47 protein-coding genes (1 of these 47 cut by a window edge) are annotated in these 57,671 nt (G+C 63.4%); 23 read left to right on the plus strand and 24 right to left on the minus strand.

The window, feature by feature from the left end; translation table 11 throughout:
* Window positions 1-727: 727 nt before the first annotated feature.
* From J5J06_11780 to J5J06_11795, 4 genes are read right to left on the minus strand one after another with little or no spacing between them, the layout of a single operon-like run.
* Window positions 728-1,417, minus strand: coding sequence for an NAD(P)H-dependent oxidoreductase subunit E (locus J5J06_11780; GenBank protein MCO6437760.1), 690 nt, complete (start codon window positions 1,415-1,417; stop codon window positions 728-730).
* A gap of 24 nt (window positions 1,418-1,441) precedes the next feature.
* The gene (locus J5J06_11785) at window positions 1,442-1,648 is read right to left on the minus strand and encodes a type II toxin-antitoxin system HicA family toxin (GenBank protein MCO6437761.1); all 207 of its coding nucleotides are present in this window, start codon (window positions 1,646-1,648) and stop codon (window positions 1,442-1,444) included.
* Entirely contained in the window at window positions 1,645-1,848 is a 204-nt protein-coding gene (locus J5J06_11790) for a type II toxin-antitoxin system HicB family antitoxin (GenBank protein MCO6437762.1), read from the minus strand. Before J5J06_11790 ends, J5J06_11785 begins: the two co-directional genes overlap by 4 nt.
* Before the next feature lie 30 nt (window positions 1,849-1,878).
* A complete protein-coding gene (locus tag J5J06_11795; GenBank protein ID MCO6437763.1) occupies window positions 1,879-3,144 on the minus strand; it encodes an NADH-quinone oxidoreductase subunit D in 1,266 nt (421 codons plus the stop codon).
* A gap of 132 nt (window positions 3,145-3,276) precedes the next feature.
* Between J5J06_11795 and J5J06_11800 the strand changes: the two genes are divergently transcribed.
* Window positions 3,277-3,504, plus strand: coding sequence for a hypothetical protein (locus J5J06_11800; GenBank protein ID MCO6437764.1), 228 nt, complete (start codon window positions 3,277-3,279; stop codon window positions 3,502-3,504).
* 8 nt (window positions 3,505-3,512) lie between these two features.
* Here the strand turns inward: J5J06_11800 and J5J06_11805 are convergent, their stop codons facing one another.
* From J5J06_11805 to J5J06_11820, 4 genes are all read right to left on the minus strand, one after another.
* Entirely contained in the window at window positions 3,513-3,974 is a 462-nt protein-coding gene (locus tag J5J06_11805; protein ID MCO6437765.1) for an NADH-quinone oxidoreductase subunit C, read from the minus strand.
* Between the two features lie 124 nt (window positions 3,975-4,098).
* Window positions 4,099-4,701, minus strand: coding sequence for an NADH-quinone oxidoreductase subunit NuoB (gene nuoB / locus J5J06_11810; GenBank protein MCO6437766.1), 603 nt, complete (start codon window positions 4,699-4,701; stop codon window positions 4,099-4,101).
* Window positions 4,702-4,724: 23 nt separating this feature from the next.
* Complete coding sequence (locus J5J06_11815; protein MCO6437767.1) at window positions 4,725-5,141, minus strand: NADH-quinone oxidoreductase subunit A; 417 nt, start codon at window positions 5,139-5,141, stop codon at window positions 4,725-4,727.
* Between the two features lie 216 nt (window positions 5,142-5,357).
* Entirely contained in the window at window positions 5,358-7,499 is a 2,142-nt protein-coding gene (locus J5J06_11820; protein MCO6437768.1) for a tetratricopeptide repeat protein, read from the minus strand.
* 114 nt (window positions 7,500-7,613) lie between these two features.
* On the opposite strand from J5J06_11820, the gene J5J06_11825 reads away from it, so the two are divergent.
* The 13 genes from J5J06_11825 to J5J06_11885 all read left to right on the plus strand — a co-directional run bounded on the left by J5J06_11825 (window position 7,614) and on the right by J5J06_11885 (window position 25,118).
* The gene (locus J5J06_11825; protein MCO6437769.1) at window positions 7,614-9,959 is read left to right on the plus strand and encodes a pyruvate, phosphate dikinase; all 2,346 of its coding nucleotides are present in this window, start codon (window positions 7,614-7,616) and stop codon (window positions 9,957-9,959) included.
* Between the two features lie 164 nt (window positions 9,960-10,123).
* The gene (locus J5J06_11830; protein MCO6437770.1) at window positions 10,124-10,996 is read left to right on the plus strand and encodes a hypothetical protein; all 873 of its coding nucleotides are present in this window, start codon (window positions 10,124-10,126) and stop codon (window positions 10,994-10,996) included.
* Between the two features lie 218 nt (window positions 10,997-11,214).
* Window positions 11,215-13,410, plus strand: coding sequence for an ATP-dependent helicase (locus tag J5J06_11835; protein ID MCO6437771.1), 2,196 nt, complete (start codon window positions 11,215-11,217; stop codon window positions 13,408-13,410).
* Window positions 13,411-13,656: 246 nt separating this feature from the next.
* Window positions 13,657-16,668 (plus strand): M4 family metallopeptidase, encoded by a 3,012-nt coding sequence (locus tag J5J06_11840; protein ID MCO6437772.1) that lies wholly within the window; start codon window positions 13,657-13,659, stop codon window positions 16,666-16,668.
* Window positions 16,669-16,878: 210 nt separating this feature from the next.
* Window positions 16,879-17,445, plus strand: a complete 567-nt coding sequence (locus J5J06_11845) for a hypothetical protein (GenBank protein ID MCO6437773.1) — start codon at window positions 16,879-16,881, stop codon at window positions 17,443-17,445.
* Between the two features lie 152 nt (window positions 17,446-17,597).
* A complete protein-coding gene (locus tag J5J06_11850) occupies window positions 17,598-18,905 on the plus strand; it encodes a coproporphyrinogen III oxidase family protein (GenBank protein ID MCO6437774.1) in 1,308 nt (435 codons plus the stop codon).
* Window positions 18,905-19,480, plus strand: coding sequence for a hypothetical protein (locus J5J06_11855; GenBank protein ID MCO6437775.1), 576 nt, complete (start codon window positions 18,905-18,907; stop codon window positions 19,478-19,480). Before J5J06_11850 ends, J5J06_11855 begins: the two co-directional genes overlap by 1 nt.
* A 64-nt stretch (window positions 19,481-19,544) precedes the next feature.
* A complete protein-coding gene (locus J5J06_11860; GenBank protein ID MCO6437776.1) occupies window positions 19,545-20,807 on the plus strand; it encodes a tryptophan 7-halogenase in 1,263 nt (420 codons plus the stop codon).
* The gene (locus J5J06_11865) at window positions 20,804-21,046 is read left to right on the plus strand and encodes a DUF3311 domain-containing protein (protein ID MCO6437777.1); all 243 of its coding nucleotides are present in this window, start codon (window positions 20,804-20,806) and stop codon (window positions 21,044-21,046) included. Before J5J06_11860 ends, J5J06_11865 begins: the two co-directional genes overlap by 4 nt.
* Window positions 21,046-22,719, plus strand: coding sequence for a sodium:solute symporter family protein (locus tag J5J06_11870; GenBank protein ID MCO6437778.1), 1,674 nt, complete (start codon window positions 21,046-21,048; stop codon window positions 22,717-22,719). The genes J5J06_11865 and J5J06_11870 overlap by 1 nt, the downstream gene beginning before the upstream one ends.
* A gap of 36 nt (window positions 22,720-22,755) precedes the next feature.
* Window positions 22,756-23,250, plus strand: a complete 495-nt coding sequence (locus tag J5J06_11875) for an acyl-CoA thioesterase (GenBank protein ID MCO6437779.1) — start codon at window positions 22,756-22,758, stop codon at window positions 23,248-23,250.
* A gap of 53 nt (window positions 23,251-23,303) precedes the next feature.
* Entirely contained in the window at window positions 23,304-23,771 is a 468-nt protein-coding gene (locus tag J5J06_11880; GenBank protein MCO6437780.1) for a hypothetical protein, read from the plus strand.
* A 249-nt stretch (window positions 23,772-24,020) separates the two neighbouring features.
* On the plus strand, window positions 24,021-25,118 hold the full coding sequence (locus tag J5J06_11885; GenBank protein MCO6437781.1) for a PQQ-binding-like beta-propeller repeat protein: 1,098 nt from the start codon (window positions 24,021-24,023) through the stop codon (window positions 25,116-25,118).
* A gap of 47 nt (window positions 25,119-25,165) precedes the next feature.
* Here the strand turns inward: J5J06_11885 and solA are convergent, their stop codons facing one another.
* The gene (gene solA / locus J5J06_11890; protein MCO6437782.1) at window positions 25,166-26,344 is read right to left on the minus strand and encodes an N-methyl-L-tryptophan oxidase; all 1,179 of its coding nucleotides are present in this window, start codon (window positions 26,342-26,344) and stop codon (window positions 25,166-25,168) included.
* A 103-nt stretch (window positions 26,345-26,447) separates the two neighbouring features.
* Here solA and J5J06_11895 point away from each other — a divergent pair, with 103 nt between their 5' ends.
* The 4 genes from J5J06_11895 to infC all read left to right on the plus strand — a co-directional run bounded on the left by J5J06_11895 (window position 26,448) and on the right by infC (window position 32,318).
* Window positions 26,448-28,301 carry an HAD family hydrolase gene (locus tag J5J06_11895; protein MCO6437783.1) on the plus strand — a complete coding sequence of 618 codons (1,854 nt, stop codon included), beginning with the start codon at window positions 26,448-26,450 and terminating at the stop codon, window positions 28,299-28,301.
* A gap of 414 nt (window positions 28,302-28,715) precedes the next feature.
* Entirely contained in the window at window positions 28,716-29,012 is a 297-nt protein-coding gene (locus J5J06_11900) for a 4a-hydroxytetrahydrobiopterin dehydratase (protein MCO6437784.1), read from the plus strand.
* Between the two features lie 334 nt (window positions 29,013-29,346).
* On the plus strand, window positions 29,347-31,533 hold the full coding sequence (locus J5J06_11905; protein ID MCO6437785.1) for a threonine--tRNA ligase: 2,187 nt from the start codon (window positions 29,347-29,349) through the stop codon (window positions 31,531-31,533).
* Window positions 31,534-31,622: 89 nt separating this feature from the next.
* On the plus strand, window positions 31,623-32,318 hold the full coding sequence (infC, locus tag J5J06_11910; GenBank protein ID MCO6437786.1) for a translation initiation factor IF-3: 696 nt from the start codon (window positions 31,623-31,625) through the stop codon (window positions 32,316-32,318).
* Between the two features lie 67 nt (window positions 32,319-32,385).
* Here infC and J5J06_11915 read toward each other — a convergent pair whose 3' ends face one another.
* Window positions 32,386-33,375, minus strand: a complete 990-nt coding sequence (locus J5J06_11915; GenBank protein MCO6437787.1) for a HupE/UreJ family protein — start codon at window positions 33,373-33,375, stop codon at window positions 32,386-32,388.
* A gap of 383 nt (window positions 33,376-33,758) precedes the next feature.
* Between J5J06_11915 and tpx the strand changes: the two genes are divergently transcribed.
* Both tpx and J5J06_11925 read left to right on the plus strand, forming a co-directional pair.
* Window positions 33,759-34,274, plus strand: coding sequence for a thiol peroxidase (gene tpx / locus J5J06_11920; protein ID MCO6437788.1), 516 nt, complete (start codon window positions 33,759-33,761; stop codon window positions 34,272-34,274).
* A gap of 179 nt (window positions 34,275-34,453) precedes the next feature.
* A complete protein-coding gene (locus J5J06_11925; GenBank protein MCO6437789.1) occupies window positions 34,454-35,707 on the plus strand; it encodes a cation:proton antiporter in 1,254 nt (417 codons plus the stop codon).
* Between the two features lie 11 nt (window positions 35,708-35,718).
* Here J5J06_11925 and J5J06_11930 read toward each other — a convergent pair whose 3' ends face one another.
* On the minus strand, window positions 35,719-37,377 hold the full coding sequence (locus J5J06_11930) for a SpoIIE family protein phosphatase (protein ID MCO6437790.1): 1,659 nt from the start codon (window positions 37,375-37,377) through the stop codon (window positions 35,719-35,721).
* Window positions 37,378-37,462: 85 nt separating this feature from the next.
* Here J5J06_11930 and J5J06_11935 point away from each other — a divergent pair, with 85 nt between their 5' ends.
* Entirely contained in the window at window positions 37,463-39,094 is a 1,632-nt protein-coding gene (locus J5J06_11935) for an FAD-dependent oxidoreductase (GenBank protein ID MCO6437791.1), read from the plus strand.
* Between the two features lie 174 nt (window positions 39,095-39,268).
* Window positions 39,269-40,267 (plus strand): serine acetyltransferase, encoded by a 999-nt coding sequence (locus J5J06_11940; GenBank protein MCO6437792.1) that lies wholly within the window; start codon window positions 39,269-39,271, stop codon window positions 40,265-40,267.
* A 3-nt stretch (window positions 40,268-40,270) separates the two neighbouring features.
* Here J5J06_11940 and J5J06_11945 read toward each other — a convergent pair whose 3' ends face one another.
* The 13 genes from J5J06_11945 to J5J06_12005 all read right to left on the minus strand — a co-directional run bounded on the left by J5J06_11945 (window position 40,271) and on the right by J5J06_12005 (window position 56,519).
* Window positions 40,271-42,451 (minus strand): von Willebrand factor type A domain-containing protein, encoded by a 2,181-nt coding sequence (locus J5J06_11945; protein MCO6437793.1) that lies wholly within the window; start codon window positions 42,449-42,451, stop codon window positions 40,271-40,273.
* A gap of 14 nt (window positions 42,452-42,465) precedes the next feature.
* Window positions 42,466-42,984 (minus strand): sigma-70 family RNA polymerase sigma factor, encoded by a 519-nt coding sequence (locus tag J5J06_11950; protein MCO6437794.1) that lies wholly within the window; start codon window positions 42,982-42,984, stop codon window positions 42,466-42,468.
* 228 nt (window positions 42,985-43,212) lie between these two features.
* Window positions 43,213-43,968, minus strand: coding sequence for a VPLPA-CTERM sorting domain-containing protein (locus J5J06_11955; GenBank protein ID MCO6437795.1), 756 nt, complete (start codon window positions 43,966-43,968; stop codon window positions 43,213-43,215).
* Window positions 43,969-44,198: 230 nt separating this feature from the next.
* Window positions 44,199-44,870 (minus strand): SOS response-associated peptidase, encoded by a 672-nt coding sequence (locus tag J5J06_11960; protein ID MCO6437796.1) that lies wholly within the window; start codon window positions 44,868-44,870, stop codon window positions 44,199-44,201.
* 7 nt (window positions 44,871-44,877) lie between these two features.
* Complete coding sequence (locus J5J06_11965) at window positions 44,878-46,569, minus strand: type II/IV secretion system protein (protein ID MCO6437797.1); 1,692 nt, start codon at window positions 46,567-46,569, stop codon at window positions 44,878-44,880.
* A 7-nt stretch (window positions 46,570-46,576) separates the two neighbouring features.
* Window positions 46,577-48,190, minus strand: coding sequence for a SpoIIE family protein phosphatase (locus J5J06_11970; protein ID MCO6437798.1), 1,614 nt, complete (start codon window positions 48,188-48,190; stop codon window positions 46,577-46,579).
* A gap of 47 nt (window positions 48,191-48,237) precedes the next feature.
* Window positions 48,238-49,839 carry a Zn-dependent hydrolase gene (locus J5J06_11975; GenBank protein MCO6437799.1) on the minus strand — a complete coding sequence of 534 codons (1,602 nt, stop codon included), beginning with the start codon at window positions 49,837-49,839 and terminating at the stop codon, window positions 48,238-48,240.
* Between the two features lie 132 nt (window positions 49,840-49,971).
* Window positions 49,972-51,042 carry a hypothetical protein gene (locus J5J06_11980; GenBank protein ID MCO6437800.1) on the minus strand — a complete coding sequence of 357 codons (1,071 nt, stop codon included), beginning with the start codon at window positions 51,040-51,042 and terminating at the stop codon, window positions 49,972-49,974.
* Window positions 51,043-51,181: 139 nt separating this feature from the next.
* On the minus strand, window positions 51,182-52,147 hold the full coding sequence (locus J5J06_11985) for a deoxyhypusine synthase family protein (GenBank protein MCO6437801.1): 966 nt from the start codon (window positions 52,145-52,147) through the stop codon (window positions 51,182-51,184).
* Between the two features lie 164 nt (window positions 52,148-52,311).
* Window positions 52,312-53,019, minus strand: a complete 708-nt coding sequence (locus J5J06_11990) for an N-formylglutamate amidohydrolase (GenBank protein MCO6437802.1) — start codon at window positions 53,017-53,019, stop codon at window positions 52,312-52,314.
* Window positions 53,006-54,247: a glutamate--cysteine ligase gene (locus tag J5J06_11995; GenBank protein MCO6437803.1), complete on the minus strand. Its 1,242-nt coding sequence runs from the start codon at window positions 54,245-54,247 to the stop codon at window positions 53,006-53,008. Before J5J06_11995 ends, J5J06_11990 begins: the two co-directional genes overlap by 14 nt.
* A complete protein-coding gene (locus J5J06_12000) occupies window positions 54,244-55,716 on the minus strand; it encodes a RimK family protein (protein MCO6437804.1) in 1,473 nt (490 codons plus the stop codon). The genes J5J06_11995 and J5J06_12000 overlap by 4 nt, the downstream gene beginning before the upstream one ends.
* Complete coding sequence (locus tag J5J06_12005) at window positions 55,713-56,519, minus strand: C39 family peptidase (GenBank protein ID MCO6437805.1); 807 nt, start codon at window positions 56,517-56,519, stop codon at window positions 55,713-55,715. Before J5J06_12005 ends, J5J06_12000 begins: the two co-directional genes overlap by 4 nt.
* A gap of 194 nt (window positions 56,520-56,713) precedes the next feature.
* Between J5J06_12005 and mgtE the strand changes: the two genes are divergently transcribed.
* Window positions 56,714-57,671: the 5' portion of a magnesium transporter gene (gene mgtE, locus J5J06_12010; protein ID MCO6437806.1), read on the plus strand. It continues 407 nt past the right edge of the window; the window shows 958 of its 1,365 coding nt (coding positions 1-958); it begins with the start codon at window positions 56,714-56,716; its stop codon lies off the right edge, out of view.

The following is a 57,671-nucleotide window of genomic DNA, read 5'->3' on the forward strand; positions in this document are numbered from 1 at the left end:
GTGTTGCTCGATCGCAGCAACGCCGGCGAACCAGTAGCCCACCGCCAAGATCATAACTATGACGAGAGTAGCCCCTACAGGGACGAAGTCATCCAGAGACCGCAATACATCACTGCTTGTCCCATTGCGGCCCGCTTCCATTCCCGCATACTCCACTCGCACAACGCGGACAGCAAGCCGTAAGAATAGAATACATGCAAGCAAGATCACGAACGGATAGGACAGGAATATCGCCTGCGCATATCTACCATACGTCTCGGAATCCGGAATGGCTGCCCGAGGATCCCATCGCCATATCAAAAGGCACCACAAGATAGCACAAAATGTAATCGTTACGAACGCTCGGCGACTGCTTGCGCGTTTTGTCGCCACGCGGAGCACCACCCAGGGGATAATCAAGACAAAGTATCGAAAAAACGGCCAGAAAAATACGGGCGTAGCACTGGCTTGCCCTTCGTACGCGAGCAAGCAGAGAGGGCCATGACTCAGTGAAATCACGTCCACGTCTCCAGTTTCACATTCCAACCAGCCGCTTGAGTCGCCGATTGTACAGCGCCTTTACCGAGGTGTGTCAAGCGAATCCTGCGTGCGACGCATCGCAGCGGGCGGCCAAGCCATTCAAGAGCATCCCGATGGGGTGTGGGCATGGCACACGGCGCAAATCGGTTTTGCCGTCCGGTGCATCAAGATGCACCCTACTAAGCTACAAGACTACAAGGCCGTGCGGTCAGTCGGCGTCGCGCATCTCGCGGACGTCGGAGGTGGTTCCGATGACGTTGTCGACGGGTTCGCCGGTGGTGGCATCCGGGCCGGGTGACGCGGGCTTGGGGACCGCGGGTTTTCCGTTTTCTTCGGGGGGGTCGAAGAGGGTGCTGCGGGGCATGGAGAGCTTGTCGTTGTCGGCGTCGGCCAGGATCCTGGCCACGTCCTGCGGCTTGACGCGCTTGTGCATACGCTCGTTGATGAGCATGCAGGGGGCGTGGTCGCAGCCGGCGAGGCATTCTTCCGTTACCAGGCTGTACCGGCCGTCGGCAGAGGTGCCGTGCTCGTCGATGCCGAGTTGGCGCTTGATTTCTTCGAGGACGGCCGGTCCGCCCAGGACCTCGCAGGAGATGCTGCGGCAGACGGTAATGACCTTCTTGCCCTTGGGATGGGTCCAGAAGTGCGTGTAGAAGGAGACGGTGTCCATCACCTCGGAGGGGTGGATGTCGAGAACCTCGGCGATTTCCATCAAGGCCTGCCAGGAGAGATGTCCGAGGGTGTTCTGCACGATGTGGAGGGCGGGCAGGAGCACGGCGCGTCTGGTCTGGTAGCGGGGAAAGAAGCCGCGGATTTTCTCACGGACGGCCTCGGAGAGGACGGGGGGAGCCTTGGGGTCCACGACGGTTTCGTTGCGATTGATGGTCTGCCAGCTCACGATAAACCCTTGTTTTGAATCAGCCTATGGATCAGATTCCGAGAGTCCGGCCATCTTCAGCAGATGACTCACCAGGCCGGTCTTCAACGGTTTGTTGCCATGCACGGGAATGGACAAGCGGACATTCGAGTCCTCTTTACCCATCACGTGATGGCTCCCGTGAATTCGAAGAACTTCCCATCCATGGCGACGGAGAAGTTTGATCAGCGCTCTGCCGGTGACCTGCTTCAAACCACGATTTCCACAACGCGCCGTCCGCGCGAGCGCTTCGCCGGTTTCAACTCAACGGACAGGCACGCCTCAACGGCTTCGTAGATGTTCTTCAGCAACTCCTCAAAAGTCTCCCCTTGTGTAGCGCATCCGGGGATTGCCGGGACCTCCGCCCAATAGCCACCTTCCTCCGCTTCATGGACGACGACTTTCAGCTTCATAGAAACACCACATATGTGCGAGCTGGTTGCTTATCGATCCAACTCCGCGGCGATGATGTTGAGGCTCCCCAGCACGGCCACGACGTCGCTGACCTTGTGGCCCACGACGAGTTTCTCGAAACACTGGTAGTTGATGAACGACGGCGGGCGGCAGCGGGCGCGGTAGGCGCAGTTGCCGCCGTCGCTGGCCAGGTAGAAGCCGAGCTCGCCGTTGGCGGTTTCGTTGGCGCCGTAGGCCTCGCCGACGGGCGGCTCGAACCCGCGGTTGGTCATGATCTGCTCGAAGTGGTGGATGAGTCCTTCGATGCTGAAGTAGACCTCGTTCTTGTTGGGCAGCGTTTTCTTGTCGTCGGGCAGGACGTTGATGGGCCCGTCGGGGATGTTGTCCACGAGTTGAAGGATGATCTTCACCGACTCGCGCATCTCGGCCAGGCGCACTTGGTAGCGGGCGAGGCAGTCGCCGCCGCTGCCGACGGGGACCTTGAACTTGACGGCGGGCGCGCCCTGGCCGTCCCAGTTGTCGGCATAGCAGAGGTAGGGCTCGTCCTTGCGGAGGTCGCGACGGACGCCGCTGGCGCGGGCGTGTGGGCCGGTCCAGCTCCAGTTGATGGCGTCCTCCTTGCTGAGGTAGCCGATGCCCCTGGTTCGCTCGATGAAGATGCGGTTGCGGGTCAGCAGCCTTTCGAGATCTTCCAGGGCGCGGGGTAACTCGTCGGTGACGTACTTCTTTACTTTTGCAGGCCAGGCCGGGGTGATGTCCTGCATCAATCCGCCGACGCGGGTGTAGCTGGTGGTGAAGCGTGCTCCGCAGATTTCCTCGAACAGATCGTAGATCGTCTCACGGGCGTTGAAGGGGTACATGAAGGCGGTGAAGCCGCCGAGGTCGAGGCCGGCCGCGGCGACGCAGAGCAGGTGGTCCTGAATGCGGGCGAGCTCGGCGATGATCGTGCGGATGGCCTTGCAGCGCGGCGTGAGCTCGATCTGGAAGAGTCTTTCGCAGGCGTCGTGCCAGGCGATGTTGTTGGCCATGGGCGAGACGTAATTCATGCGGTCGGTGACGACGACGTACTGGTTGTAGTTGAGGTGCTCGCCGAGCTTTTCGAACCCGCTGTGGAGGTAGCCGATGTGCACCGTGCAGGAAAGCACGCGCTCGCCGTCGAGCTCGAGGACGTGGCGGAGCGTGGTGTGCGTGGCGGGGTGCTGCGGTCCGAGGTTGAGGACCCAGACATCGCCGCCGGGTTCCTCGGGAGCGTAGGTGGCGCCGGCGTACTGCGAGGTTGCGGGAGTCGTTGTCATTATCGTACTTTCAATGCGTCACAGCGACCGCGATTTGCGGGGTATTCGCCATCACTTGTGCTTCACTCCCGCAATTGGCTACAATCATGGGGACGCCATGAAGCTCGCATTCCGGCCGCGGAGTTAACTCCGATGAACAATGAAGCTCTTCGAAAAGCTCACGCCGCCCGGCCCTTTCAACCCTTCGACCTTTACGTTGCCGACGGTCGGGTAATTCACGTCCCGCATCCGGAGTTTCTGGCACAGTTCCCCGGAGGCCGGGCCATTATCATAACCAACGAGGATTACTCCTGGGACCTGGTCGATCTCCTGATGGTCACATCCATCCACATATCAAACGGCAAAGCCGCTCAGACCTAGCTTTTCTCCTACGCGCTATCCCGCGTGAGCCGCTCGAAGTCCTCGCGCTCGCCCTGGCCGCGCAGGGGATAGTCCTTGCGCAGGGGGAACGCCCCGAAACCTTCCCATGTGAGAATCCGCCGCAGGTCGGGATGGCCGTTGAAGCGGACGCCGAACATGTCCCAGACTTCGCGCTCCATCCATTCGGCTCCCTGCCAGATACCGGTCACGGTCGGCACGGCCGGCTCGGGATCATTCACGAAGCACTTTGCCCAGAGGCGGTGGCCGTGGGTAATGGAGAGCAGCGCGTAGATCACGCCGAAGCGATCGCGGGCCTTGGGGAAGTTCAGGTAATCCACACAGGTGAGGTCGGCCAGTTGCTCGAAGGCGCAGCGCGGGTCGTCGTGCAGGAAGCGGAACACCTCCAGCAGGCGATCCGGCGGAACGCGGACGCACAACTGTTCTCTGGTCTTGTCGCGGACCTTGAGCAGCGGGCCCGGGGCGAAGTCGACATCCGGGAATTGTGCCTGGAGCACTTCGATCAGCGAATGACTCGTCGTCACTTCAATCCATCCCACGATCGCGGAAGCCGAAGGCGGTGTTCCGCGTTGCCCATCAGTTTCGTCCCGGCACGTTCAGGTCGATCAGCCGTTGCTGCGGCGCGGGCACGACCAGGCGCAGGCCCTTGCCGCGCTGCGCGCTGGACTTGATCCCATCCTGGTCCACCAATCGCTGGATCAGCATGACGCCCTCGAGGAGGGTTTCCGGTCGGGGCGGGCAGCCGGGAACGTAGACGTCCACGGGAAGGAACTGATCGATGCCCTGCACGACGGCATAGGTATCGAACACGCCGCCGGTGCTGGCGCAGGCACCCATGCTGATGACCCACTTGGGTTCGGCCATCTGCATGTAGATGCGCTGGAGGACGCGCATGTTCTTGATGGCCACGCGCCCCGCACAGATGAGCAGGTCGCACTGGCGGGGCGTGAAGCGCATGGCCTCTGCACCGAATCGGCCGATGTCGTAGCGGCTTGCCCCGGTGGCCATGAGTTCGATCCCGCAGCAAGCGGTGGCAAAGGGCATGGGCCAGAGCGAGTTTTTACGCGCCCAATTGATGCCCATTTTCTGGATGAGGTCGGTCACGTGGTCCAGCCGCGTGGCCAGGAACTCTTCCTTGCTTGCCTGGTAGGGTGTCGTACCTGTCTGAATATCGCTCATGCCGTCACGCCAAGAATCGTCGGTTACTCCCACTGGAAGGCGCCCTTGCGCCATTCGTATATCAGTCCGAACACCAACAGGATGAAGAATATACCCATGCCCGCCAGCAGAAAGCCCTTGCCGGCAAGCGTTCCATCCCCCAGGGGGATGGTAGTGCCGGTGGCCGCGGCGTGGTGAAAAACCTTGGCCCAGGGCCAGATGAAGATGATCTCAACATCGAACAACAGGAACAGGACGGCGACGATGTAAAACCGGACGTTAAAGCGCCGCCGCGTGTCCTGAAGCACGGGCATGCCGGACTCGTAGGTGCTGTCCTTGACCGGGCCGTGGCGCTTAGGCCCCAAGGTGTGGGCGATGACCAGCATGGCCACGGCGACGAATCCCACGAGGAGCACGACGACGCCCAGGGCCGCGTACTGTTCCACTGAAGTCGGAGTCATGTTGAACTCGTCCGATGCGCCCGCGATCGCGGCGCCGCGATCGGGTTCTTGCCACTCGTTGCACGGGCGGCCCATCCTACCGGGCACTCTGGGAAATGTATACGGGAAGGGCCGAGCAGGCCACGCGCGAATCGAGCGGCAGCGGGTCGCTCGGTCACGGTCAACTTCCACGACGGCGGTGGAGGACGGGATTCCCCAAGATTCTCGCGCGGCGGGTCAGGGCGTGTCGGAAGCGGTGCTCGCCGCAAGGTGGCTTTTTACGACATCGAGAAACGCTCGGGCGTCGGCATCGTCCGGGTTGAGACGCATGGCTTCCTGGATTGCAGGGAGGGCGAGGTCGGGTCGGCCGTTCATGAAGTTCGCGACGGCCAAGTTGTAGTGGTAGATCGGCCGTGCGGGATCAAGGCGCGCGGCCTGGGTGAGTTCGTCGACGGCTTCGCCAACCGTTCCGCGGGCGAGCAGGATCATGCCCAGGTTGTAGCGCGCATCGGATTGATCGGGATCGAGGCGAACAGCCCGGCGCATGGAATCGAGCGCCTGTCCCTGCTCCCCGAGGTTCGCCTGGACGATGCCCAGGAGCAGGTGGATTTCGCTGCGGTTCGGCTCCTCCTGAACGAGGCGCGCGAGTTCGCGCCGGGCGTCGAGGAATCGACCTGCCTGCAAGAGGATGCGGGCCGGGCGCAGGCGGGCGTTGATCGTCGTGCCCGCTTCGTCTGCCGCGAGTCGCGCTTCGCGCAGGGCATCGTCGAGATTTCCCGCCTGCAACAAGAGAGCGATCAAGTCGTCGCGGGCGGCGCGATTCTGCGGATCGAGTGTCAGAGCGGCGCGAAATGCCTGCTCGGCTTCGGCGAGCCTTCCGGACTTGCGTTGGAGGTTTCCGAGCGCCCGCTGCGGCTCGGCGTCGTGCGGACGGCTTGCGATGAGGCGGTGGAGAACTCCCTCGGCGGCGTCCAGATCGTTGCGGGCCACGTGCAGCCAAAGCATGTCCTGCAAGATGGAAGGTGTTGGCAGCAGGCTCCAGCGATCGGCGCGCTGGAGTTGCCGGATCGCGGTGGCGGCCGTGGCGCGCTGCTCCTCGTCGGCGCGTTCGGTCCATGCCGAACCCGGCTGCCAGATGTCGTCGCCCAAGGCGAGCGCCGCCGCGCCGCGTTTCCCCTGCCACGAAGCCCACTGCACGAACCCGCTGTGCGCGACGACGACCATCCACGCGAAAGAGAGCGCCGCGAAGGCGACACCCGGGCCGGTCCAGCGCCGGCCACGCTTCAGCAAGAAGTTCTGCCAGCGAACGTTGGCGTCGCGGGCGAGGCGATAGAGCTTCAAGACGACGACAGCGGTCATCGCCGCGAGCCCCATGGCAAACAGGAGCGGCACGAGGTCATACAGTCCGCGAAGGGCAAGAAGCGTGGCCAGGCCCACGGCCGCCATGACCAGTTCCTCGCCGAGCGTGAAATCGAACGTCCGTCGTTTCGGCGCGGATACGGGCCGGGCAGCGACCGATGGGCGGGCGAAACCGTAATAGAGGGCGTCGTTGGGGCAGACGCTCACGCAATCCATGCACTTCATGCAGCCGGGATCGACGACCATGCCGAATCGTTTGACTTCGTCGTGGACGCGCACGTTGGAGCTGCATGCCGCGGTGCAGTGTCCGCAGTGCTTGCAGTCGTCGGTGACGCGAATCCGGCCCGGGGCGAGGCGATCGGCGGGGGCGAAGAATGCTCCGTAGGGACAGGCATAGGTGCAGAATCCCTTGGACCCCAGGAAGTACACGATGGCGAAGCCGGCCACGAGGACGGTCAGGACGGCGATGATCGGTCCGGGGAACGTCTGCCAGAAATCGGCCGTGAACAGGTGATTGCTCATTGCCGCGCGGGGGGTGCCCGTTGCCCAGCGATAGGCACTCGGCCAGACGAACATGTACAGGGCCAAGGCAAGCGGGGCGAGCACAAGCAGCCGGGCGCGCAGGGGCCTGGGGCGGATGCCGACGCGTCGCAGAAGCCACGCGCACAGATCCTGGTAGGCGACGAAATGGCAACCCCATCCGCAGAAGAAGCGCCCGAAGATCAGGGTCGCGACGATGGCCGTGGCAAAGAAAATGAAACCCGCGTTCAGGTAGCCGCGGTCGAGCGTGTACATGGCCTCCGACGGCTCGACCGGCGAGAGGGTTCGTCCGGCCAGCAGCCAGTGGATGACGTGGGCGATCATGAGCAGATGGACGGTGATGAGCACAGCCGCGCGGCGGCGCGCCATGCGCGACTTGCGCTGTACGTTCGGCGCGGCACTCACCACGGGGAGGGCGAGTTCGCCTCGGGATGGAGCGGTGGCTGGCTCCAGGGACGGGTTGCTGGAAACGGGCTGCAAAATGTCTGCTCTCCGGCCGCCTTACGCTTCGTGGGAATTATACGTCGCGACGGCGGGAGTCATGGGGTGCGGGCAGAAATCCCGTCCTTGCGACAGCGTCGGGCGATCGCAACAATGCCCGATATGGACTCACCGACGCACGAATCGGACTCCTCCGAGGGGCTGGGACACGATCCGCAGGAGACGGAAGCGGTCCTGCGTGAGCTGCTGGCGGGGCACCCGCAACTGGCCGAGCGCGTCCACCGGGAGTTGATGGTTGCGCTGCACAAGCGAGGCATCGTCGGCGTCGACGCGCTGTATGACGAAGCCCGGCGGCGCCTGGGCACCGCGCCGTCCGAGAAGACACGCGATCCGAACATCGTCACGCGGACGCCCTGGGACGAGCGCGAGCGCCGCGCGGTCGAGGAGCTGATCCACGAGTTCGTGTCCCGGCGGTTCACGCCGGCCGAGGTCGAGGACATCGTCAATCTCACGCTCAAGCGGGAGAAGATGCAGAGCCTCGAGCAGGTGGCCAACCTGCCCTCGGTAACGTTCCGTCAACTGGCCGACGAGGTGCAGCGCTTCTGCGAGCTGCCCGTCGGTGAGACGCGGGTCCCGCCATCGGAGATGATCGGCACGCGGGTGGCGCTGATCCGCCATTTTCTGAGCGATCAGCTCGAGTTTCTGGCCATCGCCAAGCAGCACCTTATCGTCCGCGACTTCGAGGATGTGACGCGGCGGATGATCGGGGGCGACCAGGGCATGGGGCGTATCGGGGGCAAGGCCGGGGGCATGATCCTGGCCAACCGCATTCTCACGAGCGCGGAGGAGGGGAAGGAGCCTTTTCTTCCGCTGGCCACGCCCGAATCGTACTACCTCCGCAGCGACGTGATCGAGGAGTTTTTGTCCCTCAACCGGTTCCAGGAGTACCGCAACCAGAAGTACAAGCCGATCCAGGACGTCGCTCGCGAGTATCCGATTATCCGCGGCGTATTTCGCAACGGCGACTTTCCGCTCAAGATCGTTCACCAGCTCCGCCGGGTGCTGGAGCAACTGGGCCCCGATCCGCTGATCGTGCGTTCCAGCAGCCTGCTGGAGGACCGGCTGGGGACCGCCTTCTCCGGGAAGTACGCCAGCTTCTTTCTGGCCAACCAGGGCTCGTTGGAGTACCGGCTTCGGGCGCTGCTCGGGGCGATCGCCGAAGTGTACGCCAGCGTGTTGTCCGCCGATCCCATTCTTTACCGGCGCGAGCACGACCTGATCGACTATGTCGAATCCATGGCCGTGCTGATTCAGAAGGTCGTGGGCACGCGCGTGGGGAAGTACTACCTGCCCGCGTTCGCGGGTGTGGCTTTTTCGCGGAACGAGTACCGCTGGTCGCCGAGGATCCGGCGCGAAGACGGCATGGCCCGGCTGGTGGTGGGTCTGGGCACGCGGGCGGTGGATCGCGGGGGTCCGGATTATCCACGGATGGTGGCGCTGGCGGCGCCCACGCTCCGCCCGGAGTCGAACACGCAGGAGATCCGCCGGGGCGCGCAACAGACGGTCGACGTGATCGACCTGGAGCAGAACCGTTTCCGAAGCATTCGGGTGCGCGAACTTCTGGAAGAAGCCCCGGATTTCCCCATGCTCGACAAGATCATCTCGATCCATCGGGACGGGGGTCTGTACGCGCCGACCATGCTGCATGTCGACGCCGAGCCGGACGACATGGTCGTCACATTCGACAAACTGGTGCGCTCCACGCCGTTCGCCCAGCGTATTCGCGGCATTCTCGACCTGCTCGAGAGGGCGTACGAGCGCCCCGTGGATATCGAGTTCGCCTGCGACGGCGAGAACCTCTACGTGCTGCAGTGCCGTTCCTTGTCGCAGACGGCGGAGAGCAGCCCGGCGCAACCGCCGGACGATGTCCGTCCGGAGGATGTCATCTTCGATGCCCGCAAATACGTTCGATCGGGCATGATCGACCGAATCGAGTACGTCGTGTACGTCGACCCTCGCGCGTATGACGCGATACCCGATCTTGATCGCCGGTATGAACTGGCCCGCGTGGTGGGGCGGGTCAACCACCGCCTGGAGCGCGGCACGTTCATTCTGATGGGTCCAGGTCGCTGGGGCAGCAAGGACATCCGCCTCGGTGTTCCCGTGCGCTATGCGGACATCAACCGCTGTCGGATGCTCATCGAGATTGCCCGGGCCAAGGGCGGGTTCGTTCCCGAAGTTTCCTTCGGAACACACTTCTTCCAGGACCTCGTCGAAGCGAAGATCCAGTATCTGCCGCTTTATCCGGACGAATCCCCGAATCGATTCAACGAGCGTTTTTTCGACGAATCGCCGAACGTGCTGGCCGAATTGCTGCCGGAGGACGCGGAGTTCTCGGAAGAGCTTCGCGTGATCTGTGTTCCCACGGCGACCTCCGGACGGCGCGTTCATGTCGCCATGGACGGCGAGGCCGATTACGCCGTGGCGTATCTTCGTTAGTGTCCGGGCGTTCGATTCCGCCCCCCCGACACGTTCCTGCGGACTTTACGAAAATCCGGATTTCGACCGCAGGGCATCTCCGCGTGATTCGTTTCATGGAGTGAATCAGGCCGGCGCGGCGGCACATGCCGTCGATGGCCACCCTCGAGAAAAAGGAGATCCCCATGAAGGCGATGACGACGATGATCGCGGCCTTGGCGATGCTGGCATTTGCGGCAGCGGCCGATGCGCGACCCTGGCACGGTGGCGGAGGTCCGAAAATGCGCGGGCCGGATGGGCCCAACCCGCCGCCCTGCGCCGCGGCCGAAGAGGATGACAACGCCGGTCGCCCGTGCTGCGGCGCATGTGATGGAGACGGTCCGCGCGCCGGCTGCTGCGGAGATGGACCCCACGGACGAAGGTGGGCGGATGACGAAGGAGAACGGCCGAGGATGCGCATGCGCGACGGCATGGGGCCTCACGGCAAGCGTCGGGCAGATGACAATGGCAATGGACCGCCTCCCGGTCCGCGGCGCGGCATGTGCGACGGCCCGCGTGGTCCCCGTGGAGGCATGCGCGGTGAATTCCCGCCGGGAATGCGCGGACGCGGCGAGGGCCCCTGCATGCCGGCGGGAGATGATGAACCTCTCTCGCTCAACGAAGCGGATGTGGGTGCCGTGCGTCGGGCGCTGCTCGATGAATTGGGAATGGAAATCTACTACGGGCAGGTGATCGAGCAGTTCGACGAGCCGCGGGGTGTCGGACGACTGCATCAGGCCGAGGGGCGCCATGCCGCGGCGCTGCGCAACCTGCTGGAACGGGCGGAGGTTGATCCGCCAGCGCCCGAGGAGGCCGCCGTGCCGGAGCTGCCGGCGACGCTGGCCGGGGCACTCCAGCTTGCCTTGGATCACGAGCGCACCAACGTGGCGCTGTACGACGAGCTGCTACCGGCGGTGACGGACGGCACTGTGAAGCGCGTGTTCGAGGCGCTGCGCGAAGCATCGAGTGAACGACACACGAAAGCGCTGGAGCGGCAGCTGAAGAAAATCGGCGAGTAACGATCGCGATAAGATCCCTGTTTACGGGCGGTCGTGGCGGCGCGAAAGGTGCCAGCCGCGGCCGTCCTTTTTTTTGCAGGAATCACGGGTCTTGCCGGGCCGCTTTCGCGTGACTGCGTGGATCACGTCCGTCGACACGTGAAAACGGTCTCCCCTGTTCAACGGGCGCAGTACAGGCTAGCTTCCCTTTTGCGAACTGCTCGGCCGAGGGTATGCCGTTGACTTCCTGGCTTGAAGAGCTCAATCCCGCGCAGCGCGAGGCGGTGACCGCCCCGGGCGGTCCCGTTCTGGTCATCGCGGGAGCGGGAACGGGCAAGACCAAGACGCTTGCCAGTCGCGTGGCGTGGCTTATCGAGCGCGGCGTACCGCCGGATCGCATCCTCCTGCTGACGTTCACCCGGCGGGCGGCGGCGGAGATGATCGGCCGTGCGGCGCGACTGTGCGGCAAGGACGCTTCGGGCAAGGTCTGGGGCGGCACCTTCCATGCCGTGTCCAACCGGTTGCTGCGCGTTTATGGAACCGCAATAGGATTGCCGCCGGATTTCACGGTGATGGACGAGGACGACGCGAGCGACCTGATGGGCTTGCTTCGCGCCGAACTGGGGCTGGTAGGGCGGGAACGGCGGTTTCCGTCGCGGGATACGCTGGTCCGCATCTACTCCCACACCGTGAACGCCCAACGGTCGCTCCAGGAAACGCTCGAGCGCTACTTTCCCTGGTGCCTGGAGGATCGCGAAGAGATCGCCGCGGTTTTCCAGGAGTATGTCGCGCGCAAGATGCGGCAGTTTCTGCTGGACTACGACGATCTGCTGCTGTACTGGCGGGCGTTGTGCGTCGCGCCGCGCGTCGGGGAGCGAGCGGCCGATCGCTTCGAGCATGTCCTCGTGGACGAGTACCAGGATACGAATACGCTGCAAAGCGACATCCTGCGTGGCATGCGGAAGAAGTATGACAATGTGATGGTGGTGGGCGATGACGCGCAGTCGATTTATGGATTTCGCGCGGCGACGATCCGCAACATCCTCGACTTTCCGTCCCAGTTCCCCGGGACGCGGCAGATCATGCTGGAGCAGAACTATCGCTCGACGCAACCGATCCTTGCCGCGGCGAACGCGGTCATGGAACAGGCCCGGGAGCGGTACACGAAGGAGCTCTGGTCGCGGCGAGAATCGACGCAGCGGCCGGTCCTGATCACCTGCCAGGATGAGGCGCATCAGACGGAGCTTGTGTACCGGCAGATTCTGGAGCACCTGGAGCAGGGGATCCCGCTGATGAAGCAGGCGGTGCTGTTCCGGGCGGCGCACCACAGCGCCGACCTGGAGATTGCTCTGACGCGGCGGAACATCCCCTACCACAAGTTCGGCGGACTGAAGTTCATCGAAGCGGCGCACATCAAGGACGCGCTGGCGGTGTTGCGCATTCTCGAGAACCCATTTGACGAGATCAGTTGGTTTCGCGTGCTCCGCCTGATGCGTGGGGTCGGCCCGAAAATTGCGCGGCGGATTATGGACGGGCTGGGTGTTCTTGGCAGAGGCGCGTTGCCGCCTGCGCAGGCAACTGACGCATCCATCGCCGTGTTACCCGCGGAACCGTCAAGCGGAGCCATCGCCGCTGCTGATCGCTCAGACCGTGAACCGGCATCGACGCGCGCCATCGCCCCGCTTCGCAGGCTCCTGGACGCACCGCCGGTCGTTCCGGAAAGTGCCCGGGAGGAATTCGCGTCATTGCGGCAGACGATTTCGGATTGCCTGGCGGCTGCCCCGCCGGGGTGGACGGAGGACTCGGGGGACGGCGCTGCACCTTCTCGCAAGCGACAGAATGTCGCGGCGCAGATCGAGCGCATCGCCCGGTTTCTCGAGCCATTGCTGGCGCGGGCGTACGACAACGCGGCCATGAGAATGCGCGATATTGAGCAGCTCGCACGTATCGCGGAGAGATACCGTTCCCGGGCGCGGTTTGTTGTGGACCTGACGCTCGATCCGCCCCGGGCGACGTCGGACCTGGCCGGAGCCCCCCATCTTGACGAGGACTGGTTGACCCTGAGCACCATCCACTCGGCCAAGGGTTGCGAGTGGAGCGCCGTATACGTTCTCCATGTTGCGGATGGGATGATTCCCTCAGACATGGCCCTGCGAGACGAGGAAGGGGTTGAGGAGGAGCGCCGCCTGTTGTACGTGGCCATGACCCGGGCCAAGGATCACCTTTACCTATATTTCCCATTTCGCTACTACCACCAACGATTCGGGCTGTCCGACGGGCACGGGTACGCGCAGTTGTCGCGATACCTGGCGGACATTCCGCGTGACCGGCTGGAAGTTCGTTCGGCGGGTGCTGCAGCCTTCCCGGATGCGCGGCCGGGAGGCGCATCCGACATTCGCGCGCAGCTCGGTCGGCTCTGGCAAGGCCCCGAATGAGCGCATAATCCTGTCGAAGGGGGACTTGCGCCGTTTTCATTCCCAGCTCCGGGAATACAATCGGGACTTGCGGAAGTTTGTTCTCTTGGGGGGAACTGGGGCGGCATCCGGCTTCGCATGCGGGAGTCGGAGGGCTTCGGTCTATCGGCGGGTTTGGCAGACCCGAACCTGCCGCGGGGTCAATCTTGTTGCAATCCACCGTGCGCATGGCGGGCACGCGCCGCTTGCCCGCCGAGGAATCGATCCATGGATACCACGATGTCTACCGGGAACGGCAAGCGGGCAGGCGAGGGTTTGCCACCGTTGATGATTCTGCTTCTGGCCGTCGCGCCGGCGGCGGCACAGCAATCTGCGCGGGAGAACGTCGCGATTCTCGGTGCGCGTGCGACGGGCGAGGCCACGTTCGTCGTGGCGCGGGATGGGGGGACGATTCCGATGCCGCCGCTGGCGGGCGGCGCCGATCGGCCGATGGAGTTTCTTCGCGCGTACGGGGTGTTATTCGGCGTTGACGATCCCGCCCAGGAGCTCGTGCTCGACGCACAGCGGACGGGTGCCGACGCACTCGGCCAGGTGCATACGACTTACCGCCAGGTTCATCGCGGCATTCCCGTGTTCACCGGGATGTTGAAGGTCCACGAGAACGCCGCCGGCGGCATCATCGCCGCCAACGGGGACTTCTATCCGATTCCAAACAAGCTGCGGACAGATCCGTCCGTCACGGCCGACCTGGCCGCGGCGCTGGCCAAGGCCGATGTCTCCGACGACGTTCCCGGTGCGGTGACGGCGGTCGAGTCGTCCGAGTTGGTGATCGTCGATCCCGGGTGGTATGGGGACAAGCCCCGGGGTGCGCGGCTTGCATGGTATCTGGTGCTTGAGGATCTACCGGCCGGTGTTCGCGATTCGTTCCTGATCGACGCGCACAGCGGCGAGGTGCTCGATCGCTGGTCGCTTCTGGAGAGCGCGCGGCTTCGACTGACGTACAACGGCAAGCAGCGGGTCGCCCTTCCCGGTGAACTGGTGCGGCTGGAAACACAGGGGCCGGTGGATCTGCCGGCAATTCAGGAGTCGCTGGAGCGGGACATCAACCGGGCCCATGATTATGCCGCGGATGTGTACGGATTCTTCTACCGCGGCTTCGGGTATGACAGCATCGACGGGCTGGGACTGCCCATCGTGCAGACGGTCAACACGGCGGCACTGGCCTGTCCGAACGCCGCGTGGTTGGGCGAGCAGGCGGTGTACTGCCTGGGCATGGCGTCGGACGATGTGGTTGCGCATGAACTGATGCACGGCATCACGCAATTCACGGCCGCGCTGGTGTATCAGAACCAGCCCGGACAACTCAACGAGTCCTTTTCGGACATCTTCGGCGAGTTGATCGATCTGTATAACGGTGATGCGGCGTTCAAGAATACCGTGTCCGGCACGCCCTGGCCGAAGGACGCGGGCTACGCGGACAACGACGTGGACGAGCCGAATCTGGCTCGTGCGGACGTGTGCGTGAACAATCCGGTGTCGCAGGGGGTTCGCTGGCTGATGGGCGAGGATACCGGTTTCCTGGGGAATAATGCGATCCGTGACATGTGGCATCCGCCGTGCTTCGGTGATCCCGACCGGGCCAACAGCCCGCTCCAGACCTGCGGCGGAATAGGCGGTGCCGACAACGGCGGCGTGCACACCGGCAGCGGCATCCCCAACCACGCCTTTGCCATCATGGTCGATGGCAAATCCTTCAACGGGTACAACATCGGCTCCATGGGGCCGATCAAGGCCGGGGCCGTCTGGTTTCGGGCTCTGACCACCTACCTTACGCCGGGTTCGGATTTCGAGGACACCTACAACGGGCTCGTGCAATCGGCCACGGATCTGATCGGCACGTTTCCGAATGACCCCCGGACCGGCCTGCCGTCCAGTTCCATGTTCTCCGAGGTGGATGCGGGGCGAGTCAACGGCGCGCTTCTGGCGGTGGAAATGAATACCGAGGGAAGCTGTGGGGCGACCCAGCCGCTCCTGGATCCCGCGCCCCCGGTACTGTGTCCGAGCAAGGCGATCATCTTCCGTGACACCTTCGACGACGGGGTCATGGACTGGGGCACGTACAACACCGAACCGCCAACACCCTACGACTGGGTGGTTCGCGACGATCTACCCATCGGCCGGGAGGGATATGCGCTGTATATCGCCGACCCCAATCTGGGCAATTGCGTGGACGTCGACGAGAGCGCCCGGCATGAGTTGTGGAGTCCGCCCATTACGCTTCCGGCGACGGGAATGGTGAATCCGGGCGTGGTCTTTACGCACTTCGTGGCCACGGAACCGGGCTACGACGGCGGCACCATCCGCTTGCGCGTCAACGGCGGCGACTTTCTTCTGATCCCGCCGGAGAAGCTCAGCTACAACACGTACAACGCCGACTTGATCGCACAGGCGGCCGGGAACACGAACCCACTCGCCGGTCTTCCCGCCTTTACGGGCGCGGGAACCGCGTGGGCCCAGACGGTCATCGACCTGACCGGGCTGGTCAGCGACGGGGATACCATTCGTTTGCGGTTCGATTTCGGTAAAGACGGGTGCACCGGGGTTGATGGGTGGTACATCGACGACTTTGAAGTCTTCCATTGTGGGGGTTGCAGCACATCCGCCGCGTGCAATGACGCCGATCCTTGCGCCGTCGACTACTGCATGGCCGACGCGTTGTGCCAATCGGCCGCGCTGCCCATTTGCAACGCGGAGCTGCTGACCGATCCGTTCAGCGGGTCGATCGACGCGCGGCAGCCGTACGACAAGACGTCGCCCGGAGCCGTTCAGACGTGGGCAGATCTCGACCTCTATCTGCTCGAAGGCGACGAGTTTCCCGCGGACATGGCCTCGATCAGCGAGATCGGGGGCGACGGGGTGCCGCCGACGGTGACCGGCGCGGCGCGGGTCGACGCCACGCGGATTCGATTTTCGCTTTCGGAGCCGATCGAGCCGGGCACCTGGGTCGATGTATCGTTGAACGGGGTGGCGGCACATGCCTGTTTCGCGTCGCTGCCGGGCGACGTCAACGGCTCGAGAACGGCGAACGCATTCGACTTGATCGCCCTTTTGGATCAGATCAACGGTGTTGCCGAGGCGCTGCCCGATTTTGCCACGGACCTGAATCGCTCGGCGCTGACGGACGCCAATGATGTCATCACCCTGATTGAATTGCTGAGCGGCGACGGATTCGAGTCGTGGCAGGGACGGGCCATTCCACCTTCGCCTTGCGGACCGTGATCCGAGCTGGGGGTGTCACCGATATGGCACAGGCGGCGGGCCGGCGCGCCCTTGCGCCAACTGCCGCCCGTACGATACCTTGGGCTGCCATACGCACCGTAACCTGGTTGCCTGAATTGTCAGGGCGTGACGCGCTTCCACGGGACCCACGGTGTTTTCGGACCATGTCGTGCGGTTGACATCGTCGGCGTGAAACGGCAGAGTGTCGGCATGTCCCCGCGTCGTCCCAAGCCGACCGATGCTGCCCTGGCTCAAGAACTGGAGACCATGCTCGAGCCGAAGTTTCCCGGCATCGAGGTGGCGGTCGGCAAGAATCCCCGCTGGAATCGAACATCGGTTACGTTCACCTGGGCGGGCTTTTCGGGCTTGCTGCCCGAAGAGCGGTTTCATCGCCTGATGACGGTTGTTCCGGAGGAGTTTCGCGAACAGCGCATGGAAGGCTTTGTCTGGCTCGAACTGGCCCCCGGGGAGACGGTCGAGGCATTTCTGAAGCTGCCGCGGAGCGAGGACATCGTTGCGCGGGAGGCGACCACTTACGCGGAGTTGGTGAAGACCGGGTTCTTTGATGCGCTGAGCAAGGCGCTGGGGCCTGCGCCGCAGGTGCAGTGCCGTGGCGTATTCGATCATGTGGGCCGCATCCTCGGCGACCGCGGCTGCGCGGCGCATGTCGTGCAAGAGGCCAAGCTCGTTTTCATTCATCACGGAGCGTTCTGCGACTGCCAGGCGCTGCTCACGGCCCGAAAATCCCTCGATGACGCTCACCACGGGGCTGCCTGAGCATCTATCCCCGGCCTCGATCGTGCGGCGTTACACGCTTGTTGCATTCCGGCCGGCACAAGTAATTACATTGGGCGAATCGGAGCGCTTTCCTCTATACTCGCCCTGCGGGCCGGGCTGATCCCTTCATTGCTTTCCGGGAGTTCTCCGCGGTGGAACTCGACGTCAACGATCGAACCGAGGTCGGCAGTTACTTCGTGGCCAACTACCCGCCTTTCTCGGCGTGGTCCGCGGAGCATGTTCCGGCCGTTCAGGAGGTCCTGGGGCGACCGGCGGAGCAGGTTCCCCTGGGGCTTTACCTGCATATTCCGTTCTGCCGAAAGCGTTGCAAATTCTGCTATTTCCGCGTGTACACGGACAAGAATTCGGACGACATCGAGACCTACCTGCAGGCGCTGTCGCAGGAGGTGGCGCTGTATGCCGACCAGCCGGCGCTGGCCGGTCGGACGTTCGAGTTCGTCTATTTCGGCGGAGGAACACCATCGTATTTGAGCATCCAGCAGCTTGAACGGCTGGTGGAGCGCATTGGCGCGCACTGGTCGTGGGATCGGGCGCGGGAGGTCACCTTCGAGTGCGAGCCGGGGACGCTGAAGGAAGGCAAGGTGGAAACGATCCGGTCCATCGGCGTCACGCGTCTGAGCCTGGGCGTCGAGCACTTCGATGACGAGGTGTTGGCGCTCAACGGGCGGGCGCACAAGTCGCCGGAGATCCGGCGGTGCTGGGAGTGGATCAAACGCGCGGAGTTCGACCAGGTGAACGTCGACCTGATCGCGGGCATGGTGGGCGACACCCAGGAGAAGTGGGATCGAACCGTGGAGGAGACCCTCCGGCTCGATCCGGACAGCGTGACGATCTATCAGATGGAACTGCCCTTCAATACCGTGTTTGCTCGCGAAGCGGATGACACGAGCGCGGCACCATCCGTGGCGGACTGGTCCACCAAGCGGCGCTGGGTCAGCGAGGCCTTCAACCGGTTTGAATCGGCGGGCTACGTCGTCTCGAGCGGGTATACGCTGGTCAAGCCGTCATCGAGCGGCCGGTTCGTCTACCGCGACGCCAACTGGCATGGCGCGGACATGATCGGCATGGGCGTGGCGAGCTTCTCGCACCTTCAGGGCGTGCACTATCAGAATCACGATCGCTGGGAGGACTACGTGGAGGCGCTTCAGCAAGGCCGGCTTCCCCTCTCGCGCGCCCTGCCCGTCACGGAACACCAGCGTCTGATCCGAGAGATGATCCTGCAACTCAAGCTCGGCCGGATCGACGCGGCGTATTTCCAGCGGAAGTTCGGCGCAAACATTCTGGACACCTTCGGCGAAGCGTTTTCGTCGCTGAGAGACGAGGGTCTGGCTGACGTTGATGACGGAACGATCACCCTGAGTCGCAAGGGGCTGCTGCGGGTCGACGGGCTGCTTCCCCGGTTCTACGAGCCTGCGTTTCGAAACGTGCGGTACACCTGATGGCAGCGCTTCCCCGACTGGAGTCGTGCTCATCGGCCACGGCGGCGCTTGCGGCGCTGGGCGAGGGGATGATCGACATCGAGAAGGCGGTGACGCACTGCACGGCGCTCGACGCGGCGGAGGTCCCCGAACCGTTCCGTACGCTGCTGGTCCACGAGGAGCACATGACGGCCGTGCTCCAGCAGCATTGCGGTCAACGAGTGACGCTGCGAATACTGCGGCAAACGGGGGAGGACGAGGAATACCGTCGCGAAATCCTGTTGATTCTTCCCGACGGGCGGACAGCGGTCGAATACGGGCTGGTTCGGATGGACCTGCGGGTGTTTGATCCACGGGCGCGAGAGGAAGTGCTTTCGGGGCGGACGCCGTTGGGGGACATCCTCATCATGCACGACGTGCTGCGGAAGGTCGTGCCGCAGTGGTACCTGCGGTTCAGCGGTGAAGCGCCGCTGTTGCGTTACTTCGGGCCGCCGCGGCCGGCGGAGGCCTACGGAAGAATCGGTACGATCTACGTCGAGCAGCAGCCGGCGATCGAGCTTCTCGAAATCGTCAGCGGAAAGGGTAGATTGGCGTAACCCCCCGGGTCGATCGGTTTCGCCCGGCGGTATATGGTCGAAGTGCCAGATATCTGACACAAAAATGAAAGCCGAGCGGAAGTACGACAGCATCGTGATTGGAGGCGGTCCTGCGGGATCCACGGCGGGGGCGGTTCTGGCCCAGCATGGGCGGAAGGTGCTCATTCTGGAAAAGTCGCGATTCCCACGACACCACATCGGCGAATCGCTGATGCCCCAGACCTTCTGGACGTTCCAGCGCATCGGCATGCTGGACAAGCTGCGGGCTTCGGATTTCCCTCGCAAAGAGAGCGTGCAGTTCGTTTCCGAGTCGGGCAAGGACTCGCAACCATTCTATTTCACGGATCGCGATCCCAGCGAATGGTCGACCACGTGGCAGGTGCCGCGGGACCGATTCGATCGCATGATGCTGGACAATGCCCGTGAACTGGGCGCCGACGTGCTGGAGAACGCCCGGGCCAAGCGCGTGCTCTTCGAGGGCTCGCGTGCCGTGGGCGTGGATGTGGTTCACAACGGGGAGACGCTGAATCTTGCCGCGGAAGCGGTCATCGATGCTTCGGGGCAGAACTCTGTGCTTTCGCGGCAGTTGGGTTTGCGCTACGGCGATCCACACTTGCGAAACGCGGCCATCTACGCTTATTACCGGGGCGCCCGGCGGGACGAGGGCCGGAACGCCGGAGCGACGATCATTCTGAACACGGCCCAGCGAAACGGCTGGTTCTGGTTCATCCCCCTGCCGGAAGACGTTGCGAGCATCGGCGTAGTTGCGCCGCCCTCGCATTTGTGCACGGCTCGAGGCGATGATCCCCTGGCTACATTGGAGGAGGAAATCGCCGGCTGCCCCGGGATGGCCCGCCGGCTGGAGGGGGCGGAGCGAATCAGCGGGGCTTACGTGACCAGCGATTTTTCGTACCGCTCGCGGCGCCTGGCCGGTGACGGCTGGGTGCTGGTGGGTGATGCCTTCGGGTTCCTGGACCCGATCTATTCGTCGGGTGTGATGCTGGCGCTGAAGAGCGGGGAGTGGGCGGCCGACGCCGTCCACGAGGGATTGCGGGAAGGCGATATCTCCGGCGAGCGACTGGGCGCTTTTGCGCCCCAGTTCCTTCACGGCATGCAGATGATCCGCCTGCTGGTTCATGCTTTTTACAACAAGGGGTTCAGCTTCGCATCGTTTACGCGAGAGCATCCGCAGTTGCACGACCACATCGTGCGCATCCTCATTGGCGACGTATTCAACCAGGAGGTCGGGGAGGTCTTCGACGCCATGAGAGGATGGATGGAATTCCCCGAGGCCATTCAACTGGACAGCGGAGTAACCGCGGTATGAAGAACTTCGTGTATGCCCTGGTCATTCTGCTGATCGTGCTGCATCAGGACTTCTGGTTCTGGGACGATTCGGAGACGCTGGTGCTGGGGTTCATTCCCATCGGGCTGGCCTACCACATGGGGATATCCATCGCGGCGGCCTGCACCTGGGCCCTGGCCAACCACTTCTGCTGGCCGAAGGACGTTGACGAAATCGAGTCCCTTCCCAAGGCGCAGGCGCGCGGTCAGGAGGGGCACTGATGTTGCAGGTCGGGATCATCTGCGGCTACCTGGCGCTGCTGCTGCTCCTGGGTGTGGCGAGCAGCCGGTTCTTTCGCGGCACGGCCAGCGACTACTTCCTGGCTTCGCGGGGCATCGGGTCATTTCTGCTGCTCATGTCGCTATTCGGTACGACCATGACGGCGTTCGCGATGGTCGGATCGACGGGCGAGTCCTTCAAGGCGGGGATCGGCGTTTACGGGCTGATGGCGTCGTGGTCGGGGATCATCCACGCAGCGGTTTTCTTCCTGATCGGCATCAAGCTCTGGTCCTTCGGCAAGCGGCATGGCTACGTAACGCAGATTCAGTTCTTCCGCGATCGGTTTGAGTCGGACAAGCTGGGACTGATCCTGTTTCCGGTGCTCGTGGGGCTGGTCATCCCCTACCTGCTCATCGGCATCATGGGGGCGGGTGCAACGATCGAGAAGGTCACCGAGGGCGCGTTTCCGAGTGTGTTCCCGGCGTATTTCACCGGCCGGACCGTCGTTGCGGCGGGAGCGGTCCCCTACTGGCTGGGGTCACTGGCGATATGCCTCGTCGTTTTGTTTTACGTTTTCCTGGGCGGCGTGCGCGGCACGGCCTGGGCAAACGCCTTTCAGACGCTCGTATTCCTGTTCATCGGGTGCTTCACTTTTGTGCTCATTGCGGACAAGTTCGGCGGTGTGCGTAACGCCACGGCCATGGTCCAGGAGCATAACCCGCATTACCTTCGTCGCACGGTCGACGCAGATGATCCGCTGACTCGCTACCAGGGCGATCTCAAGGTGCACGGTCAGCGCCTGGCCAAGTGGGAGGCCGCGCCGCCCGAGGAGCGCGGACCGAAACCGGCGGAGGTGGAGCGTCCCCACGGATTCACGCAGCTCCACTTCCTTACGTATTTCTTTATCCCGCTGAGTGTGGGGATGTTCCCGCATCTGTTTCAACACTGGCTTACGGCGCGGTCGGCGCGGTCGTTTCGATTGAGCGTCGTCGCCCATCCGCTGTTGATTCTGCTGGTATGGGCGCCTTGTGTGATGATCGGCGTGTGGGCGACGTCGGCGATGATCGACGGCAAGCCCGTGATCCCGTACGGATTCACCAATCCCAATGCCGTGCTGGGCAAACTGGTGGCCGAGCTCACCACGCCGGTGCTGGGCGGATTTCTCACGGCGGGCATTCTCGCGGCGATCATGTCCTCGCTCGATTCGCAATTTCTGTGCATCGGGAGCATTTTCACGAACGACATCGTCGCCCACTACATCAAGCATGACCGGATCGGCGACCGCCAACGGGTCTTTCTCGGCCGGTTGTTCGTCATCCTGATCGTGGCGGCGACGTACGCGTTGGCGCAATTCCGCCCCGGCGGGGTGTTCACGCTGGGCGTGTGGTGTTTCAGCGGATTCGCCAGTCTGTTTCCCCTGGTCTTTGCGGCGGTCTATTGGCGGCGTGTGACCAAGGCGGGGGCGTACGCGTGCGTACTGACGGCGGCGGCCACGTGGATCTGGCTCTTCGCCGAGTCGGGATTCGCCGGTGATGACAACTATTTGTTCCTGGGCATGATGCCGGCGGCGACGATGGTGGCCGCCTCAACGCTCGCATTGGTGGTTGTGTCTCTGTTGACCCGCCCGCCGTCGGCGGCGACGATCGAGAAGTTCTTCGGGACGGTGCGGGCATAGAACGCGATTGGGGGTGCAGGGTCCGGTACGCGGATCATGCCTCCGGTTCTGAATGCGAACATGGCTGACGCGTATCTCTATCATCGTGCCGTGCAGTTCTCCGACACCGACATGGCCGGCGTGCTTCACTTCTCCAACTACTACCGCTACATGGAGGAGGCCGAGCACGCCTTCTGGAGGTCGCTCGGTGAGAGCGTCGTGGTGAAGAACGGCGACCACGCCGTGAGCTGGCCGCGGGTCGCCACGGGCTGCGAATACTTCGCCCCGGCCCGTTTCGAAGACGTGCTCGATTTGGCCCTGACCGTTTCGCACGTGGGCAACCGCTCAGTGAGCTACGAGATCGAGTTCCGCCGCGGCGGCGAGAGGATTGCCATCGGTCGGACCACGGCGGTGTGCTGCACGATGTCTGGCGGCAATTTCGGCCCGACGGAGATCCCGCCGAGCCTGCGCGAGAAACTCGTCAGCGCGGCCGGCGTCCCCGAAGACTCCCCGCCGCCAGCCACCGAGTCATTGACCGGCCCATCCCAATAAAATCGGGAGGGGCTTTTCCCAAGCCGGCAAAGGTAACCCTAGGGATGGAAACGATGAAAACAGCTCCGGTCTTGTGGCCTTATTTTGTACTGTTGACCGTGCTCTGCTGGGGCGCCTATGTGCCCACGCTGCACCATGGGCAAATGGCCCTGGGGAAGAACAGCGCACTCCGCGCGTTTCTTTTCGTGGGGCTGGCCTATTTCGTGGTTTCGGTGGCGGTGCTGCTCTACGTACGATTCACCAATGCCGAGCCGTGGTCGTTTAATGCGGCCGGTGGAATGATGGCCACGATCGCGGGCATATTGGGGGCGATCGGCGCCCTGGGCATCGTATTCGCGCTGAAGGCCCAGGGGAAACCCATCTATGTCGCCCCGCTGGTTTTTGCCGGCGCGCCCATCGTCAATACGTTCGTGGCGATGATCTGGAGCCGGCCGGCCAAGGCACCGAGCATCTACTTCTACCTCGGCATTCTCCTGGCCGGCGTGGGTGCAGCCCTGGTGCTTCGATTCAAACCAACGTAATGGACCATGTCTCAGCGAATACCGCATCAGATCAGGTGTGAGGGCGAAACAGGCGCGCACCGGTTTCGCGGTTCGCGTGTCCGCGGCCGCTCGGATTGGCGGGTGGTTCGCGCCATGCGGACGCCGGCGTGGAGCGAACTACTCAAGAGCAGTGGCGCACCAAGCTCTCGGACAAGTGTCTTCTGTGCCTCTTCTGTTGCCTGCTGCCTTTTGTCTGTTGCCTTCTTGTTGGTGACGCGGACCCCTTCCGTGCGGGCTGCCGCACCGCCCGACGCCTGGCCCATGTTCCGCGGTGATTCTGCCCTGAGTGGTATTGCGGAGTCCTCTCTGCCCGAAAATCCGAAGGTGCTCTGGCGTTTTGAGGCGGGCGATGCCATCACCTCCACGGCCGCCATCGCCGACGGCATGGTGTACGTCGGCAGCGACGACGAGCACCTCTACGCGCTCGATCTTGCCACCGGCGCGCTTCGCTGGAAGTTCAAGGCGGAGGGATTCGTCCGGTCGTCGCCGACGGTCACCGGCGATTTCGTCATCTTCGGCGACGACCACGGCGTCGTCCGCGCCCTGGACCGGCGAACAGGCGCGCTTCGCTGGGCGTTCTCCACCGATGGCGAGGTCATCTCCTCGGCCAATGTCATCGGAGACCGGATCATCGTCGGATCGTACGACAGTTTCGTGTATGCACTTCGGCGAGATTCCGGCGAACTGCTCTGGAAGACGGAAACGGAAGGCCGGGTCCACGCCACGCCGGCGATCAGCGATCGATACGCCGAGAGTGCTTTCGTCATCGTCTCGGGCTGCGACGAGTTCCTTCACGTGCTCGACGCGGGCGACGGGCGGTCGGCGCAGAAAGTGGCGATGGGTTCCGTGGCCGGGGCGTCGCCCGTCATCGCGGGTGAGCGAACGTACATCGGCACCTATGGCAACACCGTGCGCGGGCTGAATTGGAGGGCCGGGGAAACGCTCTGGACCTTCACCGACCCCGACCGGGAATTCCCTTATATGTCCTCGGCGGTCGTGTACGAAGGGCTGGTCATACTCGGCGGGCGGGACAAGCGTGTCCGCGCCCTGGACGCCGACACGGGCAAGTCCGTTTGGGAATTCGCCACGAAGGGTCGAGTAGACGGATCGCCGGTGATCGTTGGCAAGCGGATTTTTGTCGGCTCGCAGGACGGTGTTCTCTACGCGCTCGACGCGAAATCGGGAAAGGAGCTCTGGCGATTCGAGGCGGGCGGACCCATCTCCGCCTCGCCGGCGGTTGCAGCGGGGCGACTGGTCATTGGCACGGAAGACGGCCTGCTCTACTGCTTCGGCGAAAAGCACGATGAATCGGCGGGCCCGCGTTAGACTTCAAACCTCGGGAATTCAGGTTCGGCATGCCGATGGGCTCTCGCTCAACCTAAACCGCCATCGAGTCGATCAATGGAAAACAGGCCCGGCGGGATGAGTTCGCTTCCGCCATTGATGGCCAGGTCAGCGAGGATTGTTCCTATCACGGGGGCAAACTTGAATCCGTGCCCACTGAACCCCGCTCCGATCACGACTTCCGGCAGCCCGGGCAATCGATCCAGAATAAAGTGCTCATCCGGCGTCATCGTGTACATGCAGACGGAGTGTCGCTGCACGTCGTTGCCAAGCCCGCGCATGTGCCGCGAGAGAAAGGAACGGATCGGCGTCACATCTCCGTCATTCAGGCGGCGATCCAAATCTTCGGGTGCGGTGACGTTCGATCCGCCGGTGTGAATACCTACCTTTGCGGATTGTCCGTCGAGTGAGGGAAAGCCGTAATAGAATTCGCCGGCAAGATCGTAGGCGAAAACGGGTCCGCCACGATCAAGGTGCAAGCTCTCCGGCACGGGCGAGACCCAGAGCATGACCTTTCGCCGAACGACCAGCGGCAGGTTCAAAGCGCGCAACAGCGATACCGACCAAGGCCCGCCGCAAATCACGAGCCGAGCGGCACGGTAGACATCTCGGTCGGTACGAACGACGACGCTGTTGGCTCCGGCCGCGCCCTTTTCCGGCGACCAGTCCTGCACGATCTCAGGCGCGCGAATCTGTGCCCCCGACGACACCGCCTGTTCCGCGAGGGCTTGTACGCACGCCTCTGCGAAGAGCACGCCGGCATCCGGCTCATGGAGCACTTCGAGACGGTCTTCGACGTGAAAACACGGCCAGCGGTGTTCAAGGCCGGTGGGCGTAAGCGTCTCCAGTCGCAAGGCGTGCTCCTCGGATGCGCGGCGAATGCCCGAAAGAACCGGTCCCGGCGGCTCGCCTATCAGGACCAGTCCGCAGCGTTTCAGCAGGGGCACGCGGGCCTCGCGTTCGATTCCCTCCCACCGCACAAATGCGCGTTGGGCCAGAGGGACATAGGCCGGGTGCTCGAAGTAGGCCGTGCGGATCAGCCTCTGCTCGCCGTGCGAGCTGCCCCGATCGTGGGCGATTCCGTGACGGTCGATGCCAAGTGCGCGCAAGCCCCGCGCGGAAAGCTCGCGCAGCGTGGCCGCGCCCATTACACCCAATCCCAGGACGATGGCGTCGAACTGTTCCACGCGGACGAGTCTAACGAGCACATTGGGGAATGGGAAAGCTCTTATCCGAACGCTTCCCAGCGCTTCCGAGTGCCCCTCGGGCGGTCAACTTGAACGATTCCCTGGTGCGTCCGATGATGAACGTATGGAGCGCCTCAAAAAACTCATCTCCGCGGGAGATGCCGCCTCGGCATGGTCTCGCGTCCGCGCCTTGGCCCAGACCTGCGCGGACTACACGGCGCTTCTGTCCCTCGCTCGCCAGGCCGATCGCCTCGAGAAGGAAGCCGGGCCGCCCAAGGGGCTCACCCCGGTCCGACTGGCGCTTCTCAGCGGTGCGACCATCGACTTGCTGGCCAAGCCGCTTAGGCTGGCTTTGCTGGCCCGGGGCATCGCCGCCGAGATTCACGTCGGCGGTTACGGCCAGTTCGTTCAGGAGATGATCGATCCGGCGTCGCCCGTCACCGCGTTCGGGCCGCGCATCGCGGTTGTGGTGAACACGCCCTACAACCTGCCCGCCTGGCCGGAGATCGGGACAGGCCAGGCGGACGCCGTTGAGCTCGCCGAGCAGGCCGTGGACTACCTGCTCAAGCCCTGTGCCGCGCTGCACGACCGCACCGGGTGCGACATCGTGCTGAACAATCTTCACCCGCCGCCCGCGCGTCCCGCCGGGAACCTGGGCGCCAAGCTCCCCGGTGACGCCGCCAACTTCGTCCGCCGTGTCAACGTCGCACTTGGCGATTGCGCCCCAAGTTACGTCCACATTCACGACGTCGCGGCGCTGGTCGAGCGCGTCGGCATGCGATCATTCTTTGACGCACGCTACTGGTATCACGCCAAACACCCGGTGTCATTTGCGTCTCTGCCGGACTACGTTCGTGGCATCGCGGGCATCGTTGCGGCCGCGCTGGGCAAGTCGTACAAGCTTGTCGCTCTCGATCTCGACAACACCTTGTGGGGCGGCATCCTGGGCGATGATGGCTTGGAGGGGATCGAAATCGGCGAGGGGACTCCGGCGGGAGAGGCGTTCAAGGCGTTTCAGATGTATCTGAAGGCGCTGCGCGATCGGGGGATCGTCCTGGCCGTGTGCAGCAAGAATGACGAGTCGATCGCCCGCAGAGCTTTCACCGATCATCCCGAGACGATCCTCAAGCTTGACGATTTCGTGGCGTTCAAGGCGAACTGGCAGCCGAAATCGGACAACCTTCGTGCCATTGCCGAGGAGCTCTCCTTGGGACTCGATTCGTTTGTCTTTGTGGACGACAACCCTGCGGAGCGCGAGCAGGTTCGGCAGATCCTGCCGCAGGTGGCGATTCCCGAGGTGGGGGACGATCCGGCGGAATATCCGGCCATGCTTGACGCCGGGCACTATTTCGAAGCGGTGGCGCTCACGGCCGAGGACCGCGAAAGGACGCAGACGTACCGCCGGCGTCGGGCCGCCGGCGAGGCGCTCGCCGCCGCCACCGATCTCACGGCGTACCTGAAGTCGCTGGACATGTGGGCGATCGTCCGCCCCTTTGACGAGGCCTCCCTGGAGCGCATCACCCAACTGACCAACAAGACAAATCAATTCAACGTGACGACGCGTCGGGTGACGCCGGCGCAGATGGAGGCGCTGGCGGACGATCCTCAGGCGGTCACGCGTTACGTTCGCCTGCGGGACTGTTTCGGTGACCACGGGCTGATTTGCGTTTTTTCAGCGACCGTTGACGGGGAAGTCATGACGGTACAGGACTGGCTGATGAGCTGTCGTGTGCTTAAACGCGGAGTTGAGTTTCTGTTATTCAACGACATCCTGGAAGAAGCGCGTCGCCGGGGCGTGCGTGTGATCGCGGGCGTTTACCGCCCGACGGAAAGGAACGCCCTTGTAAAAGACCTGTATCGCGATCTGGGCTTCTCGCCCGATGGGGAGGCCGTGGACGGCGGTTCACTCTGGCGGTTGGAGGTTTCCCAAGCGAAGCCGCTGGAGCACTTCATCGAAACGGAAACACCGGCTTCGTAACAGGAGAGTCGCTCCCCCTGCGACGATTTCGCACGCACCGGGCGCCGGGCCGACTTGTGGCCGGGCCGAATCGGGCAGTATACTTTCTCGAAATTCACCCCCGGCCGTGGCGCGCGGCCCGTGATGCGGAACGATCTCTCTCGAAGTCAAAGGGGAAATGTGATGCTCGACATCGGTGGATTCCTGACCTCGACGGACTTTCTGACGCAAATCGCGTCAATCATCGCGACGGTTCTGACCACGCTGCTTTCCAGCCTGTTTTCATCTTTCCTGGCGGCGCCGGTCTAGGCTGGTCAATCACTGCCCGGATTCCTACGCTCCCCCGAGGCCCGCATTGGGCAGGCCGCTCGGTCGAAGGCGTCCCTTCGCGCCGGGCGATCACCAAATGGCACGGCTGAAAGGAGGAGTCTTTCGATGCCTGGCGACCCCAAGCTGACTGAGCAGGAAATACGGGACATCCTTGGCAAACTGCCCGGCTGGGATGTCAAGGGCGGCAAGCTGCACCGCGAGTTCAAGTTCGCCGATTTTGTCGAGGCCTTTGGGTTCATGTCCCGGGCCGCCCTGGTGGCCGAGTCCATGAACCACCACCCGGAGTGGAGTAACGTCTACAATCGTGTTCAGGTAGACTTGACGACCCACGACGCAGGAGGCATCACCTCCAAGGATACCCAGCTTGCCGTCAAGATGAATGCGCTTGCCAGTGCGTCCTGAGGCCCACCCATCGTGCCGAAAAGCGGGGGCTTGCTTGTTTCCGGCCCCACGGCGGTGGGCTTGGAATTACGTCGAGTTAACGCCGTGGTGTGGCTAATCAGCTTGACCGAACTCGCCGATGTGCTATATTGAAGTTTGGATGGATTGTCGCCCATCCTCCGTGTCGGAGGATCATGGGTCTTTTCGCAGGAAGAGCGGGTCGAGGCTCGATGACGACGGAATCGTGTTAACCGAGGACCTGGTGACAAACCGGGGCTTGTCGGGCATGGTTCGTCGTCGGGCGTCGTCTCGCTCTTTGCATTTCCGGACTCGGGGGACGTAGCATCGCGTCGATATGGGGAGACGGTTTCTGAAGGTCACGCTTCCTGACGGTACTGTGCTTGAGGTTGCCGACGGCGCATCCACGGCCGACATCGCCGCTTCGATCAGTCCGGGATTGGCCCGGCGTGCCGTCGCCGGGCGCGTTACGGTCAACGGACATTCCGAAACGCTCGATCTCAACCGCTCGTTGCCGAACGAGTGCGCATTAACCGTTCTCACGGCCTCGGATGACGATCCCCAGAGCTTGTTCGTGCTCCGGCACAGCGCCGCGCACGTTATGGCCGAGGCGATCTGCAAGCTCTTTCCGGAGACCCGTCTCGTCTACGGGCCCCCGCTCGAGGACGGCTTCTACTACGACATCGATCTGCCGCACTCCATCACTCCCGATGATTTTCCTCGAATCGAGGAGGAGATGGCCCGCATCGTCAAGGAGGACCGCCCCTTCTGCCGCTACGACATGCCGCGTGGGGAGGCGATGTCCAAACTCAAGGACGAGCACAATCGTTACAAGGTGGACAACGCCGAGCGGGCCGAGGGGGATTCGCTCAGTTTCTACGTAACCGGTCGGGAACCCGGGCGGGATTTCGAAGATCTCTGTCGCGGCCCGCATATTCCGTCGACCGGCGCCATCAAGGCTTTCAAGGTTCGCCAGGTCAGCCGGTCGTTTTACCGTGGCGACGTCAACGACCAGCCTCTTCAGCGTGTTTACGGCACAGCATTTTTCAAGAAATCCTCGCTCGACGATTACCTGAAGCAGCTCGAGGAGGCGCGGCGCCGCGACCACCGGGTGATCGGCAAGCAGCTCGACCTGTTCCACCAGAACGAGATGGTGGGCAGCGGGCTGGTGCTGTGGATGCCCAAGGGCACGATCATCCGCAACGAGCTCCAGTCGTACCTGACGGCCGAGATGCTCAAGCTCGGTTACGAGCTCGTCGTTTCGCCGCACATCGGCCAGCTCGCCATGTATCGCACGAGCGGGCACTACCCGTATTACGAAGACGCCCAGTATCCGGCGATGTTCGAGAGCGATCGCGGCAAGGCCATGCAGGCAACGCTGCAGCTCGCCCAGCGGGTCAAGGAGATGACCGGCGAAGCGCGGGAGCACGGCGTCGCGGGTGTTCGGGCGATGCTCGAGGGCGTGTTCTCCGCCTTTGGAGCCGTCGAAGGTGTGCAGCCCGGCGACGAACTGGAAAAGGTCATTCCAGCGCTCTATGAGGCGCTGCGCAGTGAAATGGGCTACCTGCTCAAGCCCATGAACTGCCCGCACCACATCCAGTTGTATGCCGCTCGCCCGCGCAGCTATCGCGACCTGCCGGTTCGCTTCGCCGAATACGGCACCGTCTACCGTTACGAGCAGAGCGGCGAGATCAGCGGGCTGACGCGCGTGCGCGGCTTTACGCAGGACGATGCGCACTTATTCTGCACGGCCGAGCAGTTGCACAACGAGTTGCTGACAACCGTCAAGCTTACCCGCGGCGTGTTCGAAATCCTGGGCATGCAGGACTACCGTGTGCGCGTGGGCTTGCGCGATCCGGCCAGCGACAAGTACATCGGTTCGCCGGAGAACTGGGCCAAGGCGGAGCAGGCCATCCGCGCGGCCGTGCGCGAAAGCGGCATCGAATTCAGCGAAGAGGAAGGCGAGGCGGCGTTCTACGGCCCGAAGATCGACTTCATCGTCAAGGACTGCATCGGGCGGAACTGGCAGCTCGGCACGGTCCAGGCGGACTACAACCTGCCCGGGCGTTTCGAACTCTCGTACATCGGTCCGGATAACTCTCCGCATCGCCCGATCATGGTCCACCGGGCACCGTTCGGCAGTATGGAACGATTCGTGGGCATCCTGATCGAGCACTTCGCAGGCGCGTTCCCGCTGTGGCTGTCGCCGGTGCAGGTGGCCGTGGCATCGGTCAGCGAGAAGAGCGAGGCGTATGCCCGGAAGGTTTTCGAGGTTGTCGAAGGCTCGGGACTTCGGGCCGTGCTCGATGTATCCAGCGAGAAGATCGGCCCCAAGAAGCACCGGTTGCGGTCGGAAAAAATCAATTACCTGCTGGTGGTTGGAGAGAAGGAGTCCGAGACCGGCGAGGTCAACGTCAATGACCGCGACGGGCGATCGCTGGGTAACATGGCGTTGGACGCATTCCTCCGCGCCGCCCGGGCGGAGGTGGACAGCAAAGGGCGGGAGACGTTGTCGCAATCTTGAGGGAACTCGGGGCGACGCCCAGACCGGCGGCGGTCGCGGTGAAATCGAGTGCAAGTCGCCCCTTTCGGTTTTAGTAGAAGGAATCAGTCATCGCAAAGGCACTTCGGCTTAATGATCGGATTCGCATCTCCCCGGTCCGGGTGATCGACCAGCATCAGAACCAGCTCGGGGTTATTCCCGTCGACCAAGCGTTGTCGCTTGCCCGCGAGGCGGGTTTGGACCTTGTGGAGGTCTCTCCCACGGAAAACCCGCCCGTTTGCCGCATCATGGATTACGGCAAGCATCAATACGAAAAAAAGAAGCGGGCCAAGATGGCAGCGGCCGCTCACCAGGTCGAGCTGAAGGAGATTCGCCTCCGACCCAAGACCGACCCGCACGATCGCCAGATCAAGATGCGCAACGCCCAGAAGTTTCTCGAGGAAGGCAACAAGGTTCAGTTCACCATGCTCTTCCGCGGACGTGAGCGCTTCAACAAGGAGTTCGCGGCCGGCATCTTCAACGAGATCATTCAGGAGATGGGCGAGTCGGTGAAGATCGAGCGGCCGCCGCTGTTCGAGGGGCGGCGAATGGTCATGATCGTCGCGCCGGCCAAGACGGGATCGAAACCCAAGCCCTCTTCAGGGCAGGCCGGGGGGAATACGAAGGCGGCGCCCAAGAAGCCCGCTCCGACGAAGCAGGATGCGCCGGAACAGAATGCCCAAAAGGTCGAGAGCGCTGCGTCCCCACAGTCCCCCGGCGAGGCGGAAGCCGAACGTGCAGGGCAATCGTCGGGCACGCAAGGATGACCGCTGCTCATCGGCTGCCGAGACCGGAGAGGATGGGGGCGACGTCGCGGCGAAACGAGGTCGCGCTCTACCCCAGCGCTCGGGTGACCGACCAGTAGAGTCCCACCGCCGCGATCATCAGGGAGCTGGGAATGATCACGACCCGGCGGTAGTACTTCCAATCTCGAAGCCACCCCACGGCCACCAGCGCTGCCAACACGACGGCGATCTGCCCCAGTTCGACTCCCACGTTGAATGAAATCAGCGCCGTGAGGAACTCGCCCCGCGGCAGGCCAAGTTCCCTGAGAACGCCGGCAAAGCCCAACCCATGCAACAAGCCGAACATGAACACGACCGCTGGACGCCAGGGCTTCAATTTCGTGGTCAGCACGTTCTCGATCGCCACATAAGCGATCGACATGGCGATCATCGTCTCGACTAGTCGCGACGGAAGCGAGAGCATTCCGTATGTGGACAAGGCCAGCGTCACGGAATGGGCCACGGTGAACGCCGTAATCTGCCAGAACAACGGCCGGAGCTTCGCGCTGAGCAGGAACAGTCCCAGCACGAACAGAATGTGGTCCAGGCCCTTGGGCAGAATGTGCTCGAAGCCCAGGACGACGTACTGTCCCAGGACATCGAGTCGCGTGGGCGGGGCCGCGCCGACGCCGAGGGCGTAGGGCGGGCTTTCCTCACCCGGCGCGAGGATCATCTTGGTTGCCGAAGTCGCTGGCTGATCGAAGATGGTCAGATGCACGGCGCTGAGCGCTCGCGACGCGAAGAAGGTGAATGTCCTGGCATTCGGCGGGATGCGGCCCGTAAAGCGAACCGTGGTTCCCAATACTGTGGGCTCCTCGCCCGGCGGGCGCTCGGCCGCGCTCATCTCCGGGAAGTCGACACTCGCGTCGGCTATCTCGTCGTCAAACCGGACACGAACGCGGCGCTCGATCGTTCGGCGGGCCCGCTCGACACTTCGCATGAATTCGTCGACGGGCATCGAGCGCAGCTCCTCGGCCAGTTCCTCGGAGGGCAGTGCCGAAGACACGCCCAAAGCCAGGGCATCGACATCGATGCGCATGTCCACCTGGAAGGTGCCGTCCGATTTCAGGATTGCGATGGTGTCGGTGATGGTGAATGGGTGCGCGAGGGCCGACGTCGCGAAGTTGCCCAGCGTGAGGCAGGCGACGCATGCCAGGGCGGGCACGCTGGTTCGTGGCGGGGCCTGTTTGACAATGCTCGCCTTCAGATTCAAAAGGAAGTTCCTTGGGTACATCAAATCGGGCGAAATCGGCCCAGTTTATCATGTTGCAGCTTCGTCATTCGATGGTCTGAAGCGGTTTGACGCTCTTTGGCGCGCCGCCTACAGTACCCTCATTCATGATGGTTGTAGATGGCTGACAGGAATAGACATCGCCCGGAAACGAGCGCGAGCTCGCCGGTCGAAAACAGGGAGAGCACACCATGAGCCGCACCGTTACCCTCAAGGGCAATCCGCTGAATCTCGAAGGCCCGCAGCTGAAGGCCGGCGACAAGGCCCCGGATGCCACGCTCAAGAAAAGCCTGGTCGACAAGGTCAAGGTCTCGGAGACCCAGGGTAAGACGCGTATTTTCAGCGTCGTGCCTTCGCTGGACACGCCGGTCTGCGCCACGCAGACCAAGCGATTCAACGAGGAAGCGGCCAAGATGAGCAATATCGCCTTCTACACCATCAGTTGCGATCTGCCCACCGCCCAGGCCCGGTTCTGCGGGGCCGAGGGCATTGACCGTGAGAAGCTGCACGTGCTCAGCGACCACCAGGACACGAGCTTCGGCAAGGCCTACGGCACGCTGGTTCCCGACCTGCGAGTGAATTGCCGGGCGGCGTTTGTGGTGGATGCCGGGGGCACGATCCGCTACGCGGAATACGTACCGGAAATCGCCGAGCAGCCCAACTATGACGCGATTCTCAAGGCGGCCCGCGAAGCGGCCGAGGCGTAATCGACTCACGGCGAGTGATGCGGGCGGTTCGGTGCCGGCCCCATGAGCCGGACCGGCGGGCACGCCCGACAATATGGACTTCGCGAAACTCCTTTCTCGTTGCCGGCGCAAGACATTCCGGCGCTGCTGCAGCGCAGGATCTGTCTGGCCTTGCCGCGCGCCGGGTACGATTGGGAATCATGGACCAGTTGTACATGAGCCTGGCGGTCGCGGCGGCGGCGGCGCTGGTGCTGGCGTTGTCGGCCGGCGTGCTGAAGCGCTCCGCGTGGCTCCCGTCGGCCCCACTGGCGGCGACGGCTCTCGGCATTCTGGTCGGACCGGCCATGCTCGGACTGGTGCGGCCGGACGCCTGGGGTGTGCCGCACCATATCCTGCTCGAAATCGCCCGCATGTCTGTGGCCACGGCGGTGATGTCGATTGCGCTTCGCGTGCCGTGGACGTTCTGGAAAGAACACGCGGGGGCCATGGCGCTGGCCCTGAGCCTGGGAATGTTGCTCATGTGGCTGGCGACGGCCGCGCTGTGTTGGCTGCTCCTCCCGCTGGGCTTTGCCAGTGCCCTGCTTCTGGGGGCGGTCCTTACTCCAACCGATCCGGTGATCTCCGGTGCCATCACGACCGGCCAACTGGCCAAGACGATGACGCCGGAGCACGTTCGTTACGGTCTGGCGGCCGAGTCCGGCGCGAATGACGGCGCCGCGTACGCGTTTGTCACGCTGCCGCTCCTGGCGCTGTTGGCGCCCGGTGCGCCGGCATGGGACCGATACCTGACGGAGGGGTTACTGCGCGGAATCGTGGCGGCGTGCGTGGCTGGAGCGGCCGTGGGCGCGGCTGTGGCCGGACTCCAGCGGCTTGCCGTCAAAGGCCGATGGCCAAGCGATGCGAGCGCAACGGTGATCTCTCCGGCGTTGGCGCTGTTGACGCTTGGCGTGCTGAAGCTGCTCGGCAGTGACGGCATCCTTGGCGTATTTGTCGCCGGCGTCGCGTTCAATGCGATCACGGCTGGGGGCTCGGATCCGGAACGCAAGCAGGAGCAGGCACAGGAGCGCGTGCAGGAGATTCTCGATCTCATGTTGAGCTGGCCGGCGTTTCTGCTCTTCGGCGCCATGCTCCCGTGGCACGCATGGCGGGCGCACGGTTGGATGCTGCTTCTGGCTTCGGTGTCCGTGCTGTTGCTGCGCCGCCCGCCGTGGTTCTATTTCCTTTCGCGGTCGCTGACGGAGGACCGGCCGAGCAGGCTGTTCCTGGCCTGGTTCGGGCCGATCGGCATGGCGGCGATCTTCTACGCGGCACATGCGTACACCGCGGGGCACCGAGAAATCTGGATTTTCGGCAGCTTTCTCATCCTTGCGTCGGTGGTGGTGCACGGAATCACGGCAACGGCGGGGACAAAATGGTACGGGCGGCGTATCGGCCGGATGGCGCCGGCGACGTAGCACCTTCATGCCTACCCCAACCTCGCCGCCAGGAGCGTCAGGTCATCGCTCTGCGCGGCCGCGCCGACGAAATGGCTCACCTCTTTGCGAACGTGCTTGATCAGCGCCTGCGGTGGTAGCTGGGTCCGTTCCTGCACTGCGCGAACCAGAGACGCGTGGCCGAACATGTTCTCCTCGGTGTCCCTCGCTTCCACCACGCCGTCGGTATAGGCCAGAAGTGACACGGGGCCGTCACCAAGGGGGATATCGTAAGCTGGATAGGTTTCCGCTTCCATGATTCCCAGCGGATAGCCGGTTTCCATTTCCTGCTCTTCGATTTCCTTTGCTTCAGGGCGGATGATCATTGGCGGAAAGTGCCCGGCCGAGGCGCAACGCATGGTGCGGCGCTGGGGGTCGAGCAGCATCAGCAGGCAGGTGATAAACCGGCTGCGGTCGGTGTTGCGATGCAGAAAGCGGTTCCAGCGGGCCAGCAATTCGGCGGGATCGTCGGACTCGCGGATGGTCACACGGACGGCCGCCTGAAGGCTGGCCATGAGCATCGCCGCGGCAACGCCCTCGCCGGTGACATCGGCCACCAGGCACCACACGCGTCCGTCGGGTGTTTCGATTACGTCGTAGTAATCGCCGCTGACCAGTTGCCCGGGCTCGTTGAGCGCCGCGACGCGCAGTCCGTCGTGGTCGGGCAGATCGGTGGGCAGGAGCCCGTTCTGTATTTTGCGGGCCAGTTCCAGATCTCGGGAAAGGCGTTCGAGCCGCTTCTGCTCGTCGGCCAGGCGGGAATTGATCAGCCCGATGCTCACCTGCCGGGCGATGCCGGCGAGGAAGTCGATATCCTCCTGCGCGTAGCCCATCGCCGACTGGATGCGGTCGCCGTAGATCACGCCAAGGGTCATGTCGTCGTGGATCAGCGGCACGCACATGGCCGAGCGAATGCCCTGCTGGATCATGCTTACTGTCGGGTCGAGGGCCGCCGCGTCTTCCGGCGTGAAGATCGCCCGTTCGCCGTTCTCGAGCGCCCGCCGCAGGAGTGTCCGGCTGATGGTGAGTTCGCCGCCGCTGTTACGCAGGTTCCGCACGACGGGCCAATCGAGCAGTCGCCCGCTTGGCCTGCGGACGCCGATCGCCCCGCGTTCGAAATGCAGCATTTCGAAGCAGATATCCATGGCATTGTTGAGCAGCGGCGTCAACCCCTGAAGAGTCGTCAGACGCTCGCTCAGCTCGTAAATCATCTTGAGGCGCTGCTGGGACAGATGCAGGTCGCGATCGCGGGTGGCGTAGCGCGTGGCCGGGGTAACCGTCTCGTCGTCGGAGATGATCACACCGGTCGTGGATTCCTTTGGACCGTCCCGGAAGGTTATCGCCGTGGAGCCGATCAGCACGCGATCGCCGTCACGGAGGGGCTGGCCGGTGCAGGGCGCGTCATTGACCAGGGTGCCGTTCTTGCTGCCCATATCCTCGACGATGTACCCGATGGGGCCCAGCGAAATCCGGGCGTGTTGTCGCGAGGCGCTGAGGTCGTCGATGGGAATGTCACAGCGAGCGTCCCGCCCGATGACCTGCGGCAACGGTCCGCAGGTCACGCGACGGGTTCGCCCGTCCGCCAATGTGATCAGCAATTCCGCCATAGGGATCGTACCCCGCTCCATGGACGCGTGGTGGAGCCGGGGCATTTTACCGCAGGTTCCGCGAAATGCGTAGGCGGCTTGAGGCGGGCTTCTGGTCCGAATGACCTCCTTCGCCTAGCATAGTTTGCTTATGCCCATCGTGGTTCGCAACGTCCTTCTGGGGTTGAACGAGTCGGAGGAGGCTCTTCCGGGACTCGCCGCCCGGCGGCTGCACATCCCCGAGTCGGCCGTCCGCTATTGGTCCATCGTCCGGCGAGCGATCGACGCGCGGAAGAAGGACGTGCGCTTTTCTTACCAACTGGAGATCGCCCTTGAAGGCGGCCGTAAGTCGGAGCTGGCGTGCCTGAAGCGCATGCGCCCGGCCGAGGCGGCGTGGATCAAACCCGAACCGGAAGAGCCGCTGGTCATGGGGAAGGGGCCGTCGGCGAACAGGCCGGTGATTGTTGGGTTCGGCCCCGGTGGGATGTTCGCCGCACTGCGACTGGCGGAGCTGGGTTACCGCCCGCTGGTGCTGGAACGTGGGCGAGAGGTGCGCCGCCGGCATCGCGACATCATGCAGCGCTATTACCGCGAGCGCGACTTCGACCCCGAGTCGAACCTGCTCTTTGGTGAGGGCGGCGCCGGAACCTACAGCGACGGCAAGCTCTACACGCGCTTGAACGACCCGCTCTGCCGCAGCGTGCTGGAGACGCTGTACCTTCACGGCGCCGACCCCGACATTCTCGTCGACACGCGACCGCATCTGGGGAGTGACAGGCTCCCGACACTGTGCACGCGAATCCGCGAGCGCATCGAGTCTCTGGGGGGGGAAATCCGCTTCGGGTCGCGCCTCGACGACATCCGCATCGAGGACGGCCGGCTGATCGCCGTTCACGTTTCTTCGGATGACAGTGCTCGTGCAGCCGAATGGATGGATGTCGGTCCGGTACTGCTGAGCATCGGCCACTCCGCACGAGACACGATTCGCATGCTTTCCGGCCGGGGCGTGCGGGTGGAATCCAAACCGTTCCAGATGGGCGTGCGTGTGGAACATCCCCAGGAAATGGTGGACCGCTGGCAGTACGGTGCGGCCGCCGGTCATGTCCGACTCGGCGCAGCGGAGTATCACGTTGTCGCCCGCGGCGCCGCCCGCGACTACGGAGACATGTTCAGCTTCTGCATGTGTCCCGGCGGCGTGATTCTGCCCACGAACGAGTCGGCCGGGCTGATTGTCACCAATGGTGCCAGCCGTTCGCATCGCTCCGGGCGATTCGCCAACAGCGGGCTGGTTTTCACGATGAATCCCGCGGTGGCGGGGATGTCGGCGCTGGATGCCGTTGCCTTCCAGGAGCGCTGGGAACGGCTTGCCTTCGAGACAACCGGCCGAACCTATTGCGTTCCAGCGCAACGTGCGGCGGATTTCCTGGAGGGGCGGATCTCGGACGGCATGCTGGAGACATCGTTTCCGCTCGGCGGACAATGGACCGACATTCGCGCCGTGGTCCCCAAAGAAGTCAGCGCGGCTCTGGAGCGCGCCCTGCCCACGCTCGAGGCGAAGTTTCCGGGGTTCGCCGGTGCCGATGCCCTCGTCACCGCTCCGGAAACACGCGCCAGTGCTCCGGTTCGCCTCGTGCGGGATGCTGAAACGCGCCAGGCCGAGGGCGTCCAGGGGCTCTATCCCGTCGGGGAAGGTGCCGGCTACGCCGGCGGCATCCTCAGCGCGGCGGTGGACGGCATCAAATCCGCTCACGCCATCGTCCGGACGTACGCGCCGCATCGCTGATTTTCGGACCGACACCACCGTGGCGGACAATCCAAACCCGCTCGAATTCTCCTGCCTCTTTGGGATATACTCCCCTGTTTCCGTGGCCGGTTTTGATGGCGGCGAGTAGGGGCTGGTTTTTCGGGAGTCGCGTCCGAATCGACGGGCGCCGCCCGGGACGAGAGGATCGCGCTGATGCCTGAAGACTTCATCATGGGACCCAAGCTCGGCGATCTCGTCGAGCGAATCGTGAGCAGCTACCGGGCGGACGCCCGCACGCAGCACATCGACCGTATTTACCTGCCTTCCCGCGCCGACATTGTTCGCCTGACCAACGAGCTTCTCGAGCTGCTCTACCCGGGCTTCCTCGGGCGGCAGCACCTTACGCAGTACAATGTCGCTTTCCACGTGGGTGACCTGCTGCCGCGCATCGCGGAGAAGCTGTTCCGCCAGATCTATCTCTGCCTGTGTTACATGGAAGAGGCGGCGACCTCGGGGAAGAACCCGGCCGGCGACTGCGAAAACCGGGCCCGCCGATATACCGTGGATTTACTCGAGGACATCCCTGCGATTCGCGAGATGCTGGCCGGCGACGTGCAGGCTTCGTATGACGGCGACCCGGCGGCGCTGAATCTCGATGAAGTCATGCTCGCCTATCCCGGTCTGCTGGCCATCAGCGTTCACCGTCTGGCCCACCGGCTTTATTCGCTCGATGTGCCGCTCATGCCGCGCATCATGTCCGAATGGGCTCACGCCCAGACGGGCATTGATATACACCCCGGCGCACGCATCGGGCAAAGCTTCTTCATCGATCACGGTACGGGCGTGGTTATCGGCGAGACGACGGACATCGGCGACAACGTTAAGGTCTACCAGGGCGTGACGCTCGGTGCCCTCTCGTTCCCCAAGGATGAACGGGGGCGCGTGATTCGCGGGGCCAAGCGGCACCCCACGGTGAAGGACAACGTCACCCTCTACGCCAATGCCATTGTCCTCGGAGGCGAAACCGTTATCGGCGAGAACTCCGTCATCGGCGGTTCCGTGTTCGTCACGTCCAGCGTTCCGCCCAACAGCGTGGTCACGTTCAAGCCGCCGGAGCTGAAGGTCAAGCAACGCGGTGCGGACACGGACAAGAAACCCGCGCCTCCGCCGGAGCAAGAGGCCCAGCAATACATGCCGGACTACATGATCTGAGGTTTAGCGGCGTCGTTGCAGCGCGTCCGCTTTGCGAACCAAGTCCACGAACTCGGCCCGGTAGCCGTCGGGGTCATACCCCATGGCGGTGCCGGCCAGCTCGGCGACAAAGGGGAAGTCGATCAGATCGGCGTACTGCGAGTGACGCAGCAACATGCCGAAAGACGCCACGGCCGCGGCGAACACGAAGTCATCCGAGGCGTCATCCAGCGTCAAGCCCGTGTCATACGCAGGGAATTCGATCAGCCTGCTGATGTCGCCATCCGGATCCTTGTAGCGCAGCCGGACGGTCATGGCCGCGCCGTTCATTGTGGCCGCGAAATTCGGCTCGAACGTTTCTTCTCCGACGGATTCAGTGAGCGGCGATGCCGGGATCAACTCGTAGAGCGCCGTGACCGTATGTCCGGCGCCAATCTCGCCGGCGTCCTTGGTATCGTCGTCGAAATCCTCGGTCTGGAGCATGCGGTTCTCGTAGCCCACGAGCCGGTAGCCGACGACCTCATCCGGATTAAATTCCACCTGGATTTTGACGTCCTTGGCGATGGTCACCAGCGTTCCGCCCATCTGATCGACGAGCACCTTGCGCGCTTCGTCAAGCGAATCGATGTAGGCGTAGTTGCCGTTGCCCTTGTCGGCCAGCATCTCCAGCATGCCATCCTTGAGGTTACCCATGCCCAGGCCGAGCACCGTCAGAAACACGCCGTCGCGGGCGCGATCGGTGATGAGCGCTTCCAGTTCCGCCCGATTGGTGACGCCCACGTTGAAGTCGCCGTCGGTGGCCAGGATCACGCGGTTGGCGCCGCCTTCGATGTAGTTGTTCAGGGCCGTGTCGTAGGCCAGTTCGATGCCCTCGCCGGCGTTGGTCGATCCGCCCGCCCGGAGCCCGTCCAGTGCCGCCCGGATGGCACCCTGCTGATAGCCGGGGGTCGAAGGCAACACCAATCCGGATGAACCGGCGTAGACCACGATGGCCACGCGGTCGTCGTCGTACAGCTCCTCGACCATCATCTTCATGCCCTCGATGAGGAGCGGCAGCTTGTTGGCGGGCTGCATGGAGCCGGAGACATCGATGAGAAACACGACGTTCGCGGACGGCCGCGTGTCCTCGGGGAACACCTTTCCCTTGAGCCCGATGCGGGCCAGGCGGTGCTCGGCGTTCCAGGGGCACTCCGCGAACTCGACGTTCACGGAGAACGGCTCGTCGCCCGTGGGCGGCGGGTAGTCGTAGTGGAAGTAGTTGATCAGCTCCTCGATGCGCACAGCCGGCGTGGGCGGCAACATGCCCTTTGTCAGAAACCGCCGCACGTTGGCATAGGAGGCCGTGTCCACGTCGATGGAGAACGTGGAGACCGGCTGCTGGTCCAGGGTGAGGAAGGGGTTTTCGGGCAAGGACTGGTAATCCTCGCCGCTTGCGCGTTCAATCTCCAGCCAGGGACTCTCGCCTGACAGAATGATCGAGCGATTATCCAGCGGGACCGTCGTCGATTTCTTGTCGGAAGATGGAGTATGGTAGCCGTAGGATATGTTGTCGTAGGTCTCGAAGTGGAGGCTCGCCGCCACCGCCCTCGTGCTCGTCAGAGCCTCGTTCCTTGGCGCGGCGGTAGTCCCCGGCGGGTCACCTCCAACCACACCGGCGCCAACAAGCGACTCTGACTCGTTTCCGGGATTGACCTCTGCGTGTACCGACGATCCCCCAATTCCGGCATACGGTGTCAGATTCCTCTTGCGAATTCGCTGAACCGGCGCCGTAACTTCCGACTGTAAGCGCATGTCCTGCTGGCTCAATCTCGCAGCGGCCAACTTCTTGGCCTTTTCCGAGCTCTCTCTTGCCCTGCCCAGGCGCGGCAGCATCATATAACCAACGAACGCGGCCAGGAGAATCGATGCCGCCAAGGCCGACGGGATCATCACGCGATATAGCCGTCGCGGACGTGCCGCGCGATGTCCCAAGTCCCGCGCCTCTGAAGCCGCGGCAATCTCCTCCCGCTGAGAGGGCGCGAGGGCCACCTGTCCTTCTTCCGCCAGGGCACGCTCCAACACGTCGGCCGTGCGACGCAGGTCGTCCACCAACGCCCGCGCTGCCGGGTCGCTTTCCAGCAGGCACTCGAACGCCTCGCGCTCCGCGCCGTCGAGTTCGCCCAGGGCGTAGGCTGTCAAACGAGGGTCGTTCGGATCAATGGTCATGGCTGTCACCTCGCTCAATCTTCGTTGTTCATGCGCTTGCGCAGCGTGGTCATGGCGGCGTGCAGGAGGAAGCCGACGTTGCCTGCGGAGAGTCCGGTCACCTGAGCGATCTCCCGGTAGCGCAGCCCCGCCTGGAAGCGGAGGATTACGACCTCCTGCTGGTTTGCGGGAAGTTCGTTCACCATCGCGCCGACGCGGTCGCACGCCTCGCCGTGCAGGGCGGCCTCGATGGGCGTTGCCGGTGCGGCCGCGGGTGCCAGGCTTTTCGATTCCACCAGGGTCTTCATGCGACGATCCTTGCGTTGGACATCCAGGGCGCGGCTGCGGCAGACGGCAAAGAGCCACGGCGCCAGGCGACCATCCAGACGGGCGTGGTCCTCCCGGCAGAGCCGCAGGAAGGTCTCCTGCACGGCGTCACGGGCCGCGTCGAGATCGCCGGTCAGGCGGAAGGCATAGCGGACCAGCGCGGATTCGTGCCGTTCCAGTGCGGCCTGCACCCACGCGGCTTGTCGCGGCTTTTCGGACTGGGTCATCGCCACCCCCGCCGTGCCATCTCTATTTCAGATAACGAACGAGATGCGCTGTTATTAGAATTTAACCCGAAACGCTCGAGGCGGCGGCACTGCGTCGCCCGCAAGATATGACGCGACTATGCCCCGCAAGTTCCCGTGAACCATGGCAGCGCGGTCCCAGCGGTCTTTCGGCGCAAAAAAAAGGGGCCGGAATTCCGGCCCCGAAGGGTGCGAGAAGTTTGACGTGGGTCAGGCGCCCCTGGTGACGCCATATCGCCGAAGGAATACCAGCCCGGGCAACCCCGCCAGGACCAGCCACGCGGCACCGGGAAGCGGGATGGTCGTCACCGCCAAGTCGGAGCCGCCGCCCGTGGGGCCGGTACTCTGGAAGCGAACGCCGAAATTGAATGCCCCGGCCGTTCCGCCCGTGGAAAGCTCGTTCCAGAACGCGGACTCGAACTGGGCATTGCTGAGGTTGTCCAGACCCGTGCCCACAATGTCAAAGGTGTAGGTTTCCGAAGCTCCCTCGACGATCTGGATGCCGCTGCCTGTTCCATCGGTGATGAATGCGGGAACCGAGTTGGCGTTCATCACGCCGAAATCGAAGAAGCCGGCTGCGTTCGGGGTCTTGATGTTGCCGGGATCGTAGCGCACCCACCAACCGCTCGGGTTGGGCGACGTCAGCGCCGTGGCCTGCTGTGGTCCCGCGTCGTCGACGTCACCGCCAATACTGGTAAACGCGACGCCCGCGATGGTGGGAACGTTAAAGCCCCACGCCGTGATTACCCCCCCGAAAGACGTGGAGGTCGTGTTTGTGACTTGCACGATGATCTTGGCAGCCGTGTCGCTCAGTGATTGGTAAGTGAAGGAGATGTCCGCCGTCACCTGACTGCTGACCAGCCCCCCAACGGTCTGATTCAGCACGGCCTTCGCCGGTGACGCAAAACCAATGACCGCCCCCGTCAAGGCTGCCGCAATAGCAACCTTCTTTCCCCCCGAGAACATGTTGATACCTCTTTCCGCCCGTAGATCTTCGGGCAACCCGTCCCGCTTTCTCTGGTTGGTCAACACCAGATTTGCATATACGAGACAAACCCCAGTCACATTCCGGACCCCTCAGCACAATGATGGTAGTCGGGATTCAGCGATACTGTCAAGCAGTTTTGCGTTCGCCCCACTATGCTGGGACGAATTGGTTTCTCACTTTGCTATTATCGGGAGTGTTCGAAAGCGAGTCATTCTGTCGGCTCGATGCAGTCCGGCGCATCGTAGGTCGGCTTGTTCACCTTTTTGCTGATGGGGTAGGCCTGCATCTCTTTGGCCGGGAATGGCAAGAGAAGTTGATTGAGCGCGGGGGCGTTTTGGCAATTGGGATCAAGCCAGGTGTCGTAGCTCGACGCCGGGAGAATGACCGGCATGCGGTCGTGGATGGGTTCCATGAGCTCGTTGGGGTTGGTGGTGATGATCGTACAGGAGTCGACGGCCGATCCGTCGCCACCCTCCCAGTGTTCCCAGAGACCCGCGAATGCGAAGGGGCGATGATCGCGCAGGTGAATGTAGAAGGGCTGCTTCTGTCGGGAGCCGGGGACTTTCTGCCACTCGTAGAAGCCATCGGCCAGAACCAGGCAGCGGCGTTTCTTGAAAGCGGCGCGGAACGACGGTTTGCTCGCCACGCCATCCGCGCGGGCGTTGATCATGCGGTTTCCGATGGCGGGGTCGTCGGCCCAGAAGGGGATGAGGCCCCAGTGCAGCAGATCGCACCGCCGTGCGCCTGCCTCCGCGCGGACGGCGGCAACGGCTTGCGTCGGCGCGATGTTGTAGCGGGGCGAAAGCGGCGGCGTCTCCGCGAGTTCAAAGACCTCCGCCAGGACATCGGCCGGCGTCGTGAGAGTAAATCGTCCGCACATCGTAATCTCACGCCCCGGCGCCGATGCCTTCCATGCGCGTGACGCGCAGGGCTTCCTCCAAGGTGGTCAGGCCGTCGCGTACCTTGGCGATGGCGTCATCGCGGAGCGTGATCGCCCCGTGCTCGACGGCGTAGCTCTCCAATTCCTCCGTCGTAGCCTTGCGCATGACCAGGTTCGACAGGCCGGAGTCGAACGAGACGAATTCGAAAACTCCCACGCGTCCGAAGTACCCGGAGCGCAGGCATCGCGAGCACCCCGCGCCGCGGAAGATCTCCACGCCGGTGCGCTCCGCGGGGATGCCCATGATGCGCCGTTCGGTGTCGTTCGGCTCGTAGGGCTTGCGGCAGTTGGGACAGATCTTGCGGACCAGGCGTTGGGCCATCACGCCGATGATGGCACTGGCCACGAGGTAGGGCTCGCAGCCCATGTCCAGCAGTCGCGTCACGGCGCCGACGGCGGAGTTCGTGTGCAAGGTGGCGAAGACGAGGTGGCCGGTCAGCGAAGCCTCAAGGGCCAGGTGGGCCGTCTCCTCGTCACGAATCTCGCCGACCATGATGACGTCGGGATCGTGCCGCAAGATGCTCCGCAGCGCCGAAGCGAAGGACACGCCGAACTGCCGGTCCACGGGCACCTGGTTCACGCCGGCAATCTGGTACTCGACGGGATCCTCCACGGTCACGATGTGCTTGTCGATGGTGTTGATACACTGGAGTGCCGCGTAGAGCGTCGTGGTCTTGCCGCTTCCCGTTGGACCGGTAAGCAGAATGATGCCGTAGGGGCGATGGATGAGGCGCTCGAACGCCTGCCGAATCTCCAGGCCCATTCCCAGCGATTCCATCGTGATCTGCGACTTGTCTTGCGTAAGCAAACGAAGCGTTACGCACTCTCCGCGCGCGCCGGGAATGACGGCGACGCGAACGTCGATTTCCTGATCGAAGCTGCGATGACTGAACCGGCCGTCCTGCGGTTTGCGCCGCTCGGTGATATCGAGCGTCGCCAGCACCTTGATGCGAGAAACCAGCGGCGCGGCCGCGTCCAGCGGAAACGCGCGCACTTCCATGAGCCGTCCGTCGATGCGCAGACGGACGCGAAGGCGATCCTCTTCCGGCTCGATGTGAATATCACTCGCGCGGCGATCCACGGCTTCATCGATGATGCTGTCGAACTGCTCGAGCATGTTCAGGCCCGTGGCCGTCGAAGGAGCCACGGCCTGGGAAATGGGCGTCATCGACTGGACCCTGGCCCCCTGCGATCGCGCCTGCCCGTAGACATGCTCGATCTGCTCGCGAATCTGGTAGCGCGGACTGACCACGAGCTGCACCGGGCGCTCGAACCGGGAGGTGACCGCCGCGCGAACCGTCGGATCAACGGGGTCGGCCACTGCGGCGATGAGCTGTCCGCCAACCTCACCGAAAATCAGGCAGTCCTTTCGCCGGGCGATGTTCTCGGGAAGGGTGAGCACCCACGCCCGGGTGGGCGTCCGACGGGTAAGGTCGAGAAACCGATATCCCGTCAGGTCCGCGTACATCTGTGCCAGATCGGCGTCGCTGATCAAATCGCGGGCCAGGATTGTCTCGGCAAGCGGCAGCCCAGCGATCTCCGACTCCCGCAGCAGCGTCGTGAGAGATACAAACGTCAGCGTGCCTTCGTTCAGAAGGCGCTTGACGACGAGCGGTTCGGCAAGTTCGGCGGCGAGCATGACCGGCTTACCCCCTGCCCAGCACGACAAAGAGGGCGTCATCATCGCCCTGGCCGCCCGCCATGTGCGCGGACCAGAGGCGTTCGAGCGCGGCCGAAGTGTCCACCACGGAGTTGAAGGCGTTACGGTCGAGCAGGGCTTCATGCAGGCGTGATTCGCCCAGCGGCTCGCCGCCCACGCTGGAGGCCTCGATCAATCCATCGGTGTGGCAGACGACACGGAATGCTTCAGGAAGGTCCACGCGGGTCGGCTCGAAGACGTATTCCGGATCGACGCCCAGAATGAGGGAAGGCTCATCAAGCGTAATCAGACGTCCCGGCGCGACCATGAGCAGGGGGGCCATTCCTCCGGCATTGATGTAGATCAGCTTGCCGGCGGAGATGTCCGCGGCGATGAACGTGCAGGGAACGATCTGGCGGGCGGGTGCGGCGGCGATGCTGCGGTTCAGCTCATTGAACATTGCCGCAGGATCGAAATAGGCGTCTTCCGCCACGGACAAGGCCGTGCGAAGCGCTGCGATCATCGACGCCGCCTGCATGAGTCCGTGCATGCCGTGCCCCCCGGCGTCGACGACAAGCACACAGCAGTGTTGCTCGTCAAGGTGGACAACTTCCACGAGATCGCCACAGCGGGCCCTTCCCGGAAAGCGACGCGTGGCGACTTCAAACGACTCACTCGACGATACCGGCGGCGACAACGACCCCTGTATGCGGCGGATCACTCCCATCCACGAGGCCCCTTCCCGCACGGCGGTTCGCGTCAGCTTGCGTGCCGTCTCGCCGATCATCATGCCGAGGTGCGCCCCGGCCGCCATCGCATAGGGCAACGCCGTCGCTGGGAAGGGCTTCTTCGACTGCGGACGATCCGCGTAGATAACGCCAATGACCTCCCCCCGGTGCAGGAGGGGAGCCGTCACCGCCGTTGCCGCGAAGCCGAGCTTGGGATTGATCTGCGACGCCGTCTGCGGGTAGCGCCCAGCCACCGACTGCAAGAGCGGTGCGAACACGAACCACTGGCTGACCGGCGTCAACGAGCCGCCGGACGGGCGCTTCAGTGCGCGATGGGCCAGCGGGAGAAGTTCCGTCTTGGCGTCCCCTCGAAGGGCGATAAAGCCGCGCTCGGCCTGGAGATCGAGCAGGACCTGCCCGATCGACCCTTGGGCGATGTCTTCCGCCCGGGAGGAGAGCGGCAGATCGGCCCCCAGCAGGGCAAGCTGGGACACCTGCGCCAGTGTGAGCGAAACCGGCGCCTTGCTGCGCAACCACTCGCAGTTGGGCGGTTCGGTCTTGTCGGGCGTGAGGCACTCCGGATCGAAGCGCTCCTCGGTGCCGGTTTCGTCGAGGTACTCGACGATCCGGTCTCCGACACGAATGACATCTCCGGGAGAGAGAAGCGTTTCGGCGATGAGCTCGCCGTTGACGTAAGTCTTGTTACGGCTGCCGAGATCGCGAATGCGGAAGCGGCCGTCCCGATCGATTTCGATGGCCACGTGCTCGCGGGAGATCATGTCGTCGTCGAAGATGATCTGGCTGCCCGCGGCGCGGCCGATGACGAAACGCTCGCTGTCGAGCGTGCGCACCTGCAATTGGCCCCCGTCATCCACAAAACGAAGCGTTGGCATGGCTGCAGCTTATCGCCTCCCCTGTCCGCGGCTCAAGCGGTGGAGCATCAAAGCCCCAGTACGTCGACACCCTGCTCGAATACGATGTCCACGGGAATGCCTGCGGCGTTGACCCGGTCGAGATCATCCTGGAGCACATCGGGCATGTTCCCGGCAACTTCCATCCACTTCTTGGCGCCCTCGTAGTCCCCGTCGCCCTGCATTCGCAGGATCTTGGCGGCGAGCGATTCCATGGCACTGCGCATGCGCTCCTGGTCCACCCGGTAGCGACCCGTCTGCTCATCGCGCGAAAACGCTCCGCGCTCGGCGAAGTAGTTGAAGCGAACCATGTTGGCCCGGCCGTGGGCGCTGGCCGCACCGAACCGCACGGAGCGGAAGATTCCCGCCATGAAGGTCACGTAATGGTCCATCAGATTCGAATTCGGCAGTTCGCCCTGCTCATGGAGCCGGGTGATCATGTGCAAGCCCAGGATGTCCGCCTTGCCCTCCTCCAGGGCTGACTGCTGATCTTTGAGTGCCTCGCGCACCGTGCCCTTGCCGTTGATCGTGTTCTTGATCCCCAGTCCGTGAGCCACCTCGTGAAACATCGTGTCCTCGAAGAAGGCATCGAATGTGATGTGCTTCCGCTGGTCCTCGGCAATGAGCAGGTCAGCAATGGGGACCAGAATCTTGTCGAACTTGGCCCGCATGGCGTTCTTCAGTTGCAGGCGGCGCGTGCCCTTGCGAAGCTGCACCTCCTCGTCGTTGGGCAGGTTGATGGCGATGGTCTTGGCCCCGGCGTTGCAATCGCCGGCGTAGTAGACCACGTCATAGGCGTTGAGGTCGGAGTCTGTTCCAGGCGACTCCTGCTTGTACTTGTCCTCGACGGGCAGAGATCGCTGCAAGTCCGGGAGCATGGCCGCGTAACGCGCCAGCCGCTTGCTCCACTCCTTGTCCTTGATGAGCACGTATGATTCGTAGGACGCCTTGTATCCGAACATCCCATCTTCGTAGGTCTCGATCGGGCCGATGACGATGTCCAGCGTATTATCCTTCATGTCCAGCCAGGCGAAATCCGACGCCCGATAGTCGTCGGTCAGCAGGGCGTCGGCTCGAAGAAGCAGGTACTGCCGGAAGCCTTCGTCCTCGGCGATCGCGGCTGCCTGGCTCAATTTGTGGCCCGCGGCGAGAGCGTAGAGCATGAACTGCCGGAAGTAGGGCACGGCCTCCAGTTGCCCCATCTGATCACGGCGGATGATGGTGTAGGGGCTTCGAAAGGACTCTGCCGCCGCCGGGTCAAGCTGGGCGAGGTGTTGCTCGAATTCCTCTTTGGACATGTCCGCCGGATAGAAATTCGCCCCCAACGGCTTCGGCCCGACACCGGGAACGAACGGCTGGTTGTCGTTCAGCCGGTCCCACGGACCGTAGTTGATTTCGGCGAAGCGCCGCAACGCGGGATTATCCAGCGACGACAGCAGTGCCGTCCTGTCTCCGTATGCCTGCCACCAGAACCCCTCATCCATCTGCCGGGCGGCATCGATGAGCAGCGGGAGCATTCGTCTCTGGTTATCGCTGAGTCCGCTCAGGTCGGCCGTGAGGCGCACCGTCGCGTATTTGTCCACCAGCGCCGAAGCGTCATCCGTCTTCGCCGATCGGTCCTTGCCGCTCATAGAGACCCCACTTTGTCGTTGCCCGCAGCCGGAAGTCAGAATGATCCCAACCAAAGCCACCACCCAAGAACAAATCTGTTTACGCCCGCTGAACAAAGCCACGATCTTTCTCCCTGAACCGATGACCCGCTTCTATTTGCCCGCCCCCACCAAGAACGGGAGCACGATGGAAACGGCGATCAGCACGATAATGATCCACTCCAACACTTCCATGCGCCGCGTGCTCTGCTGGTCGGAGATCTTCTGGTAAATGCTCTCCAGCGTGTTGAGCTTGCGCATGATGCTGCCGTCCCAGTCGTCAATGTGCAACCGCCCGACCGCCAGACGGTAGACCCGGGCCAGATACTGGTCTCCCAGCAGCTTGAGGGCATTGTTCACGCCCTCGAAGAGCAGGGCGCTGTCGAGCTGAAGCTCGGCCACGCGACGCTGATCGGCCGCGCGCGTCACCATGGGACGCAGCCTTTGCCGGGTCCGGCGCAGGAAGGTTTCATAGGCTTCGTCGAGGGCGCTGTCGAGCTGTTCATCCAGGTAGCGCATTTCCAGCAGCTCGACGTTGGCGTATTCCAGGACGGCCAGCACGTCGTCCATGTCCATACCCATAAGCAGCGCCGCGTTCCAGTCGATCAGCGTGAGATCATCCTCGCCGAAGGCGATTCGGCTGCCCAGTGCGTCGTCCACCATCTGCGTGGAGAGAGCTTCCTGCTCCGCACGAAGGATGCGGGCGAGCGTTGCGGCGTGGCGTGATGCGACCGCGTCAGGTGCCTCCCGCGCCTCGAACTGCTCGATCTGGTAGACGACGTAGTCCTCGACGAATTCCGAGACCATCGGCCGCTGAACCGCCGGGGCAATCGTTCGGAGCAGATCGTCCACGCACCGTCTGGCATGGGTAAGAAGAATCGCATTGTCGTACAGCGTGTCCGAGAGGCCGAGCAAATCGTCGAGTGGCCCAGCCAGCGGAAGACGGTACGCCGCGGAAATCGCCCCGAAATCGTAGATCACCAGGTCGACGGCCCCCTCCGTTCGCCACGGACCCAGTTCAAGCCGCTCGCTGGCGACGGTGTGCCGCAACGGCGCGGGACGGTATTCGAAGTAGCTCGGGGTCTTTCGCTTGCGGCGGACCGTGGCCCGCTGGCTGGCCTCGGCGATCAATCGCTGGGCCTCGTCCAGGCGAATCGACAGCCCCACGTCGTGAGCAAGAAGCACGTGGCACGCGCCGCGCGCGATTCGCGGGGCGCTTGACGGGCTTGATACCGAGGGCGGGATGTTATCTCCAACCGGGTCCGCCGACATGATCGGCAGCGCCTCCACTGATGCCAGCCTAATTGCGCCGGGTCTCTCCGGGCTACCAGTCGAGCACGTAGGCGAAAATCAAGGGCGCCACAATGGTGGCGTCCGATTCGACCACGAAGCGCGGCGTATCCGCGGCGAGCTTGCCCCATGTGATCTTTTCCGTGGGATAGGCCCCGGAATACGAGCCGTAGCTGGTCGTGCTGTCGCTGATCTGGCAGAAGTAGCCCCAGAACGGCACCTGCTCCTCCAGGTCGATGTTGACCAGGGGCACGACACAGATGGGGAAATCACCCGCGATCCCCCCGCCGATCTGGAAGAACCCGATGCTCGCCGAAGCTGAAGCTTCCTTGTACCACCGGGCGAGCTCGACCATGTAGTCCACGCCGTACTTCAGGAAACGCCCATGCGGAAGCGTGCCCTGAATCAGGTACGCCGCGAAACCGTTGCCCAGCGTCGAGTCCTCCCAACCGGGCACAAACAACGGAAGGTCGCGTTCAGCCGCCGCCACCAGCCAACTGTCCTTCGGATCAATCTGATAATGCTTCTTGTAGACGCCGTCGCGAATCGCCTGGTACATGAACTCGTGCGGGAAGGTCCGGGTTTCGCTCTTTGCGGCGGCCTGCCAGCGCTCCAGCAGTACATGCTTGATCCGCAGCATGGCTTCCTCTTCCGGAATGCACGTGTCCGTCACCCGGGCCAGACCGCGATCGTAGAGTTCCATCTCCTGTTCCGGCGTCAGTTCGCGATAGTTCGGCAGGCGGACGTAATGATCGTGGGCCACCAGGTTGTAGAGATCTTCCTCCAGGTTGGCTCCCGTGCAGCACACGGCGTGGACCTTGTCCCGGCGGATCATTTCCGCCAGGGAAAGGCCCAGTTCGGCCGTGCTCATCGCGCCACCGAGCGTCACGAACATTTTGCCGCCGCGGGCCAGATGGTCCTTGTAGGCCTGGGCGGCGTCCTTGGTGGTGGCGGCGTTGAAATGGCGATAGTGGTGGTCGATAAACTCGCTGATCTTCATACGCTGCTCCGGTCGGATGCTTCCGGCATCGGCACCGCAGCCTCTTCATCGCGGCGCGGGGCCCAATTCCCGTGTAAACGGCCTAGCTTACCCGACACCGGCCTATCCGAAAATGCTCCCAGATCGGACGGCAAAAAAGCCCTTACAGGCGCGCAAGCTTGCGGCTAGGACGAAACAACATCGCACAGTGAGCCGGCAAGTAACCTGCGAAGCCATCGCCATGTCCGCGAATCGCCGAGTGGAAAACCCTGGTTTACTTCCAACTCCACGCCAACGTATCGCGGGGTGTCCAGCTCCCGTCGCAACCAGGTCGTGAACCCGTCGGCTTTTCCGAGGTAGGGGTAGTTCCTCCGGACGCGAAGGATTTCATTCCGGGCGCGGATCGAGGCGCGCCATTCGTGACAGAACCTCCGCTCGCCGAGGCGGCCGGGGTCGTACAGCAGGCCCACATCCGCTTTTCGCGCTGCACCGTCAAGCACCGGGGTAAAGGTGTGCACGGAAAGATGCAGAACATCGCCCGCTTTTCGAAGTGCGCGTCGCAATGCCGCAGCCACGGCTTTCCGGTGCGGCGCGTAATAGTGTTGCAGCACTCGGGTACGCTCGGTGTCGTCGAGCTCCCGGCTGACGATCGAAAACAGGCTTGGATGGTGCGGCGACCGGTTTAACTCGACCAGCAATCGCGATACGTGGGAGTAGAACAGCGGGCAATCAAGACGCTTGGATAGTTCTCGCGCGAGAAACAGCGCCCCCGGGTCGTACCCACGGTGGGAATTCAGCAGCGAATCCTGCCCGGCGAACAGCGCGCGATAGCGGGCGGGTATAAAGTTTCCCCCGTGCTCGCAACTGACCACGGCCGATCTAATCCGCGACACGCAGCATCCGTCCCTCCGCCAGGCATTGCGAAAGGCGGCGGTACACCGACACCATAGCGTCTCGGTCTTCGCCCTCGCCCAGCAGCCTGATGATGCGGCGTGCCAGACATCCTTCCTTCATCATGACATCCAGTGCGGCCGCCTCCGCCGTATCCGCCGACCCCAGTGGAAGAACCTGATCGCGGAGATGCTCCCAGAGCATTCCCGCAGCAAGTGCCCCGCCACCGAAACCGAAGAGCGCAAGATATCCGGCGTCCTCGATCGAGGTTTCGTCCGCGTGCCGGATACAATTCAGAAGGATCGGCTGGAGTCGCTCTATGCCCCATCCCCTCTGATCGTCGTACGAACACCATCGTTCCTCGACCAGCGCCCTCAGCGTCTCCACGATAAGCCGCGTCATGGCCACGTCGGCCAGCGGGCACTCCTGCACGTCGAGGACGCGAATCTCGATCGTATTTCGATCAAACCGAGCGATCGCGCCGCGAGCATTGGCCCACTCGAACTGCAATACGCCCTCCGGATCGAAAGGCGCCAGATCGCGGTAGATCCGCTGAAGAATCTCGCGCTCGTAATCCTCTCGTGTAAACACCGGCTCGGGAATCACGGCTCCCGAAACCGACGGAATCCGTCGGGCGTTCTGGCGATAGACCTCCAGCCGTGCATCGCGAAACGACGTCCGCGCCCCGTCCAGCATGGGCGAGCTCGCCGCCAGTGCCGGCAGAATGGGCAGCACGAGCCGGATGGCCGCGTGAAGCCGCCCGAACTCCTCATCGCCGCAGAACGGCAGATTCAAATGCGTTGATTGCAGGTTCGACCACCCGTGTCCCCGACAATCGAAGATGCGATCGAATCCCGCGTAGACCGGGCTGTATTCGTGGGGCCAGAGCCGCGTCTCGCGGAACGGATCCATCCACGGATGCGCCCCGGTGGGAAGCAGTATCGCGTCCCACTCCGCGAGCATTTCGTTGATGCGCTGAACGTCGTGCTGGAATGGACCCGCCAGCCCGTCGAGCCTCTCGGCAGGCGCTCCCGTCTTCAACTCGATTACGTGGAGTACGAGTTCGTTGGACCAGTTCAGCGGCCCGACTTCCACCTCCGACTCGAACGCACCGGCCATGGCGTGAAGCACGCGATCCGAAATCGGACACACGTCCAGCGTCCGCCGGTCGACGATCATGTACTCCAGCTCGACGCCGAAGCGCTCGAAGAGGTGCCAGGATTCACTCATGTCGTTGCCTTGGCCACGCCGTTACGACGGCTTTGAATGCGCTTGAGAAAGACGCCCATGATACGATCATACAAGGTGTCACCGAGAATGCGGTCTTCGTAGCCGGCGTCCACGTTGGGGTTATCGTTGACCTCGATCACGCAGACCTCGTCCCCAAACTGCTTGACATCGACGCCGTAAAGACCGTCCCCAATAGGCTTGGCCGCGCGGAGCGCCGTCTTGAGCACCACCTCGGGAACCTGGTCCAGTGGGACGGCTTCCACGTCGCCGTAGCGCACACCCTGCTCGCCGGTCTCGGTGATCTGCCAGTGCCCGCCTGCCATGAAGTACTTGCACGCGAAAATCGCTTCCCGTTCCAGGATGCCGATACGCCAATCGAACGGCGTGGGCATGAACTTCTGGGCGACGATCAGGTCGGACTTTTCCAGCAGACGGTCGACGCAGGCCTGGAGCTCGGCTTCGTCGTTCGCCTTGAAGACGCCCTGAGAGAATGAGCTGTCCGGCTGCTTGAGGATGCAGGGCAGGCCGATCTCCGCGACGATCCGGTCCCGGTTGTCCTTGTGTACGACCAGCGTCTGCGGAATGGGCACCTTGTACCGCCGCAACATCTCTGCCAAATAGACCTTGTTCGTACAGCGAGCGATGGAGTCCGGATCGTCGATGACCACCAGACCCTCGGCCGCCGCCCGCCGGGCGAAGCGGTAGGTGTGGTGATGGACCGCAGTCGTCTCGCGAATGAACAGGGCGTCGAACTCTGCAATGCGCCCGAAATCCTCCTGGTCGATGAGTTCCGTATCGATCCCCAGGCGCCGCGCCGCGCTGACAAACTTGCGGATCGCCCCTTTGTTTGACGGCGCCTTTTCCGCGTCCGGATCAAGCAGAATAGCCATGTCGTAGGACGCCGTGCTGCGGCGCTGACGGGGGAGGCGGTTGTTGCGGAAGAACTCCGTCGCCGATTGAATCACGAAATCGCGATGCCCCTCGGGAATGTCGTTCCCAGCAATGGGACCGATGTTCCTCAGGACCCATTCCTCCTCCACGCGCGCAAAATCGGCTCGCAGCAGCGGCGCCTGGAAAGATCGGAAGAGGCTCTGACTCAATTCGTCGTATCGTTTGGCCAGGTTCTTGCCGAAGTAGACCCGCAACGTGAAGAAATCCGATCGCAGTGGGCGCAGGCTTCGCTGGATCAACTCGTCGAGATCGTCCGCGACCACGCGGGCGATTGCCAGCGTCTTCATGTCCTGGATCGTGGTGATACTGGGAAGCGGCTTTTGTCCGCGAGCCATGGCCAGCAGTGAAACGTAGTAGCCCGTACTCTGGTATCGATAGGACCGGCAGAGATTGAAGACCCGCAGATTACGCTGTTCGCTGTATTGGGGGTCCGTCAAGTAGGTTCGGGCTGCCACCACGGGCACACCAGGGATGTGCAGCGACCAGTTCTTGGGCTGGTTGACGACAATCAGATTCAATCGTCCGCGCTCCCCGGGGCGGGCGACACGGCGCCGCCATTGGTCCCCGCGCTCGGTCCGCGTTCCAGAATAAGCAGGTTCGCGTCGTACGTCACAATACCCAGCAGGATCGCGCCGAGCAGGCGATCCATGCCCACCGAATAGACATGCGTCGTGGCCATGGGATTGGGATGCATCGGATCCGCCACCATCACCTGTCGATGCTTCCGGTCGTATCCGCACAATACCACGAAATGCCCCACGGGCGCCCCGCGAATGTCATCGTCGTCGCACTTCGGGCCGAATTCCCGGATGCCCCGATACAGATACGTCGAACTCAATCCCGTGAGGATGGGTACGCCGCGTGTCAGGTACTTTCGGATCAGCGCCGCGGTCAGGTCCTCGAACAGTATCTTCCCGCCCAGCTTCAGGTACTCCAGATAGCCCCCTGTGGCGACTTGCAGGCGCTTATCCGATTTCGCCTCCGATTGGGCCTTGAGCTTCGCCGCGATGTCCGTCCCGGGCTGCGCGAACCACGTCGGATCGAACAACTGAAGGTTGTAGGTGTAGATCGATGCGGAGTACCCGCGCCGCAACGCGTGAACAGCCAGGAACACCGCCAGCGTGCCACCCTCTTCCAGCCCCGTGACTTCGGCGATGACATTCTTCAAGGGAAGCGATTCACCGAAATAGTCGTACACGGCGTGAAGGCAAGTCGGACCGCACGTCACGTCGTCCGGCTGGGGAAGGATATCCAGCGGAAGGTGGCACGTTTCCTCTCCGTCGTTTGCACCGCCGTTGGCCGCGGCGTCCGAATTCGACATCGCGGCGCGGACTTCATGGGACATCGTCATGCGTGGATCATCGATCGAGAAAGATCATCGCCCGACATAGCGCCTTATCGGACAACTTACGCTATTGTATCCACGTCTGTGATGGTGCGACCAGAGCGGGGGAGCCAATCTTCGCACCCACCCGTGTTGCGTCCCAATTCCCGAGGAAACCCCCGAGGGCCAAGATGACCCTTGATGCCAAATCCGAATTGCACGAGGCCCTGGAAGAGTCCGTCCGGCAGGGCGATACGGCGCAAGTTCAGTCGCTGATCGAGTCGATGCCGCTGGGGGAGGCCGGCTACGTGCTGGACCACGTTTCCTCCGAGACCCGCCGCCGGCTGCTCGAACTCCTGCCCCCCAAGACCGGCGCCGACCTGCTTGAGCATGTTCCCGAGGCCCAGGCGGCCGACCTCCTCGCCGCCCCCGATCCCGAAGTCTGCGCGGCCATTCTCGAAAAGCTCTCCAGCAACCACCGCGCCGACCTCGTCCGCCAGTTCGACGACCGCCGCGGCGAGCAGGTTCTTGGCGCGATGAGCCCCGATACGGCCACCGAAACCCGCCTGCTCTGCGCCTATGAGCCGAACGTCGCCGGCGGCCTGATGATTCGCGAGTACCTCTCCTTTCCCGAGGGCTGGACCGTCGCCCAGGTGCTCGATGACTTCCGCCGCAACGCCGATCGCTACCGCGATTACGACGTCCAGTACGCTTACGTCACGGACCAAGGCAGACGCCTGGTGGGCGTCCTTCGCCTGCGGGACTTGATTCTCGCCAATCCCGGCCGGGCCGTGCGCGACGTGATGATCCGGGATCCCCTTACGATTCCCGATCGCGCCGACCTCATAGAATTGACCGATTTTTTCGATCGCCACCGATTCTTCGGCGCTCCCGTGGTCGATCCGAAGAACCGACTCGTGGGTGTCATCCGCCGTGCCGATGTGGAAGCGGCCAACGCCGCCCACGTCGAGAGCGACTACCGCAAGGCCCAGGGTATTCTCGGCGGCGACGAACTCCGCTCCATGCCCCTGCTCTTCCGCGCCCGGCGACGGCTCGCCTGGCTGAGCATCAACATCGTGCTCAACATCTTCGCCGCCAGCATCATCGCCCTCTACCAGGAAACCCTCGCCGCGGTCATCGCCCTGGCCG

This window comes from Phycisphaerae bacterium (assembly GCA_024102815.1).
GTDB lineage: Bacteria > Planctomycetota > Phycisphaerae > UBA1845 > UBA1845 > JAGFJJ01.

Bases quoted from the DNA above. Each gene is read 5' to 3' on its own strand.
- J5J06_11945 (MCO6437793.1), bottom strand. From the start codon at position 42,451: ATGACCATTGATCCGAACGACCCTCGTTTGACAGCCTACGCCCTGGGC.
- J5J06_11975 (MCO6437799.1), bottom strand. From the start codon at position 49,839: ATGAGCGGCAAGGACCGATCGGCGAAGACGGATGACGCTTCGGCGCTG.
- J5J06_11840 (MCO6437772.1), top strand. From the start codon at position 13,657: ATGGATACCACGATGTCTACCGGGAACGGCAAGCGGGCAGGCGAGGGT.
- J5J06_11865 (MCO6437777.1), top strand. From the start codon at position 20,804: ATGAAGAACTTCGTGTATGCCCTGGTCATTCTGCTGATCGTGCTGCAT.
- J5J06_11790 (MCO6437762.1), bottom strand. From the start codon at position 1,848: ATGAAGCTGAAAGTCGTCGTCCATGAAGCGGAGGAAGGTGGCTATTGG.
- J5J06_11940 (MCO6437792.1), top strand. From the start codon at position 39,269: ATGCCTGAAGACTTCATCATGGGACCCAAGCTCGGCGATCTCGTCGAG.
- J5J06_12005 (MCO6437805.1), bottom strand. From the start codon at position 56,519: ATGTCGAATTCGGACGCCGCGGCCAACGGCGGTGCAAACGACGGAGAG.
- J5J06_11960 (MCO6437796.1), bottom strand. From the start codon at position 44,870: ATGTGCGGACGATTTACTCTCACGACGCCGGCCGATGTCCTGGCGGAG.
- J5J06_11965 (MCO6437797.1), bottom strand. From the start codon at position 46,569: ATGCTCGCCGCCGAACTTGCCGAACCGCTCGTCGTCAAGCGCCTTCTG.
- J5J06_11795 (MCO6437763.1), bottom strand. From the start codon at position 3,144: ATGACAACGACTCCCGCAACCTCGCAGTACGCCGGCGCCACCTACGCT.
- tpx (MCO6437788.1), top strand. From the start codon at position 33,759: ATGAGCCGCACCGTTACCCTCAAGGGCAATCCGCTGAATCTCGAAGGC.
- J5J06_11970 (MCO6437798.1), bottom strand. From the start codon at position 48,190: ATGCCAACGCTTCGTTTTGTGGATGACGGGGGCCAATTGCAGGTGCGC.
- nuoB (MCO6437766.1), bottom strand. From the start codon at position 4,701: ATGAGCGATATTCAGACAGGTACGACACCCTACCAGGCAAGCAAGGAA.
- J5J06_11950 (MCO6437794.1), bottom strand. From the start codon at position 42,984: ATGACCCAGTCCGAAAAGCCGCGACAAGCCGCGTGGGTGCAGGCCGCA.
- J5J06_11860 (MCO6437776.1), top strand. From the start codon at position 19,545: ATGAAAGCCGAGCGGAAGTACGACAGCATCGTGATTGGAGGCGGTCCT.
- J5J06_11845 (MCO6437773.1), top strand. From the start codon at position 16,879: ATGTCCCCGCGTCGTCCCAAGCCGACCGATGCTGCCCTGGCTCAAGAA.
- J5J06_11875 (MCO6437779.1), top strand. From the start codon at position 22,756: ATGCCTCCGGTTCTGAATGCGAACATGGCTGACGCGTATCTCTATCAT.
- J5J06_11880 (MCO6437780.1), top strand. From the start codon at position 23,304: ATGAAAACAGCTCCGGTCTTGTGGCCTTATTTTGTACTGTTGACCGTG.
- J5J06_11930 (MCO6437790.1), bottom strand. From the start codon at position 37,377: ATGCCCCGGCTCCACCACGCGTCCATGGAGCGGGGTACGATCCCTATG.
- J5J06_11900 (MCO6437784.1), top strand. From the start codon at position 28,716: ATGCCTGGCGACCCCAAGCTGACTGAGCAGGAAATACGGGACATCCTT.
- J5J06_11800 (MCO6437764.1), top strand. From the start codon at position 3,277: ATGAACAATGAAGCTCTTCGAAAAGCTCACGCCGCCCGGCCCTTTCAA.
- J5J06_11815 (MCO6437767.1), bottom strand. From the start codon at position 5,141: ATGACTCCGACTTCAGTGGAACAGTACGCGGCCCTGGGCGTCGTCGTG.
- J5J06_11825 (MCO6437769.1), top strand. From the start codon at position 7,614: ATGCCCGATATGGACTCACCGACGCACGAATCGGACTCCTCCGAGGGG.
- J5J06_11870 (MCO6437778.1), top strand. From the start codon at position 21,046: ATGTTGCAGGTCGGGATCATCTGCGGCTACCTGGCGCTGCTGCTGCTC.
- J5J06_11955 (MCO6437795.1), bottom strand. From the start codon at position 43,968: ATGTTCTCGGGGGGAAAGAAGGTTGCTATTGCGGCAGCCTTGACGGGG.
- J5J06_11905 (MCO6437785.1), top strand. From the start codon at position 29,347: ATGGGGAGACGGTTTCTGAAGGTCACGCTTCCTGACGGTACTGTGCTT.
- J5J06_11855 (MCO6437775.1), top strand. From the start codon at position 18,905: ATGGCAGCGCTTCCCCGACTGGAGTCGTGCTCATCGGCCACGGCGGCG.
- J5J06_11935 (MCO6437791.1), top strand. From the start codon at position 37,463: ATGCCCATCGTGGTTCGCAACGTCCTTCTGGGGTTGAACGAGTCGGAG.
- J5J06_11830 (MCO6437770.1), top strand. From the start codon at position 10,124: ATGAAGGCGATGACGACGATGATCGCGGCCTTGGCGATGCTGGCATTT.
- J5J06_11895 (MCO6437783.1), top strand. From the start codon at position 26,448: ATGGAGCGCCTCAAAAAACTCATCTCCGCGGGAGATGCCGCCTCGGCA.
- J5J06_11995 (MCO6437803.1), bottom strand. From the start codon at position 54,247: ATGAGTGAATCCTGGCACCTCTTCGAGCGCTTCGGCGTCGAGCTGGAG.
- J5J06_11985 (MCO6437801.1), bottom strand. From the start codon at position 52,147: ATGAAGATCAGCGAGTTTATCGACCACCACTATCGCCATTTCAACGCC.
- J5J06_11915 (MCO6437787.1), bottom strand. From the start codon at position 33,375: ATGCGCATCGATGTCGATGCCCTGGCTTTGGGCGTGTCTTCGGCACTG.
- J5J06_11925 (MCO6437789.1), top strand. From the start codon at position 34,454: ATGGACCAGTTGTACATGAGCCTGGCGGTCGCGGCGGCGGCGGCGCTG.